The following is a 57,671-nucleotide window of genomic DNA, read 5'->3' as shown; positions in this document are numbered from 1 at the left end:
AGCTCCGGTTCCTGACACCGTGTTTCTTGGCCCGGATCCACTGCAAGCTAAAGAATCATTTGAGAAGAAGGATAATTCCATAGTTCTGGATGATAGTTTTGCGTGGATAACAGACTTTGATAAGGCTGTTGAAAAGGGGCTGGCAATGAAAATAAAAGTGCAGGAGCATTTTCTTAATCATGGCATGATCGAGAGAATTATAGTGATGGGTGTGTGCTCATCTGCTTCAGTACAAGAAGGGAAAGTCCTAATGGAAGAACTGATCGAAAATCATCAATACTCTGCAAAGGGTTTTAGTTTCTTACCTCAACGCAGTCCAACCAATAATACCGAAAGCTCTGGATCAGTTTACAGAAAGAATGAAAACTACCTACCAAAGGGCTATTATGAAGGTATAGATATGAATGCCTTTAATGATGCGGAAGAAGATGGGTTCAGATTTGCGACATTGCTGGGCCTTGACAAGGCTGTTCTCAAAAATGCTGATCATGCATCACAGAAGCAAGTAAAGGAAGCTTTGGCAATGAACAAGGCACTATATCCGGCAACTATAGGCTCTTTTATAGAAAATCTTGCAAAGCCTATGTTTAGTGAACAGCAAAAGAGCCAGCTCCGTGATTTTTTTACTGATTTTGTGACAGCGTCAGGACCCTTTCCTGCAATTCGCATTGGTGATCAACCTTATTCTTTTCTTGTTACGAGCGACATGGCTAAATGGGTGGATAGAGAGCCTTTTTTTGAGGGTATGACAACTGTCTTTAAGAGGCTCCAGTCTATCTGGTATGATCTTTCTGAAAAGAATGTTGCGCATATAGGGCGCGGTTCGGATCCTTCATCAACCTTGATTGATATTCTGGGCTTGGAAGCCGGATCTGTCTCTTTTATTCAAAGACTTGCGCATCTGCCTGATTTTTCATTATCCGCTACGAATGTTATAGGAAAGGCCGGAGAATTAGCCCGGAAACAAGAAACCTTACGTGGCTTTGTTAAGTCGCTTCATCCATATGGTGACAGAATGGATGTGGGTGCACTCATTACTAATCTTCATTATTATAAATTTGAGAACAAAATAAGCTTGATCAAATTAGTTGATGGTAAGACAGCTGCTGATGACAGGTTCCTGGATAAGCTTGGACCTAAGAATCTTAACTATATAGAATGGCTGTCTCAGGTGCAAAAGGAAGAAGAAATTAGTTCTCATAATCTGGGAGCAGGTCCTCCACGCTCAATCCTCTATTTACTTCTTCGCCACAGCCTTCTTCTGGAATTAGAAAAAGCTTCTAAAAAATACTATTCAAACTTAGGAGTTTCTACAGTTTCCGGATTAGAAAAAAGTTTTCTTAATGTTAGTAAAGAATTCAAGGATTTGACGAGTTGGGAACTGATAAAAGGTACACCATCGGCTATTAACGATAAAGTTTTCGAAATAAATATACCATTAGGTGACTACTTGCTCTCCAGAGGCTGGAAAGATTCAAGAAGCTTAAATGAGTTTAAAGCAGCCCTTCAATTATTGGGTAATCTCTCGACTTTAAGACTTCAATATCATCTTACGGATCACATAGACCTGTGCAGTTACCGGTTGGATAGCTGGCAGATGGGTTTATTTACCAGACGTTTGCAGCAGAACCGCCGTAAGCAACCTGAAGGTATCTATCATGGATCGTACGGATGGGTGGAGAATCTGAGGCCATCGGGAGGGAAAGTTATAGAGGTTCCCGAAGCTCTTAAACCATCAAATCAACAGCCGGTTTACAAAAATCCCCAAAATGCAGGATTTGTTCATACGCCTTCTTTAAACCATGCAACTGCTGCAGGTCTGCTTCTGGCGGGATACCAAAATCATGCAACCAGGAGTGATCCAGGGGCATTTGCCGTGAACCTTTCATCAGAAAGAGTAAGAAAAGCCCTATTTGTTATTCAGGGTATTCAGAATAACCAACGGCTTGAAGCACTCCTTGGCTACCAGTTTGAGAGAGCGCTGCACGATATTACAACAAACAACCCAGCAAATAATTTGAATCAATACATTTTATCGTTACGTGAAGAATATCCTCTTGAGTCGGCGTCAATTCCCCAGGCAGGCACAGAAGCTCAGGAAAGTGTACCTGCGTATGCAGTGGTTGACGGGCTAAAGATTGCAAATGCTACGGACGATGAATTGCTGACGGTGGTAAGTAATCAGACGCACTTGCAGCTTATTCTTATGGAAAAAAAGCGATTGGAAGACACGTTGGATGCTATAAATGATTTATTAATTACGGAAACCGCTTTTCAGGCTACTCAAGGAAAGGCAGATAGGACTGCTGCAGTGTTGAACTCCTTGAAGAACGCAGACATACCACCGGATTTGGAGTTTCATAAGACACCCCGATCTACACACTTATCTTTTACGAACAGAGTTACCATTCATTTTGATCCTAAAGCTTCGCAGCAGGTAACGGAGAGTTGGACAGCTAAACCAAGTCCTCGTTCATTAATGGAGCCGGGAATGAACCGGTGGCTGGGTGAGATAATTGGAGATCCATCCCAAATTATATCTGGCGTATCTGTTGTGGACTCAGAAGGAAATGAAACTCAAAGCACCATTGTCAGCCTTTCAGAACTGAATATTCAACCCATTGACATTATATATCTTTTGGGTACAGACCAGCAGTCAGGTATAAAACAACTCGAAAGTTATATTGAGCAGGCATTCTTAAGCAAAACAGGAACCCGCGTAGAAAGAAAATTGAAAATTGAATTCGAAACAACATTGTCTGAAGGTGAAAGGAGTCTGGCCAAAGCCATTCCGCTTATTCGTTCATTAAGGCTATTGATCACTAATGGAAGGCCTGCTTCGGCAAAACACTTTTTATCGAGGCCTAAGTCAGAAAATGAACAGCAGCGCTTTATCCCCAATTGGGATGTGGAGGAACTGATTAGTCGGCTGAATACTGTGTTCAATAGTCTGGATGCTGAATTGAAAATTATTGAAAGGCTTACGATTTCTGAACCAGGAGGTCTTATTGAAGGGCCGTCTGATCTGCTCACTCTATTCGAAGGATATTACAAAGAAGGAACTTCAATTGAAAAACTGGAGAAGGTGGTCATTCCAGAAGAAGGTATTTTGAAACTGGATGTTTTCCTTCGATCAGGCCAGAATTATGGAATAAGCACGCTTTTAAAGCCAGTAAGTAGTATGGTAACACCGGGAGAGATCGTTGATCTGCTTCACTCCGGTGCCTCGCTTTGGCATCACTACCATCAAAAGTTAGCAGTCGCGGCAAAAAAGATTGCAGCAGCCAATGAGGAACCGACGTCTGACTTGAAGATCACGCGCCTATCAGAAGCAGGCAAAGCTCTACTGGGAGATGATTTTATTATTCTTCCACAATTTAAATTCGTTGACTCTGAGAATGTGTCAAAAGTATTAAGTGATGAGGGCGCTCAGCTTTTGAAATATACCAATCGGATAAATCATACAACAACAGAACTCTCAGTGGAAACCTGGTTAGAGTCTGTAGCAAGGGTGCGTTCCTCTATGGGCAAGCTGGAGCAGGTGAGAACGATAGCAGAAGCTCAGAGTGATGCAGATATTCCATTTATTGCTGCTCAGTTTCCTTTTAATGATAAAAGCAGCTGGCTTGCAGTGGAGTTTCCTGCAACAGATGAGCAAACAGGTGAAAAATTTGATATACTCGATGATACAGTGGTAATGGCTATTCACGGATCTCAGGCCCGAAATGTCAACGAACTACAATCTGCATTGCTCATAGATGAGTGGACAGAAGCCGTTCCTAATGACAAAGAAATAAGCGGGGTTTCTTTCAACTATGATCAACCTAATGCCTCCGCACCAAATGCCATCCTTGTAGCAGTAGAGCCAACAGGCGCAGCGCAGTGGAGCTGGGATACCATGCTGGGTATAATCAGTAATACATTCGACAGAGCAAAGACCCGTGCGGTAGAACCCGCTCATATACTAGAGCATCCGGCACTTGATACGTTAATTCCAATGACTGTCGCCAATTTTGATCTTAGAGATGCTAATATCTCGCTTGATTACTTAACAGTGAATGATCACTTTATTAAGGTTATGGCAAATGCAAATCTGGAGCTCTATAAAGCCTGGAAATAGTGTTGCTGACATTTTAAAATTTAAAGAAGATGGACAAGTACCTGGCACCGCTTTCAAAAATAAAAATTGATCTTCCGAGATATGCATTGCCGGTAATCAGCAATTATAATCGGTTAGAAGGATATCCACGATCTACCCAACTGGATGATAATGTTAAAATGGAGATACGCGACCCTCTATGGACTTTATGCAGGCAATGGCAGTTTGGTGAGTTTCAAGGAGAGGATGCAGGAACGCCATGGCAAGCCAATATCCTCGGTGTCCACACTCAGCCGCAAAGTTTTGTTTATGGAAATGGTGATACTATTCCTTTTGATATTAACATTCCTCTGGAAACAGTTGTAGAACAAGAGAAAATTTCTCCAGACTTGTTTTTGCGAACACAGATGGGCCGGCATTTCTTTAAAATATTGAAGCAGAAAAACATAGGCAAGTATTTAAACATACTCGTGGAGCATTATCCTATAGTGAATGAAATGAAGGATGACGATGATGAAGGCAGGTATTTTTACAAAGGAATAGAGGGCACATATCCGGATGGATATAGAATACATCAGGAAGTAAATGACGGAAGCTTTCAACTTTTTATTCAAAACAATTCATTGATTGATCCGTCCGATCATTCTTTTTTTATTGAAGCAGGGCAATCATTCTTAGATTGGTTCAAACATTTATATCAGCAACCGGAAGGTGGACAATCGGCATGGGTGCATGAGCATCTCGAATATAACTTCAGTCTTGAAAGCCGTTATAAGGGAAACAACAGAAGATTAATTGCTGATCAATACGCCTCCGGACATTTGGACTGGAAAGATTTTGATCAGGAGGTTATTAGTGATGGAGCTAATACAGAAGATCAGCCTGCAGGTACAGAACAAGTACAAACATTTATACCCACACCTCTAACATTCGGAGGGATGCCTCATCATCGTCTTTGGCAGCTGGAAGATGCGACTACTAATTTCGGCAAGATAGATGCATCACCCACAGCCTTGCTCAATCTCTTACTTGCAGAATATGGCCTTACTTATTCAAATGACTGGTTCATACTTCCTTATGAGTTAGATATAAACACCATCTGCCAGATAAAAGGTATAGTAGTAACCGACGTTTTCGGACAGAATTCATATGTGTCTCCTGCAACTCAGGATACGGAAACAAACTGGCAGCAATTTGCTGTTTTTCATCAAACAGAGCGAGATAATGCAACAAAAAACGAAAGCCTTTTCTATATGACACCGTCCATCGGTCGATTACTAGAAGGGGATGATTTGGAGAAGGTGAATTTTATAAGAGATGAAATGTCAAATATGGTATGGGCTATTGAGCAAATAGTACCATCGGCAGCAGGAACAGGAAGAATTCTCAAAAGGACGGTTCCTTCCTTGAAAGAGTTTCAGCCAGTGGATGATGAATCTAAAATAAGATATGTTTTAGGAAACAATGTGCCCGATAACTGGATCCCTTTTATCCCTGTTCATAAAGAGGTAGGAGCATCCGGAGTTCTTCAGGAAATCAGTTTACAAAGAGCAAGAATGCCACAAGGAACAAGACCTTTAAGTTCAGTAATATCAGAAAAACAGCCTGTTTTTTTTATCGAAGAAGAAGAAGTACCCCGGGCAGGAGTGATTATTACCCGAAACTTTCAGCGTACCAGATGGCTGAATGGGAAAACTTTTTTGTGGGTTGGAAGAAGGAAGAAAGCAGGTAGGGGTGAAGGGCTAGCTAATTTGATGTTTGATCAGATACTGCCTATCGAGAGGAAATAGCTTCTTGAAGGTATCCTTATTACGCTTAAAATATTTTTCAACATTCTTTAAATGCTAATATTTTTAGCATTAGTTTTGTTTGCTGTTATTGACCATGCAGTACAAGACTATGGAAGGAAAAAAAGAATTGATTGAGAAGTTACAGAAAGACATTCTTCTTTGGCAGGGATATAAGCCTCAAGAATCTTGTACTGCGGAGCGAATAGGACTCGGAATAATGGAAACAGCTTTTCCAAACGGTGTCTTCCCAACACGGGGTATCCATGAATTTATAACTGCAATTCCTGAGCATTCTGCTGCAAGCGATGGATTTATAAGTGCCCTTCTTGCTATACTTATGAAAAACGGTGCCGGCTGCGTTTGGATTAGTACGTCACGAAAACTTTTTCCGGCATCACTTCGCACCTTTAATGTAGATCCGGAGCGAATTATTTTTATGGACGTCTCTAAAGAACAAGATGTTCTCTGGATTATGGAAGAAGCGTTAAAGTGTGATGGATTCTGTGCTGTCGTAGCTGAAATTACCTCTCTCAACTTAACCGAATCGCGCAGGCTTCAGCTCGCTGTTGAGAAGAATGGCGTGACAGGTTTTATCCTGCGGAAAGATTTACGAAAAGCAGTAAGCAATATAGCGACTGCGAGGTGGAGAATCAGTCCGCTTCCAAGTTATAACGAAGATGAAATGCCTGGCATTGGTTTCCCCAGATGGAATATTGAGCTCCTGAAGGTGCGAAATGGCAACCCGGGAAGCTGGGAACTAGAATGGGCAGGTGACCGGTTTGTAGTTATAGACCAGGAGATTAAAAAGGATAGTTCTTATTACGCAGAGCAACGGCAAATTGGATAGTGATGGGCAAGCGTTATGTATCGGTATGGTTCTGTCATTTATTAGCTGACTGGCAGGCAATCAGGCATCCTGAACTACAGGATATTCCCTTTGTATTGGTGATGGCGGACCACGGTCGGATAATCGTCACAGCAGTTAGTCAACAAGCGCAGAAGCAGGGTGTTGAGGCGGGGATGCGTGCTGCTGATGCAAAAGCCATTTGCCCGGGACTGCAAGTCATTAATGAAAAGCCAGGAAGAGCTTTAAAATTACTTCAGGCTTTAGGAGAATGGTTTATCAGATATACTCCAACAGTTGCGGTTGATGAATTTTCATCAGAAGGATTGATTATGGAGGTTAGCGGATGTCCGCATTTGTGGGGCGGAGAGCGGGAATACCTGCAGGATATTAAGACACATTTAAAGGCAAAGGGCTATACTGTTCGCTTAGCCATTGCCGATACCATAGGAGCTGCATGGGCGGTATCTCGTTTTGGGAAAGTCACACCTTTGATTTCTCCGGGAACTCATACAGAAGCCTTGCTTTCTCTTCCTCCTGAAGCGTTACGAATAGAAAAATCAACTGTAGCCAAGCTTCAAAAACTGGGTTTTTATCAGATCAAAAGTTTTATAGGAATGCCTCGGTCTGTATTACGAAGGCGCTTTGGGGAAAGCTTTCTTACAAGGCTTGCTCAGGCATTAGGTACACAGAATGAAGCCATGTGTCCAATTACCGTACCCCTGGATTTTCAGGAAAGATTACCTTGCCTGGAGCCTATCAAAACTCGTAAAGGTATTGAGATGGGTATAAATAAATTGCTTGAATGTTTATGTCTCAGCCTGGAAAAGGATGGGAAAGGCTTACGCACCGGAGTATTAACATGTTATAGGGTTGACGGCAAGATAATTAAGGTTGACATCGGAACGAATGCTCCTACACATAGTGTCAGTCATTTGTTCAAGCTTTTTGAGCTGAAGATTGATCAGATTCGTCCGGCACTGGGTATTGAGCTCTTTATTCTGGCTGCCACGAAGGTTGAGGATCTTGTGGCGCCACAAGAGGTTCTATGGGACGGGAATCCTGGTTTAAATGATAGAAGTGTGATCCGACTTTTGGATAAAGTAGCAGGCAAGGTTGGGGCGCATGTTATACACCGCTATCTGCCGGATACACGATATTGGCCTGAGCGTTCAGTGAAAGACGCCGGTTCTATTTCTGAAAAAGCCTCTACTCCATGGCGTACTGATAAACCCAGACCTACAGAGTTGCTCAGACATCCGGAGCCGATAGAGGTGATGGCTCTGATCCCTGACCATCCACCAAAGTTTTTTGTTTATAAAGCTGTGCGTCATCAGGTTGTTAAAGCGGATGGGCCGGAAAGGATAGAGCGGGAGTGGTGGCTGGATGTCGGAGAACACCGCGACTACTACCAGGTTGAAGATCAATATGGGCAACGCTACTGGTTATTTCGGTCTGGACACTATTTTAATGAACAGCCTCAATGGTACATTCACGGCTTTTTTGCATAAGGTATGTTATGGAATATAGTGAATTACAGATAACTTCAAACTTTAGCTTTCTTCGAGGAGCTTCTCATCCGGAAGAGCTTGTAGAGCAGGCAGTAGCTTTTGGATATAAAAAACTAGCCATTACAGACCGTAATACACTGGCCGGAATTGTAAGGGCGCATGTTGTTGCCAGAGATAAGGGTATTGAAATTATACCTGCATGCCGTTTGGACCTGCTTGACGGCCCATCTTTACTTGCCTACCCTACAGATAAAGAGGCTTATAGTCGTTTGTCTGCACTTCTTAGCAAAGGTAATTTGCGTGCTGAAAAGGGAAAATGTTCTTTATACAGGCAAGATGTTTACGGTCATGCGGAAGGTATCATTTTTACAGCAGTGACGCCAAAAGCACTTAATCGTCAGTTTAAGTTTGAGGAGCCTTTTATTGATTCTATAAGAGAATATCGGGAAGCATTTGGAAAGTGGCTGTACTTGTCGGCAACCCGATCTTACCTGGGGGATGATGATAAACGAATATTTCGTATCAGACAACTATCCGACCAATATCATATACCCGTTGTTGCGACGAACGATGTGCACTACCATCATTCTTCCCGTAGGGAATTGCAGGATGTATTAATGTGTATACGTGAGAAATGTACTATTCAGGAGGCAGGCTTTCGTTTGTTCCAGAACTCAGAACGGTATCTGAAACCTGTTGAGGAGATGCACCGGCTGTTCAGACATTTTCCTGAAGCTATACAAAATACGTTAGTTATTTCTGAAGCTTGTAGATTTTCTCTTCAGGAGCTTAAATATATTTATCCGGCAGATATTAAACAGAGTGGAAGATCTCCACAGGAGGAGCTTGAATACCTGACCTGGGAAGGGGCACGGGAAATTTACGGAGAGAGAATTCCGGAAAAAGTAGTCAACATGGTTAACTACGAGATGGAGCTTGTTAAGAAGATGGACTACGCAAATTATTTTCTCTTTGTGGAAGACATTGTTAGGGAAGCACGAAAGAGGGGAATTCTTTGTCAGGGGCGTGGTTCTGCTGCCAATTCGGCAATCTGTTTCTGTCTGGGTATTACTTCTGTCGATCCAACAAAATTTGATCTGTTATTTGAACGTTTTATTTCTCCGGAGCGTAATGAGCCGCCAGACATTGATGTAGACTTTGAACATGAGAGGAGAGAAGAGATTATTCAATATGTCTACAATAAATATGGCAGGGAACGGGCCGCTATTGTGGCAACGGTTACACAGCAGCACCAAAAAGGAGCTATCCGGGATGTAGGAAAGGCTATGGGCCTCTCAGTGGACACTGTGAATCGTCTTTCTGGTTCCATATGGGAGTTTACCAACGAATGGTTTGAGGGTAAGCGTGTAACCGAACAGGGTTTAAATCCGGATGATCCGCACTTGAAAAAGACGCTTGAGCTTACCGCTCAAATGATGGGATTTCCACGACAGTTAGGACAGCATACAGGGGGATTTGTGGTTACACAAGGTAAGCTGACGGACTTATGTCCTATCCTGAATGCTCGTATGGAAGACAGGACAAATATTGAATGGAATAAAGATGATATTGATGCTCTTGGGTTTTTGAAAGTGGATCTGTTATCACTAGGAATGCTCACCTGTATCCGGAAGGCATTTGATTTTTGCAGGAAGCACTATGGTAAGAGCTTTACGTTGGCAAATATTCCTCAAGATGATGAGAAGGTATATGAAATGATCTGTGATGCCGATACAATAGGGGTTTTTCAGATAGAAAGTCGCGCGCAGATGTCCATGCTGCCCAGGCTTAAGCCCAAGTGTTTTTATGATCTTGTTATTGAGGTAGCGATTGTGCGTCCGGGACCTATTCAGGGGGATATGGTTCATCCTTATTTAAGAAGGCGGGAGCTTAAAGAACCAGTAGAATACCCTTCTCCGGAATTAGAGGAAATTTTATGGAGAACATTAGGCATTCCACTGTTTCAGGAGCAGGCCATGAAGATTGCTATGGTAGCTGCAGGTTTTTCGGGAGCGGAAGCAGACGGTTTACGTCGCAGTATGGCTACTTTTAAATTTAAAGGGCTGGTCAATCAGTATGAGGAGAAGCTCATCAACGGTATGTTAGCTAACGGTTATTCAGAAGAATTTGCAAAGCGAATATTTAAACAGCTGGAAGGCTTTGGGAGTTATGGTTTTCCGGAAAGTCACGCTGCCAGTTTCGCTCTGTTGGTTTATGTTTCTTCCTATTTGAAATGCCACTATCCCGATGCTTTTGCAGCAGCGCTATTGAACAGTATGCCTATGGGTTTTTATCAGCCGGCACAGGTTGTTATTGACGCGAAAAATCATGAAGTCGAGGTCAGGTCTCCCGACATTAACCATTCGTCCTGGGATAATCTGCTTGAAGAGAAAGCCGGTAAGTATTATGCAATAAGGTTAGGTTTCAGACAAGTTAAGGGTCTGCGGGAGGATGAGATGAATGTGCTGGTAGCAAAACGGGGGGTAGGTTATACGAGCATTACAGCATTAAGGGATGTCGGTATCTCTATTGGAATGTTGGAACGCTTAGCGGATGCTGATGCTTTCAGGTCGATTGGTTTAGATCGCAGAAAAGCATTATGGGAAGTGTCGGCCTTACAGGATATGCCTGTTGAGATTTTTAAAGGCCAACCCTCAGAAAGTATTTTGGAAACTCAGGTTGAGCTTCCATTAATGACACCGGGTGAACATGTGGTTCAGGACTATGCAACAGTTGGTTTGTCTTTAAAGGCTCATCCCGTTAGTTTTGTCCGGCAACAACTGGACATGCTCCGCATTTTATCTACCCGGGTAATTAATAACGACATTCAAGATGGTCAATTGGTAAAGGTAGCTGGTCTTGTACTGGTACGTCAGCGGCCGGGTACAGCCGGGGGAGTTTGCTTTATTACCATAGAAGATGAAACCGGCTTTACCAATCTTGTTGTTTTTGAAAAGCTTTTTGAGACTTATCGGAAAGAGATATTGCAGGCGCGTTTGCTCATGGTAGAAGGTAAACTTCAACGAGAGGGAAAGGTCGTGCATGTGACTGTCAGGAAGTGTTATGATCTGACGAAATTACTGAGTAAGCTGGTGCAACAAAGGCAGGATGATTTACCGGTACTAACAACGTCCAGAGCTGACGAAAAGAATGCTCCTTACCCCACACATAATAAACGAACACAAATACGTGAACAGATACCCGAGGATGCGTTTCACGGAGGTAGAAATTTCCGATAGTTAAGGCTTAGTTAAATGAAGATTTTATAAATAAAAGTTGATTAGATTTGTGTATACAGCTTCAACTTCTATTATAATAAATAAAAATAAGTTACCTATGGAACCATATAAAATACCTGCTCAGACACGAATAGGACATGTTCATCTAAAAGTGGCGGACTTAGACCGTTCGTTAGGTTTTTATCGCGACTTGTTGGGCTTCGAGGTTACGATGATGTATGGCAGTCAGGCAGTCTTTATTTCCGCAGGAGGATACCATCATCATATAGGCTTGAATACATGGCAGAGCAAGGGCGCTGGCCCTGCTGATCCCCGAAGCGTAGGATTGTATCATACAGCGATTGTTTACCCTTCAAGAAAAGACCTTGCTTTAATTTTCAATCGACTTTATACTTCAAACTATCCCTTAACCGGAGCAAGCGATCACGGTGTTTCGGAAGCGATATATCTGAATGATCCTGATGGTAATGGAGTTGAGTTGTATTGGGATAGACCAATAGAGTTATGGCCTAAGCAGAGCGACGGCTCTCTGGATATGTACACCAAAGCGCTGGATATTGAAGATCTTCTAAGAGAAATTAACGAGTGATATGGGTTAGCATATTTAATTTCTTATCTTTTTAGCTATATCTTTTGTTATGGTGTCGAGCTCTTTTGCACAAGCTCCGATTAGTTTGTGAATCTCTTGGATTTCTTGAGGTTGATTCATATCGTTGCTTATATCTACAAGGCTGATAATGGATGCCACTGGTTTTCTAAACGCGTGAGAATTAGTCCAGGCAATTTTTCTCAGCATCTTATTTTGCTCTCTTATTTTCTCGTCAATCGCTTTCCTTTCCGTTATGATATTCTGGATGGATATGTAGCGAATGATCTGGTTATTTCTGTCATAAATAGGAGAGAACGACATATCAACCCAATACTCTTCACCTTCTTTGGTGTAATTCAGGATTTCAAAATTTTTAAACTTATCTTGCTTTAACGATTCCATCATTTCTGCATGAGTGGAGGGATCTGTCTTCGGTCCGTGCAAGAAATGTGGATTTTTACCCTCAATTTCTTTAAGCTCATAACCTGTATGTTTCACAAACGCTTTATTGACCCAAATTATCCGGCCTATTGAATCGGTGATTATAGCCAGATTATTTATTCTATCAATTACTTCAGCAAGCCGTCTTTTTTCTTCCAACGTTTCATTTAGCTGAAGGATGTGTAATTCAAGAAGTTTTTTGTTTTCTTGTTCGACTGCATAGAGTTCCTTAAGCTTTCGTTCCTGTATCACTTGTATGGTAATATCCTGGGCGATCACCATTACACATTCTTTGTCTCTGAATCTGATCTTTGTTGATGTTATATGTACAGTAATGGTTTCGCCGTTTCTTTTTATATGTTCCCAGAATCCTGATGATTTGTAAGCTTCTGCAGGCATTTGTCCAGCGGAAATCCTGGTTTTTAAATGCATCTTCTCGTCGCGAATGTCAAGGATCGTCATACCCAAAAACTCTTTGCGCGTATATCCGTAGTGATCTTCTGCAGCTTTATTGACCTCCATGAATATCAAAGTGTTACGGTCATATATCCATATGGGCAAAGGGCTATCCTTGAATATGTTTCGGTACTCATTCGCATAATGTAGCTGAGATCGACGATGCTTTTTAAATGCATGATATAGAGAAAGGGATGTGACAGTCACTAGCACTATTTCTAGAAAGGTTTCCACAATGGTTGACTGTATATGCATTTTGGCAGAGATAAATCTAATACCGTTTTCGTGTACCACTAACCATGAGATCAATATCAACACATTGACTACTATTATTTTTTCCGGATTAAGCTTCATGTTATGTATGGCGAGTGTTGTGTAAACAGATCTCCATCGGCTTTAAAGATAAGAAGTGATTTCTGTAATTTGTACAGTGAATCCTCTCTCTTAAATAAACGACAATTCTGATATATAATTTAAATATGTTATCTCAGTTATATACATATGAATCAGAAAGAAAGAATGTTAAAAGGTCTGCCCTATAAAGCATGGTTAGACGGGCTTCCCGAGGAGCAGCTGGAAAATAAAAAGCGAATTTATGAATATAATCTCCTGAAGCCTGACGAAACAGAGGCTATAGAAAAAGCACTCAGAAATATTTTGGGTGATGCGGGGAAAAACGTTCATATGTTAGCACCTTTTCATTGTGATTATGGGAAAAATATAGAAGTGGGCGACAACTTTTGGGCTAATTTTAATTGCGTTATTCTGGATGTGGCAAAAGTGCGGATTGGCAATAACGTCATGTTCGGACCTAATGTATCTTTATTTACTGCAGGGCATCCAGTACACCCAGAGTCAAGAAATTCCGGTTATGAGTACGGGATGGAAATCCATATCGGCAATAATGTATGGATAGGAGGCAATACAGTAGTGAATCCGGGAGTGCGAATTGGAGACAACGCTGTAATCGGATCCGGGAGCGTAGTGACACGCGATATTCCCGATAATGTAATTGCGGCCGGAAACCCGTGTCGGGTATTGAGGCCGATAACTGCAGAGGACAGGCATTACTATTTTCGAAACAAACAATTTGACGTTAAAGATTATTAACACGAAAAGAAAATACGTTTATTTGCTGTTGCATTGAAGCGCTCGTACCATTTATCTATTACATATCGTGTCAACATATAAATTCCTTGAGGGTGGTGCCAAAACCGGCGCACTCCTGCGTTCCACTGATTGGTCACAGACTTCCCTTGGTACGCCGGATCTTTGGCCAGAGAGTTTGAAAATGTCTGTCAGCATCAGCCTCAACTCTGGTTTTCCTATCGCAATTTATTGGGGAACTGATCATACCATCTTGTATAACGATGCTTACAGCTCCATACCCGGCGATAAACATCCCTGGGCACTGGGGAAGCCAGGAGCAGTTGCCTGGTCAGAAATTTGGGATGTGCTGGACGAAGAGTTTAAGCGAGTTCTCTACTCCGGCGATTCTATACGAAGACCTGACGCTTTATTGCTGATGAATCGTTTTGGCTATATCGAAGAGTGTTATTTTGACTATACTTTGTCGCCGATCATCGGAATTGAAGGAGAAATAGGAGGAGTGTTTAATGCGGTTGTTGAGACTACATACAGAGTAATTAATGACCGGAGAAATATGGTGCTGCAACGCTTCCTGGCAGAGTTAGATACCCCTGAAAGTGTCGCCTCTGGGTTGAGGACTGCATTTGATATTTTGGTTGACTCCCGGGAGGATATTCCATTTAGTTTGATCTATACCTATCTGGAAGGTCAGCAGGGAGATCTCCATCTGGCCGGTTATACCGGAATTTCGAGGGAGAATGCCCAAGCTTCCCGCTGGCCGTCAGTTGCTGATATTATTGAAGCGGATGGCATACATCTTCAGTCCTTGCAGGATCACCTTAACGAGCCTGTAGCCAGCGTTTGGAGTGAAGAATACTGTTGCGAGGTTTTTGTTGTACCAATAAGTAAAGGAAACAAGGTCGGAGGGGTTTTGATTGCAGGAGTGTCTCCCAGAAAGAAATTGGATCAGGACTACACCCTTTTTATCAAGACCGTAGGGATGAATATCGGCACTCTGTTAAACAACGGCTACGCTTTCGAACAAAGTGGGCTGTTGCAGAGGGAACAGGCCCTTAATGAGGAACTTGCAGCCGCTAATGAAGAATTAAGTGCTATTAATGAAGCTCTGCAACAAACTCAACAAAACCTGAGTGATCTTAATGAGGAACTTGAAGAACGGGTCGCAAACAGAACACTGGCCTTGTCGATAAGCGAGGCTGAGCAGCAAGCATTAAACGAAGAGTTAACATCAACGAATGAGGAGCTTGTTACTATTAATGAGCAACTTGAACATTCACAGCAAGATCTTCAGGAGATGGTTCGGCGGGTAGCTGAAAGCGAGTCAAGAATTCGCTTTATGGTAGCCGATGCTCCAGTGGCTATAAGTGTGGTAAGCGGTCGCGCATTGCTGATTGAGTCGGCAAACCGTAAGATACTTGAAGTGTGGGGTAAAACAGAGGACATTATCGGCCGGTATTTGAAGGATGCTTTGCCTGAAATTCAGGATCAGTCGTTCTTGCAGATACTGGACGATGTATATATGAGTGGCCAATCTTACTACGGCAACGAAATCATGGCCCGATTGGTTAGAAATGGCGTTTGGGAAGAGGTGTACTTCAACTTTGTCTATCATCCTATGAAAGACCAAACGGGCAATACGTTAAGTATCATGATCGTGGCTACAGAAGTTACCGAGCAGGTACTATCGAGGCGCCTTGTTGAAGCTAGCGAAACGCGTTTTCGATTTCTTTTAAATACCATACCTCAGCAGGTGTGGACCGGAAGAGCAGACGGAACGCTCGATTATGTAAACGAAATTGTGGCGAATGACTTCGGCTATGAAGCTAATGAAGTTGTAAGTTTCGGCTGGGAGAAATTTATTCATCCAGAAGACTTGAGCGAGGCAATGGATGCATGGCGATCAGCTTTAGCATCAGCTGAAGTGTATCAGGCCGAGTTTAGATTGCTATTTCGTGACGGTAATTATAGGTGGCATTTAGCCAGAGCTCTTCCACTTATTGAAGATGGAGAAGTCAAGCTATGGATGGGCACTAATACCAATATTGAAATGCAGAAAGACAACGAACGCCGGAAAGATGAATTCTTGTCTATCGCTAGCCATGAGCTCAAAACACCCCTTACCAGTATTAAAGCGTTTAACCAATTGATGAAGCGCACAACAGACGAGGGTAAACTGAATGGCTTCGTGCAAAAATCATCAGATCATATTCAACGACTTGAGAAGCTTATAAGTGATCTTCTTGACGTCAGTAAGATTAATGCAGGAAAGCTGAATTACTCAATGAGTCCGTTTTCTTTTGCCAAAATGTTGCGTGATAGCATTGAAACCGTTCAGCATACGAGTTCATCGCATGAAATTATTCTTGAGACAGTAGAGGATATAGAGTATACCGGTGATCAGTTCCGATTGGAGCAGGTGATGAACAATATATTAACCAATGCTGTGAAGTACTCACCCGATGGAGAGAAAATCGTCGTGAATAGTCGCATAGAGCAAGGGAATATTGTGGTTTCCGTTCAAGACTTTGGCATTGGTATAAAGCGAACAGATTTGAATCGGCTATTTGATCGGTATTATAGGGTTGACAACACGGCCATGCGTTTCGAAGGTTTGGGTCTGGGTTTGTTCATATCTTCTGAAATACTAAAAAGGCATAAAGGGAGTTTCTGGATAGAGAGCGAAATTAACAAGGGTTCGGTATTTTACTTCATGCTTCCCATTGATAGGGATTCGGCACTTCAATGTCATAACCAAACAGACCGCTATTATAAAAATGAGAAAGTAACTATTGTCTACAATGCCAGTAAGCATCGGCTTGAGGTGGACTGGACGGGCTATCAAAATATGGAATCCGTGAAGCATGGATGCCTGCAAATGTTGGAAATGCTGAAGGTAAACAAGTGCTGCAAGGTTATTAACGATAACACCAACGTATCCGGAACCTGGTCTGAAGCATCTGAATGGGCAGGTAAAGAATGGCTTCATCTTATGGAGCAAGCGGGCTTGCGATATTTTGCCTGGATTTTTTCCCCGAGCGCATTTGCGCAATTATCTGCACGTAAGGTGGTTGATATGATGGAAGCAAACGTCGTTACGCACTTTTTCAACAGTACTCAGGAAGCGGAAGATTGGATTGACAGGTTTTAACCTGTTATTCCTGTTTCGATCTGTCCTGAGGTGGTAGCACGTCTACTTCCTTTTCCGTTTCTTTCTGCTCAACATGGACGGCGTAATCAGCAGGTTCTATCCGCGCGCCGGTAAATTGGGCATAGGACTGAGTGAATTCTGCGCCGAAATAAAGGATCGCGGCAGTATAATATACCCACAAAAGAATCACGATGAGGGAGCCTGCAGCACCATATGCTGAACCTGTACTCGTTTTTTCTATATAAATCCCGATAACTATTCGGCCGAGCATAAATAACAAAGCGGTAAATATTGCTCCGGCTCTCACTTCTTTCCAGCTTATTTTGACGTCGGGCAGTACTTTGAAGATAACTCCAAATAGAATAGTAATTACAATAAAGCTAATCGCGGCGTTTATTATATTGAAGATCACAACTGTTACATCGGGAAGAAGACTTTTCAAATTGTCGCTAAGGGCCAGCAGCATGCCGTTTACCATCAATGATACAATCAAAAGAAACCCTATACTTACGATCAGGGAGGATGATAGCAGTCGATCTTTGATGAGTTTTACCCATCCTCTTTTGGGTTTGGCTTTCACCTTCCAAATGGTGTTTATTGAATCCTGCATCTCGCCAAAAACGGTCGTTGCGCCCACTAGCAACGTGATGAATCCTATTATAACAGAAAAGGTCGTTTGTCCGGATTTTTCCAAATTTTTAATCATATCCTCTACTTGCTTAGCGGCCTGGTTCCCTACTAAACCGTTGATCTCTGAGAAAACTTGTCCCTGAATAGCTTCCTTTCCCAAAAATACACCTGCCAGTGAAATAATCAGTAGGAGAAGAGGGGCAAGCGAGAATATCGTATAATATGCAAGAGACGCACTCAGTTTCATAGCCTTATCATCAGAGAACCCTGCGACGGCACCTTTCATGATGGTAAGTCCATCTTTGAATCTTTGTTTGCTGAATATGTTGCTCATAGTAAATCGTTGAAGTCATCAAGTAGGCTATTAACATCGGCCGCAAATTAATTGTTTACTGAGGAGAAATTTAAGTTGTATGCCTCCCATTGAGTGATATCGTTGTGAGGTAATTTTAAGTATTTTCGGTTTTTTTAGATTTTATGCCTGTTTTTTCTTGTCTTTTTACATTTCAAAGCTAAAATATCTTGGTTTTTTGACTTTTATGCTTTTAGTATTGACTATTTATTTATCTTTTATATTGTATTGTTGGTTTTTATGTTATAAAGTGAGTATTATTTATGTTTATACTGATAGTTTATGATAAAAATCATATTTTATTCTGTTATTTCTATTGTAAAAAGCTATATTAGTATTGTAATTGTAATAATAACTTGACTTTATCGCAATTTTCTCAACATTATGGTTGAAATGCTGAAAATTAACTGAATGGTTCGGATAAAATATTAGATATGAAAGCACCAATAATAGTCGTTATCGGAAACGGGATGGTCGGATTCAAATTTTGTGAAAAGATCAGAAGCCGAAATAGTTCTTTTAAGATCGTAGTTTTCGGAGAGGAGCCTCGGAGAGCCTATGACCGTGTCCATTTGAGTGAATATTTTAGCGGAAAGTCTGCTGATGATCTTTCGCTATCATCCGCACAGTGGTACGAGGATAACGACATTACTCTCTATCTTAACGAATCGGTAACAGAGATAGACAGGTCTAATAAAATTGTTCATTCTGGCAGTGTCTTAAGTGTTCGATATGATTATTTAATACTAGCGACCGGATCATCGGCGTTTGTTCCTGACATTCCCGGAATTGAGAAAGAGGGCGTATTCGTTTATAGAACGATAGATGACCTGGACTTAATTAAAAGCTACACCCGCAATGCCAAGGTAGGTGCCGTAATGGGTGGTGGCCTTTTAGGCCTCGAAGCCGCCAAGGCATTAATGGATCTAAATCTTGAAAAAACCCATGTGGTTGAGTTCGCTCCCCGTCTGATGCCCAGGCAGATTGATAGCGCCGGAAGCGAAATGCTACAATCGAAGTTAAAACGCCTTGGACTCGAGATCCATCTAAGCAAATCAACCCGCGCTATAGAAGGAGACCAGGCTATTTCATCGCTTAAGTTTAACGATGATACGGATCTTGCTATTGATATATTAGTGATATCTGCCGGAATCCGCCCAAGGGACGAGTTGGCGAGGTTATCGGGACTGGAAGTCGGTTTACGCGGAGGCGTTCTGGTAAATGGAAAGATGCAAACCAGCGACCCCAATATTTTCGCCATTGGCGAATGTGCTCTATATGATCAAATGATCTATGGCTTGATTGCTCCCGGATATGAAATGGCCGAGGTGGTTGCCTCTCATCTATGTGGCGGTGATAAGTCGTTCAGAGGCTTCGATATGAGTACCAAGCTGAAGTTGATAGGGGTGGATGTGGCAAGCTTTGGAGACCCATTTATCGCGGAACCGGATTGTCGCACGATAGTTTTTGAAGACACCCATAAGGGTACTTATAAACGTATCAACATAAGCAATGACGGCAAGTTGCTTCTTGGAGGGATCCTAATTGGCGATGCATCAAGCTATAACATGCTGCTGCAAACTGTGAATAATCGCATGGCCTTGCCGCCAAATCCGGAAGACCTGATCCTTGGTGCCGGACGTACGGGCGAACCTGTTGGTATGGGCGTCGCGTCTCTCCCTGCTGATGCACTAATTTGCAGCTGTGAAGGTGTCAGCAAAGGTGCAATCTGCGAGTCAGTATCAGAAGACGGCTGTGAAACGGTTGATGCTATAAAAAAATGTACGAAGGCGGGTACAGGATGCGGCGGATGCGTACCGATGATCAAAGATCTGATGGTACATACCATGAAGTCGAACGGGAAATTTGTTCGCAATGTGATATGTGAACATTTTAACTACAGCCGGCAGGAACTTTTCGATCTCATTAAGATTCATGAATTAAAGAGCTATGATGATATACTCGATGCAGTAGGCAAAGGTGACGGATGTGAGGTATGCAAACCTCTGGTCTCTTCCCTTTTGGCTAGCATTTGGAACGAGATGATATTAAAAAGGGGTAATGATGTCGCTCAGGACAGTAACGATCGCTTTCTGGCTAATATCCAGAAAGGGGGTACCTATTCTGTGGTTCCCCGTATCCCCGGTGGGGAGATCACTCCGGATAAGCTAATGGTTATCGCTACTGTTGCCAAAAAATATGATTTATATACCAAAATAACCGGTGGACAGCGAATTGATATGTTTGGCGCTCATCTCAGTGATCTTCCGTTCATTTGGGAGGAGCTTATAGCGGCCGGCTTTGAAAGCGGGCATGCGTATGGTAAAGGATTGAGGACTGTGAAAAGCTGCGTGGGTAGTACATGGTGCCGGTTCGGACTGCACGACAGCGTCAGTTTCGCCATACGCATAGAAGAGCGTTACCGGGGGCTGAGGGCTCCTCATAAATTCAAGTCGGCTGTTAGCGGGTGTATTCGCGAATGTGCAGAGGCGCAAAGTAAAGACTTTGGAATTATCGCAACTGAAAAAGGTTGGAATCTTTACGTTTGCGGAAATGGTGGCAGCAAGCCTCAGCACGCCCTTCTTCTGGCATCTGACATTGATAGTGACACTTGTATCCGATATATCGACCGATTCCTGATGTTTTATATCCAAACGGCTGATCCCTTGACAAGGACGGCTACCTGGCTGAATAAAATGGAAGGTGGGATTGAGTATCTGCGGAATGTGATTCTGAACGATAGCTTAAGCATGGCTGAAGCCTGGGAAATGCAAATGGAAGAACTTCTTAAAGCATACGAGTGCGAATGGAAACACGCGGTCGAGACTCCTGAAATCAGAAAGAGATTTAATCATTTTGTTAACGCTCCCGGGGAGAAGGATACGTCGGTCACCTTCGAAGAAATGCGTAATCAAAAGAAGGCAGCAGAGTGGACGGTTGTCTGAATTTTTTATCAAAAACTTATAACTATGGAACTATTAAGAAGCTGGTTTGCAGCGTGCAGAGTTGAAGATGCACTTGAAAATGGCGGTGTATGTGTAAAAGCAGGGGATGAACAGATTGCACTTTTTTATTTCAAACGTCGCAATGAGTGGTATGCGACACAAAATGAGTGTCCACATAAAAAGCAAATGGCACTTAGCCGCGGAATGATCGGATCGTGCCATGATGAGCCAAAGATCGCCTGTCCGTTTCATAAAAAGACCTTTTCGCTTAGCACCGGAGAGTGTTTGAGCGGAGACGAGTGCGCTATCAGAACCTACCCGGTTAAGGTAGAGAACGGTTTTGTTTATATCGGAATTAATAGCGAACAGATGTCTGCTAATTCAGTGTATTCTGGTACGGGCGTAGGAGGGTAGCATTCCAAAATTGTCATCTCGTCCGGTATTAGGTTCGCCGATTCTGCCAGCTTGAGCGACTGGTGGTTATCTGATCAACCAATAGTAATTTTCTTTAAATTTAATTGGCTGCTGTTTCTCACAGGTGCAGCAATTTTCTATACATTTGGCAAAAAGAAGGACAGTATCTGCTCGACTTCTCTTAGTTAACCTTAACCTATTCTTAAATGACAACAAAAAATTTCAAGGCTTTACTTTGCCTCGCCTTCGCGCTCGCCGCTTCGCAAATTTATGCCCAGACCAATGTAACTGGAGCAACACTAAAACCTGCATTATGGGACGGTTTCATTGTTGCCGGATATGTTGACAACGGTGCATATGTTAATTTCGGTGGTCCAAGTATAAAATACACTCGGAAGCCTGTCGTTCTTAGCCTTGGAATGCTGCCCAGTTTAAAAATCAAGGAAGACAAAGTTGCGGAAGGCAGTCCGGCGAATTCTACCATCGTCCCATCTCTGGGTGTAGGTTTTACGGCGTCGTACAAACATCTTGCTGTTCAGATTCCGTTATATTATACAAACAAAACCGCTGCAAAAGATGGTAAATGGCATCCAGGATTTGGCCTCGGGTACAAGTTCTAAGGGCAAAATTCCTTAACTATTTTCTTTAGTGAGTGCCTCGAGCCCGCAGGGGTTTGTAATTTGTATCTTTTTTTCATCAAGGGTGATTAATCCGTCTTGAACCAGCTCGTTTATGGTTCGAAAGACTGTTTCATACGTGGCACCGGTAAAGCATGCCAGATCGTTTCTGCTAAGATCTAAGTTTATGCAGCGATTTTCATTTATACCGAAAAGCTGAGACAGTTGAAGTAAAGCGCTAGCGAGCCTGGTTTTTACCGATTTAAGGGCTAGGTCTCTCATTCTTCTTTCTGATTCCTGAAGTTCGTCCGCAAAGAAAAGTAACAGGCGGTATGCAAACTCATGATTTACTCGTAGGGTGGCCAGGAAAAAGTCAAGCTCCAAAAAGCAAACTATGCTAGGCTCGAGAGCCGTTGCAGACACGGGGAAGGTTTCAATATTGCTGCTAAGGCCCCTGTGTCCTATAATGGCTCCGTTAGTAGCAAACCGTATGATAAGTTCTTTATTACCCCACTTTTTATGGATTTTTAGTTTTCCGCTATAGACAAAGTAAATGCCGTTTACAATGTCTCCCTCTCTTATAATGCTTTCTCCCTTTTTTACACTATAATTTTTACGGTGCTTGTCTAAGGCAGGCTTCCATTCGGGTAAGATGCCCCGGCACATTAAACATTCTTGTAAATCGCAGGTCTTGTTGCAAAGTTTCATGTAAGAAAGAAAAGGAGTTCAAAGATGTTCATATTTCTGAATTTATGTATGCTTTGTATCGGTTTTTTCCCTAATCCTCTTTAACTTTAATAAATATCCAGGTAAAAGCATGTCTACCGCAATACATCAGATGTGGGTTTATAATGATTGGGCGAACCGGCGCCTGCTGGATGTCCTTGGGACCACAGGTCCGAATCTTCCCCATACCTGTCTGCATCTCATGAGTCATATCGTCAATGCTCAGGTAATTTGGGTAAATCGGATGCAGGGATTGCCTGCCGAGGTCGGAATCTGGGATGACCACACTATTATCGAATGCAACGAGCTGCACGAGCGATCCTCCGCCGTTTTGAGGAGATGGGTAGATACAAACGTTGAGGGCTTTACTTATCATGTAAGTTACACGAACAGCATGGGGGTCAGTTACCAAAACGATCTGCAGGACATTCTGCTGCATACATTCAATCATGCAACCTATCATCGTGCTCAGATTGCCATGGAGCTCCGAAGAAATGGCTTCAATCCTCCGGTTACCGATTATATTCACTTTTTGAGAGACTAAATTATCAAAACGACGGTTTGTTTATTAATGCCTCGTAAAGAACTTCTGCCGGATGATAAGCATTGCGACCTGATCCATCTTTTATCTGATGTCTGCAGCTGGTTCCGCTCGCCGCAATGATTGTTTCTGCAGAGGTGTTTCTGACAGATGGCAATAGAACAAGTTCGGCTATTTCCATAGAAACTTTGAAGTGCTCTTTCTCCAGTCCGAAAGAACCCGCCATTCCACAGCAGCCGGAGGGGATTACCTCAACCTGGTAGTTCATCGGTAAGCTCAGGCAGGTTACCGAAACGTTCAACGTGGAAATGGCTTTTTGCTGACAGTGACCGTGCAGCATGATCCGGCGCTTGTCTTTACAAAATAGTTCCCTGTTTATATTTTGATTCTCAGCTTCCTTCGCCAGGAACTCGTCAATCAGATAGGTGTTCTTCGAGAGCCCGAGTGATTTCTGAATAAGCATCTCGTCTACCAAATCCGGGTACTCATCTCTAAAAGTCAGAATAGCGGACGGTTCTAGGCCAACAAGCGGAGCCTCCGCAGTGATGACTTCACTGAGCAAACGCACGTTTTTATTTGCTATCTCTTTGGCCTTGCGAACAAATCCTTTCGATAGCCAGGTGCGACCACTTTCAACATGGTTAGCCATCATCACCTCGAATCCCAATTGCTCTAAAAGCAATATTGCCTTTATACCTATCTCCGTGTCATTGTAATTGCTAAATTCATCGAAAAAGAAGTATACTTTCCTATCCGACGTTCTACTCGTCTTTTTATGCTTAATGAACCAGCTTTTTAAGGTGTAATGATGCAGTTTGGGAATAGTTCTTTCTTTAGCAAATCCTGCCATAGATTTCAGTCGCGTTGAGGATAGGAAATTGTAAACAGAAGGAAACATACTGGCGATTCGCGATATAGTATTGAAGTTTGCAATCAACCTGGACCTCAGTGGTGATCCATTTGCATCGTAATATTGCTGGAGAAATTCAGCCTTTAATTTTGCCATATCGACGCTTGAAGGACATTCGGACTTACAACCTTTGCAGCTCAGACACAGATCCATTACCTCCAGTATCTCCTTATGATCAAAGCGATTTATTTTTTCTGAGTTGGTTAAGAACTCACGAAGCACATTGGCTCTGCCTCTTGTGCTATCTTTCTCGTTTCTCGTTGCCATGTAAGAAGGGCACATGGTCCCGCCCGAAAATTGAAGTTTCCTGCAATCTCCGGAGCCATTGCACTGTTCTGCATGCTGGAGAATATTTTGCCCCTGAAAACGGAACACTGTTTTGACCTCTGGTTGTACCTTCCCTGGTTCATAACGCAGCATGGTATTCATGGGAGGGGTGTCGGTGATCTTTCCCGGATTGAATATATGAGCAGGATCCCAGGTGTCTTTCAGCATTTTGAATAGACTGTAGTTTTTACTGCCGACCATATAGGGAATAAATTCGCCCCTTAGCCTACCATCGCCATGTTCTCCGGAGAGTGACCCCTGATATTTCTTAACCAGTTCTGCAATGTCTGCGGCGATGGTTTTGAATAGCTGGTTGCCGCTTGTTGTTTTTAGATTGATGATCGGCCTCAGGTGTAGCTCTCCTGCACCTGCATGCGCATAGTGAACGGAGTACAGATCGTGCCTTTTTAAAATCTCATTGAAATCGCGGATATAATTCGCCAGATCGTCCGGAGCAACCGCCGTATCTTCTATAACAGGTACCGCTTTGTCATCACCCGGAAGGTTGCTGAGCAGCCCCAGCCCAGCTTTGCGTAACTCCCAGACTTTGTTGCAGTCTTCGTCCAGAATCAAAGGGAAATAATATCCAAGATTTTGCTGTTGAAGCTGACCTTTTAAGAGATCAGCAACCCCGACGAGCTCTTCGTGATTATCGCGGATAAACTCAACAATAAGCACCGCTCCGGGATTTCCTTGTATAAAAAAGCGATTTTTACGCTGGTTGATGTTGTCTTTGGTGCAATCAAGAATATAATGATCCATCAGCTCGCAAGCGCTGGGGTTGAACCGCATGGCGATGGTGTTCGCTCTGAGTGCTTCCTCCACCGAGCTGAAATGAATGCAAAGTAATCCTTTTGATCCCGAAGGAATCGGAACGAGGTTCAGCTTTATCTGGCTGACGAAAGCGAGCGTGCCCTCAGAGCCTGCGATAATATTGCAAAGATTCAGTGTGTCGTTTTCCCCGCCAAAAAGTTTAGCGCGCAGCAGCATATCAATTGCGTAACCTGTATTACGCCGCTGAATGCTCGCTTTCGGAAATTCGTTGAAGATTTCCTGCCGGCTTGCCGGATCAGAAAGCAGGTTGTAGGTCATTTGGTAGATCCTGGATTCCAAATTATCGCCTTTGCATTTTCCCAGGAAGGCTTCTGTATCGAGTTCCGCAAAAACAGCCTCCGAGCCATCGCTCAGCAAAGCTCTTATCTCCAGTAGGTGTTCTCTTGTGCTCCCGTAGATGATGGAATTTGCTCCGCAACTATTATTGCCTACCATACCCCCGATCATTGCCCTGTTGGCGGTAGAAGTCTCCGGGGCGAAAAATAGTCCGAACGGCTTAAGGAAAATGTTCAAAGCATCCCGAATGACCCCTGGCTGTACCCGCACCCATCGTTCTTCGACGTTTAGTTCGATAATATTGGTAAAATGCCTGGAGAGATCGACGATTATTCCGTCACCTACCACCTGTCCCGCCAGAGAAGTTCCTCCACATCTGAATATAATTCCAATCTTTCCAGCTGTTGCGAAGTGGATGATTCTCGTGATATCACTTTCATTTTGTGGAATAGCTACTGCCAGAGGCATTTCCCTGTATGCAGATGCGTCTGTAGCGTATAGGATTTTTTGCAGAGAGTCCAGATGTAGTTCTCCCTCAAGCTCGTTACGTAAGTGTTCGAGTTTTTCTATCAGGTCGGCATCTTCTCTATTCATTATTCTAATTTCCACTATTAATTTAAATAAAATTTCTCAGGCGTATTGATCTTTTGGTTTATGTATCGGGATCAACCTGTAAGCAATTCGTTACGTGGCGCTGCTTTTGTCCCTCCAGACGTCTTTTTGCACCGCTTTTAGCGTTTCCGAGGACAATGCATTCATACGTTGAGAATAGCCGGGAACGATTGCATACTTTCAGTATGCTGTAACGTTGTTTGGCTTGACAGTTTTACTTAATATTGCCTTAATCAGTTAAATAATCCTAATTATACGCCAATGTCAACGTTTTCGCTGCCCAAGCTTTCACTTGCAGAACAGGTGAAGTTGCGACCTTTTATGATCAATCTATCATTTCTGACTGCTTTTTTTCTGTTTATGAAAACAGGTTCAGTTATCGCACAAGATCCAAGATATCCAAAAGAAATAACGGTCGATCAATCGGGCGCCGGCAACTACAAAACCATACAGGAGGCGGTCAACTCGGTGCGTGACTTAGGGCATGAGCGTGTTAAAATACACATTAAAAAAGGTGTGTACAAGGAAAAGATCTGGATACCTTCCTGGAAAACAAATATCACACTAATCGGGGAGAGTGCCGAGAGTACGATTATTACGAATAACGATCATACCGGAAAACCCGTTAAAGGTGGTACCGATGCCTTAGGTCTGGCCAAGCACTCAACATATTCATCGTATACCTTGCTTGTTCAGGGCAATGGGGTGATTATCGAAAACCTAACCATCGAAAATACAGCAGGCCGGGTAGGGCAGGCAGTAGCTCTTCATGTCGAAGGGGATAGGGTGGTTGTCAGAAACTGCCGCTTACTCAGTAATCAGGATACCTTATATACCGCTACCGAAAATAGCAGACAGTATTACGAAAACTGCTATATCGAAGGGACAACAGACTTTATTTTCGGAGAAGCTACCGCAGTGTTTCAGAACTGCCACATCAATTCTCTAACCAATTCCTTTATAACCGCGGCAGGAACGCGCCCTGACCAAAAGTTCGGATATGTTTTCTTCGACTGCAGGTTAACAGCTGCCCCCGGTGTTGAAAAGGTATATCTCGGCCGTCCCTGGAGGCCCTATGCAAAAACAGTTTTCATCCGTACCGAAATGGGAAGTCATATCGTACCCGAAGGCTGGAATCCCTGGAAAGGTGATCTGATGTTTCCAGACAAAGAAAAGACCGCCTTCTATGCCGAATATAAAAGTACCGGTCCCGGTGCGCTGAAGCAAAGCAGAGTAAGCTGGTCAAAGCAGTTGAAAAAAAGCGAAATGAAGCGTTACACGCTCAAAGAAATCTTTGGAAGCACCGGCTGGATATCCGGTGTTTAATCAGTCTTTTCCTTGTCTCAGCAGATTACACGAGCTGAATACTTATAACAACGTTAGTACTTAGACACATGAACGATTTAAAGAAGTCACTTTTATTTAGTTTTTTGATCTTAAACGGATGGAGCCTGAGCGCTCAAACACCAGGAACCGGAAAGGGTATTTCCAAGGTCTGGGTGGCAGATCAGGGAAATGGAACCTACAAGAATCCAATTCTAAACGCCGACTACTCCGACCCTGATGCGGTAAGGGTAGGCGACGATTTTTATATGGTTGCTTCGAGTTTCGATGCTGTGCCTGGACTTCCCGTTTTACATTCAAAAGACCTGGTAAACTGGACCATCTTAACGCATGCTTTGAAGCGTCAGCCGCCGTTTGAACACTTCGAAAAAACCCAGCATGGAAATGGCGTATGGGCTCCGGCTATCCGTTATCATAAAAACGAGTTTTACATTTACTATCCCGATCCCGATTTTGGCATTTACCTCACCAAGGCAAAAGATGCTGCCGGGCCCTGGTCAGATCCCATACTCGTAGCGCCTGGAAAGGGATTGATAGACCCTTGCCCGCTTTGGGATGAAGACGGAAAGGTTTATCTGGCCTATGCGTATGCAGGGAGTCGTGCCGGAATAAAGAGTGTGCTGGCTATAAAGGAGCTGAATGCTGATGGTACCAAGGCGATAGATGAAGGTGTGATTGTATATGACGGGCATGAATTAGATCCAACTGTTGAAGGACCTAAAATGTACAGACGTAACGGATACTACTATATGTTCGCTCCGGCGGGCGGTGTATCAACTGGCTGGCAGTTGGTGCTACGGTCAAAGCATATTTACGGACCTTATGAGCGTAAGGTTGTGATGGCTCAGGGGAAAACCACGGTAAACGGTCCTCACCAGGGTGCATGGGTTGATACTCAAAAAGGCGAGGACTGGTTCCTGCACTTCCAGGATAAAGACGCTTATGGCCGGGTGGTGCACCTGCAACCGATGAAGTGGATTAATGACTGGCCGGTTATCGGCGTAGATAATGACGGTGATGGATCGGGAGATCCGGTGATGAGCTACAAAAAGCCTAACGTCGGCAAATCTTATCCCATCGCCACTCCGGCGGAAAGTGACGAATTCAATGATCGCAAGTTAGGCTTACAGTGGCAATGGCAGGCAAATCCGCAGGCAACCTGGTCATTTATGGATGTTTCGAAGGGGACCCTTAAATTATATACTCATCAGATTCCCGAAGGCGCTAAAAGTCTTTGGGATGTGCCGAATGTCCTGATGCAGAAAACTCCGGCAGATGAATTCATGGCCACCACAAAGGTTAGCTTCAAGCCGAATGAAAAAATCGAAAATGAACGTACGGGCCTCGTTGTGATGGGTCAAAGCTATGCGGCCCTCAGTTTGATGAATAAAAAGGATGGACTATATCTGGTTTATAGTGTCTGCGACAAAGCGAATAAAGGAGGCACTGAAAAAGAAACGGTGATCACCAAACTTAAGAATGGCGAGCTTTATTTGCGGGTGAGCATGTCTGCGGGGGCGAAGTGCCGATTCAGTTACAGCACAGATGGGAAATCTTTTACGCCGGCAGGAGCCGAATTTCAGGCAACGCCAGGTCAATGGATTGGAGCAAAGCTGGGACTTTTTGCTACACGCCAGACTCAAATTAATGATTCGGGCTGGGGCGATTATGACTGGTTCAGGGTAGAGCCACTTAAGTAAGAGCAAGTAGTCTGATTAATCCTTAGATCCTCGTAACGAATATATGTGCTGGAACAAGCTATCTTCAGGTCTGTTGATGTTAGGACTGATCCTTTTTCAGGGAGCGACGACGCTTCTGGCCCAGGATGAAACCAGGGAATTCAAGGTGTTTCAGTTTCCTGCGGATAAGATCCCGGTCATCGACGGTAAGTCGGGCGACTGGGATCTCGTGCCCCATAGCTACACCGTGGGAATGGACCAGTTGTGGGACGATAGCAAGAAGCATAACAATGCTGATCAGCGGAATCTTGATGTGAAAGTGAAGGTTGCATGGGTGAATGGCTTGAACAGACTTTATTTTCTCTACGAGGCATACGATGATTACTGGGATTTTAGTCATCCGGGTCTTCATAATGATACTTTTGAGCTTATCGTAGATGCTGATCAGTCCGGTGGCCCTTTCATCGATCGCTTTCATCCTAATAAATCGCTGGATTCGCTAGACGCATACTTCAGTTTCCACGGAGTTCATGCTCAAAACTACCACATCTTTACTCCCGCAGTTGGCAAAGACTGGACCCTTGTATGGGGTAGTCAGCCATGGATTAAAGAGCTACCCTACGCCAATGCGGCGTATGACTTTAATTTCAAGCCCGGTCAGAAAGGAAAGCTTACGATGGAATTCTGGATCACACCATTCGATTACGCTGGTGCCGAAGGTCCGTCGAGAGCTGTAGAGTCAGTCTTAACTGAAAACAAAAATATCGGTCTGTGCTGGGCCGTGATCGACTACGACGATGTCGATGCCAAGAGTCATAATGGGTTCTGGAACCTATCCAAAGAGCATACTATGTACGGCAATGCATCTTATAGCCTACCATTCAAATTGATGCCTCTTGAAAGCAGATTCAGGAGGCCTTTAGAAGCAAACTGGTCATTTAAGATCTTAAATTCGGAGGAGCGAAGCGTTGCTTTTAAAGATGAGTCGTACGGCGAAATTCAGTCCTGGAGATGGGACTTCGGCGACCAGACAAGCTCCACAGAGCAAAATCCGGTTCATCGATACAAAAACCGTGGGAAATATGTAGTGACCCTTTATATTAAGGGACCGAGAGGTGAGGACAGGCGAGCAAAAGTCTGGGACGTGGTGGTTCGCTGATCTCAAATTGGTTCCGGAGCCGTAATGAACGGCGACGGTACTCCATAGCATGTAAGTTGAATGTCAAACCTTATCCAATTCTTGTAAAACAAACCATAAAGTCTTACCATTGACGTAATAGAGGATACAAATCTTCAACTTAATCTATACACAATGCTAGACTTTGAATATAAAAACCCGACGAAGATTATCTTTGGAAAAGGTAAAATAAAGAACATTGCTAAAGAAATTCCTGCCGATTCTAAGGTTCTGCTGCTTTACGGTGGCGGAAGCATCAAGAATAACGGTATCTATGAGCAAGTGAAGGAAGCACTCAAAGATTTTCAATTTCTCGAATTTGGCGGGATTCCTGCGAATCCGGAATATGAGGTTTTGCTTCAGGCTCTGAAGGTGATCAAAGAGGAGAATATTACCTATTTACTTGCCGTTGGTGGCGGCTCTGTGATAGATGGCACTAAGTTTCTTTCATCAGCGGCTCTTTATGAAGGAAGGAATCCCTGGGATATACTGACTAAAAGTATCCGCACGGAAAAAGGTATGCCCTTTGGAACGGTCTTGACGATTCCTGCCACCGGGTCTGAAATGAATTCTGGCGCAGTGATCACTCGTGCGGAAACGCAGGAAAAGCTGGGAATGGGTGGTCCGGGTCTCTTCCCTGAGTTTTCGGTTCTCGATCCTCAGGTGGTCAGTTCTTTGCCAGAGCGTCAGCTTGTCAATGGAATTACCGATGCGTACACTCACGTGCTGGAACAGTATATGACCTATCCCGCGGGAGCTTTTCTGCAAGACAGGTTTTCAGAAAGTATCATGCAGACGCTGATAGAGGTGGGTCCGCGGGTCATTAAAGATCCGTCAGACTATGAAGCAGCTTCCAACTTTATGTGGTGTTGTACCATGGCTCTGAATGGCCTTATTCAGAAGGGGGTGCCTACAGACTGGGCCGTCCATTCTATGGGACATGAGCTGACGGCCTTGTTTGGAATCGATCATGCCCGTACCCTTGCGATCGTCGCGCCTAGTCACTATCGCTATAATTTCGAAGCGAAAAAAGCGAAGCTTGCTCAATATGCAGAGCGTGTTTGGGATGTGAAAGAAGGGACGCTTGAAGAAAAAGCGGTCATAGCAATTCAAAAAACCGAGGAGTTTTTCCAGTCTATGGATATTAAAACTAAACTATCTGATTACACAGAAAGCTACGAGGGAACCGCACAGACGATAGCCAAACGGTTTACTGCGCGTGGCTGGACCCGATTAGGTGAACATAAAGCGCTGGCTCCTTCGGATGTGGAGAAGATTATTGAGATGAGCTATTAGGATAAGATGCTGTATTAACGAGGGTGGATCATTAGTCATGATCACCCTTTTTTGGTTTCTAGGCACTAATAAGCATGGGTAGAAGAGCCGCTGGCTTGCTGTTAATTTATTGTTAATTCCTTGTTGATCGGCTGTTGATCTGCTGGTAGTTTGCTTGTGCCCAATTGGTGGATGAGGCCACGGTGAGGCCACATTGAGGCCACAGTGAGGCCACCTTTTTCCGGCAAAACGTGGCCTCACCGTGGCCTTAATGTGGCTGCAGTGTGGTGACAACCTCCGGCTATCCACTAGCAGACCACGAGCTGATGAGCGGGCCATATCCGCCGATAAAAAAACATATCCAAAGATTGATAACTTAATTCAGCATATAGTATCTTTTCTATGCAAGGAACTAAAACATTTAGTATTTTTGCAGCAAAATAATTATGTCGGTATCAATCGCGTCTCTTAATTCTGGTAGTAACGGCAATTGTTATTACGTCGGCGATCAAACCGATGGGATCTTCATAGATGCCGGCCTTTCATGTAAGGAAACCGAAGCCCGAATATCACGCCTGGGTATTTCCATTCGTTCAATAAGAGCCATTTTCGTTTCGCATGAACACACGGATCATATAAAAGGCATCGCGGTAATCTCCAGAAAATATCAGATTCCTGTGTATCTGAACCAGACGATGATCTATAACGGATGTGTGGATGTTCAGAAAGAGCTCGTAAGACGATATGATGCCAACCAGCCTGTGAGAATAGGGGGAATGGAGATAACGTCTTTTCCAAAATATCATGATGCTTGCGATCCACATAGCTTCATTGTCAGATCGGGTACTGTGACCGTTGGAGTGATGACCGACATCGGGCGGGCCTGCGAGCAGGTCGTTAAATATTTTAATATGTGCGACGCCGTCTTTTTAGAAGCGAATTATGATGAAGAGATGCTTAGCAAAGGAAAGTATCCATATTATCTGAAGAATCGTATCAGAAGTGGAAGGGGGCATTTATCCAATCGGGAGGCACTCGATCTCTTCCTGAATCATCGGGCGCCGTCTTTAAGTCACGTTCTGTTATCACATCTGTCGAAAGATAATAATTGTCCGGATCTCGTCCATAATTTGTTCAGCGAGCATGCCGGAGAAACGCAGGTTATCATCGCATCCAGATATAATGAATCTCAGATATTTCGGATAGGAGAGGTTAAGAAAGCTTCTTTAGAGACAGGTCAGCGGACAAGACATGAACTGGCTCAATACAGTTTGTTTTAAAAGCCAGGGAGCTTTGAAAGATAATGTGGCGGTTTGGTGAGGCGCTAACTGTTATAAACAATCTTCAGGTGTCGATGTTTTATATTTTTTTAATTTTAAATTAACTGTCTATCAGTCAGTTGTCTTGAAAGTGAATTTTATATGTAAATCCTGTTAAATATTTTGGGAATGTTGAGCTTATAACTATATTTGTATGCCCTCTCAAAGGGCATGTTTTTCATAGGTAGATGTAGGGTCGAATACTTGTATTCGACCCTTTTTTATTTACAACCACTAGTATACTTATTTGTTGAGTAATCATGATGAAGAGAAAAGTTGTAATAGCTATAACTGGCGCCAGCGGTGCAATTTATGCGAAAGTGTTGCTTGACAAGCTGGTTGGACTGCAGCGCCCGGATCTGGAGGTGGGGCTGATCATGTCGGACAATGCCCTGCAGGTATGGGAGTTTGAACTGCAGAATCAGAGTTATAAAGATTATCCTTTTAAAATATATTCTAAAACAGATTTTAGTGCGCCATTTGCTTCCGGATCTGCCAAGTATGATACCATGATCATTTGTCCTTGCTCCATGGGTACGCTTGCCCGTGTTGCTTCCGGAATATCAAATGACCTTACTACCCGGGCAGCAGACGTGATGTTGAAGGAACGTCGTAAATTGATCCTTGTTACACGCGATACGCCTCTGAGCCTGATACATATTCAGAATATGAAAGTGGTTACAGAGGCAGGTGCAATTGTATGTCCGGCTACCCCTTCTTTTTATAGTTTGCCAAAGTCGTTTGAGGAGCTCGCAGCCACGGTGGTCGATAGGGTACTTGATCTGGCTGACCTGGAAGTTTCTTCTTTTCGATGGGGCGAGTAAATATTAAAAATAACTATCTTTGCCCCTTGATTATGAGCAGAAAAGTTGCATTTTACACGCTGGGTTGTAAACTTAATTATTCTGAAACTTCGACAATAGGAAGATTATTCAGTGAGGCAGGATTTCAGACGGTTGGTTTTACAGAAACGCCGGATGTTTTTCTTATAAATACTTGTTCCGTTACTGATAATGCGGATAAGAAATGCCGCAAAGTTGTAAAGGAGGCTCTTAAACAGTCGCCTAACGCATACATCGTCATCGTAGGCTGCTATGCTCAGCTTAAACCCGCAGAAATATCTGAAATTCCGGGTGTTGATCTGGTTCTTGGGGCAGCTGAAAAGTTTCGCATTATTGAGTATCTCACCGACTTAACTAAACAGCCTAAGACGATAGTTTATAATCAGCCGATTGTTGAAGCAAATCAATTTGTGCCTTCATTTTCATATGGCGACCGTACGCGTACCTTTTTAAAGGTTCAGGATGGATGCGATTATTCCTGTACGTTTTGTACTATCCCTCTGGCAAGAGGTTCCAGCAGAAGTGATACGATCGAAAGCGTTATCTCTCAGGCCCAGGCCATCGCTGCTTCTGGTGTAAAAGAGATCGTTTTGACGGGCGTCAATATTGGCGACTTCGGTATCCGTGATGGTTCACGCGAAGATAAATTCTTTGATCTCGTTAAGGCACTTGACGAAGTGGAGGGTATTGACAGAATCCGGATATCGTCTATTGAACCGAATTTGCTGACGGAAGAGATTATTCGATTTGTGGCGAACTCTAAGCGTTTCGTGCCTCATTTTCATATTCCGTTGCAGTCTGGCAGCAATAAGATCCTGGGTCTGATGCGCAGGCGTTATAAGCGGGAATTATACCAGGAAAAAGTTGCAGCTATAAAGGCGATCATGCCTCACTGCTGTATTGGTGTGGACGTGATAGTCGGTTTCCCGGGTGAGACGAGAGAAGATTTTCTCGACACTTATAATTTCATCAACGGCCTGGATATATCCTATCTCCATGTGTTCACCTATTCGGAGCGGGAGAATACCCCTGCGGCCGAAATGCCTGGTACAGTACCTGGTTCACAAAGAGCGGATAGAAGCAAAATGCTTCACATCTTGTCGGATAAAAAAAGAAGGGCATTTTATACAAATCAACTGGGCAGTAACCAAGCAGTATTGTTTGAAGCGGATCAGAAAGACGGTTACATGCACGGTTTTACGTCTAACTATGTCAGGGTTAAGGTTAAATTTGATCCGCTGCTGGTAAATGAAACAAGGCAGGTTCTGCTAACTTCAGTGGCAGATGATGGTGACGTGGAAATAGCAGAGCCAGCAGCTGAAGTATTGATTCATTAAATTTCATTATTCATTTCATAATCAACCATGTTTCCTAACCTCTCGCATCTGATAGAGTATCTTACCGGACTGAATATTCCGCTTCCCATCCAAACGTTTGGCTTCTTCGTGGCACTTGCCTTTATGGCCGGCTACTGGGCCTTTAGCGAAGAGCTGAAGAGAAAAGAGAAACTGGGACTCGTTTATCCTTTTAAAAGAAAAGTTACTATTGGCGAGCCTGCTTCAACCTCAGAAATGGTCGTTAACGGTCTGTTTGGCTTTTTGCTAGGTTATAAGATCATCGATGCTGTATTTAATTACAGCGAATTTGTAAACGATCCTCAAAGCTTTATTTTGTCTGGCAGAGGCAGCTTTTTTGGCGGCGTTATCGTCGCGGTAGCGTTTGCTTTCATGGCTTTCAACGATAAAAAGAAGGTTCAGCTTGCGAAACCTCGTGTAGTAGAAGAGGTTGTGCACCCTTACCAATATATGAGCACGCTGATCGTTTGGGCAGCTGTATGGGGTTTTCTAGGTGCGAAGATCTTCCACAACCTGGAATACTTCGATGAGTTTATGCGCGACCCGATAGGCGGCCTGATTGCTTTTAGTGGATTGACATTCTATGGTGGTTTGATATGTGGTGGCGCGGCAGTTTTATATCTTGCAAATAAGAAGGGAATAAAGCCGGTTCATATGCTTGATGTAGGTGGACCCGGGATGATGCTTGCTTATGCAGTGGGCCGTATGGGATGTCACATGTCAGGTGACGGTGATTGGGGTATCGAAAACTACAGTGCTAAGCCGGGCTGGCTGAGCTGGGCTCCTGACTGGGTATGGTCATTTAAATTTCCGCATAACGTTATTAATGAAGGTGTTCCTATTCCAGGATGTGTGGGAAGGTATTGCAGTGAGCTTCCTGCAGCGGTGTATCCCACTTCTTTATATGAGTTTCTGGGCGGACTTGTCCTATTTGCATTGTTATGGTCACTCAGAACGAAGATAAAGCCTGCGGGAATGATGTTTTCGTTATATCTGATTTTGGCAGGCGTGGAGCGCTTCTTGATTGAGCTGATCCGTGTTAATTCCAAATATCATGTTGGCGGACTTAGTTTTACTCAGGCCGAGCTTATCTCAACTATTATGATCTTAATGGGGGTAGCCGGCATCATTTGGTCTTTAAATAATCACAAAAAACAGAGAGGCCAAGCAGTATGAATTTAGAGCATTTAACCAGTCAGGTAGTAGAGCTGGCAAAATCAGCGGGTTCATTCATCCGCGAAGAAGCCTCCCGATTCGATGCTGCAAGTATCGAGTATAAGGGTCTTAATGATATGGTCTCTTATGTCGACAAGGGTGCTGAGGAAATGATCGTTGCAGGTTTGTCCAAATACTTGTCTTCGGCAGGTTTCATTACGGAAGAACAGACGATTAACAAGGTGGGTGAGGTGTATAACTGGATCGTTGACCCTCTTGATGGAACTACCAATTTCATTCATGGCATTCCGGCTTTCTCTGTTAGCATTGCTTTGCAAGAAAACGACGAGCTGGTTCTCGGTGTTATTTATGAGATCAATCGGGATGAATGTTTCTATGCCTGGAAGGATGGGGGAGCTTTTATGAATGGTAAGAAGATTGCTGTAACCGGTAATCAATCTTTCTCGGCTTCCTTACTAGCAACGGGTTTTCCTTATTATAATTTTGAGAAACTTGAGCGATACATCAACGTTTTTAGGGAGCTTACTCAGGTAAGCCATGGCTTAAGACGCATTGGGTCGGCGGCGGTAGATCTTGCCTACGTAGCCTGCGGAAGGTTTGACGGGTTTTTTGAATATAATCTTAATTCTTACGATGTTGCAGCCGGGGTTATCCTGGTTCGTGAAGCCGGAGGTAGGGTAACAAACTTTTCGGGTACTGCCGAAGTTTTTGAGGCGCGGGAACTAATTGCAGGTAATCCATTCATCGCTGCTGAGCTTCAGACGGTCATCAGTAAGCATTTTAAAGAATAGGCGATATTTCGAGCGCTTCTTGTCTTGACCTCTGGAACAACAGTCCTGGGCTTAGATAAAATAACAAAGCCCTTTAGTTTTTCACTAAAGGGCTTTGTCTTAAAAGGAGATTATCTTTGTATCGTTTTATCCAGGTTAAACCTGAATACTTAAAGAGCTTCGGAAACAACTTCTGTTACTTCAGGAACCATTCTTTTTAAGAGGCTTTCGATACCTGCTTTCAAAGTGTAGGTGGAAGACGGGCATCCGCTGCAGGATCCTCTCAATTCAACTGTCACAATACCATTTTCAAACGAGCGGTAACTAATAGCGCCACCATCTTGCTCTACTGCAGGCCTGACATAGTCGTGAAGAATTTGCTGTATCTTGATTTCGGTTTCTGTTCCTTCGAAGGCAGTGTTTTCATCGGTCACTACGTCTTTAACACGCAGCTCTGCCTCTGTCGCCCCTTTTACGAATTCTTTCAGGATCGGTTCAATATCAGCCCAATCAGCATCTTCCGTTTTTGTTACTGTAACGAAATTACTTGCAAAGAAAACACCATTCACAAAATTAAACTTGTAAAGTTCTTTTGCGAAAGGAGAGGTCTCGGCACTCTCTTTCGTTGGGTAATCCACACTTCCGTTTAAAAGAAGCTTGTTTACCAGAAACTTCATAGTCGCCGGGTTCGGTGTGGATTCTGTATATACGTTTATATTAACTGCCATGAGATGTATGTTTTGTACAAAATTATCAAAAATATCAGCCTGTATCGTGGTTCACTAAGCTTTTTACGCGTAGATGACCCATGCAGGCCGATTGACAACCGAATTAAATACCTACGTAGGTAAGTGGGCTGATCTTTCTGATCTCATCCTTTACCTCCTCTGAAACGTTAAGCGTAGATACGAATGCAGATATGGTTGCAGCACTGACTTTGTCATTTGTACGTGTAAGCTCTTTTAATGCCTCATACGGATTTGGATAACCCTCTCTTCTTAAAATCGTTTGTATTGCTTCCGCTGCGACCGCCCAGTTTTCATTCAGGTGACTTTCGATAGCTGTTTGGTTAAGCAATAGTTTACCAAGCCCTTTTAATGTCGATTTTAGCGCGATGAGAGTATGTGCTATAGGAACACCAATGTTTCTTAAGACTGTAGAATCAGTCAGATCCCTCTGCAGGCGTGATACCGGAAGCTTCGCCGCCAGGTGTTCGAACAGTGCGTTTGCTATTCCCAAGTTTCCTTCAGAATTTTCAAAGTCAATCGGGTTTACTTTATGTGGCATGGCGGATGAACCTACTTCTCCAGCTTTGATTTTCTGTCCGAAATAGTTCATCATGATATACATCCACATATCACGGTTAAGATCCAGAATGATATTATTGATTCGCTTAAATACGTCGCAATGTGCGGCGAAGTTGTCGTAATGCTCAATCTGAGTAGTGTACTGGGAACGGTTTAGCTGCAGTTGATTGTTGACAAAGCTGTTTGCGAATTTCTTCCAGTCTATGGAAGGATAGGCGATGTGATGTGCGTTAAAGTTACCGGTAGCACCACCGAACTTAGCTGAAAATGGAATTACTTTCAACTGCTCAAGCTGGGCTTCAAGGCGTTCCACAAATACGTAGATTTCTTTACCAAGACGTGTCGGTGAAGCGGGTTGACCGTGCGTATGCGCAAGCATCGGGATTTCTGCCCAATCGGACGCCAGTGCCTTCAGCTTATCGATTAACTCCTTAACCGAAGGCAGGTAAGCCTCCTCGACAGCAAGTTTCAGAGAATGAGGTATTGCCGTATTGTTGATGTCTTGGGACGTAAGTCCGAAATGTATAAATTCTTTATATTCCTGTAAGCTCAGGGTGTCAAAGACTTCCTTGATAAAATATTCTACAGCTTTAACGTCATGGTTGGTAACACTTTCTATTTCCTTAATGCGCAAAGCGTCCTCTTCCTTGAAGTTTAGGTAAATAGATCTCAGGGCGTCAAAATTTTCTGTTGGAAAGTTTTCAAGCTGGGGAAGAGGAATGGATGCTAATGCAATAAAGTACTCTATTTCCACGTAGACCCTAAACTTAATAAGCGCGGCTTCTGAAAAATAGGCTGATAACTCGCGGGTTGATTTTGCATATCGCCCATCAACAGGAGATATGGCGTTTAGTGAAGATAGTATCATTAGTTAAATTTTGCCAAAGTTAATGTTTTATGGAAGACAGGGAAAAAGTATTGAAGATTGTAAGATGGGGCAAAAAAAAACCTGTAACTTATTCAAGTTACAGGTTTTAAACATACGTCCTGTATAAACAGAAAGTGCGTTTTAATATTAGTTTTGAACTGAATCAACAGCAGCAGAAGCAGCTGAATCGATAGTGTCAGTTTTAGCGTCAGCAGAAGCGTCGATTGAATCGATGCTAGCATCTGCAGTTGAGTCGATTGAATCAGCAGTGTTGTTCTCAGTTTGAGAAGAGTTACAAGCTGATGCAGAAAGAGTGATAGCTAAAGCTAAAAAGCCAAATTTGAATAGATTTTTCATTTTATTTTTTTAATAGTTTATTGTTAATACGGGTATTTCTAATAGGTAACCTTTATTCGAGAAAATAAATTGAAATTTATTTCTCGCTTTTTCTCAATAATTATTGAGCTACTGTTGAATCAACAACTACAGTTGAATCAAGAACAGCAGTAGTATCAGATAACATAGTAGTGTCAGTTGTAGCAGAATCTACTAAAGTAGAGTCAGCACCACTTTCAGTTTTGGTAGAGTTACAAGCAGATGCTGTTAAAGTGATAGCCAATGCTAAGAAACCGAATTTTACTAGATTTTTCATTTTAATGTCTTTATGATTTTTTACAAACAATTTACTGTTAATACGAGGTCTCCCGAAAAGTAACCCATATAACTCAGTATTTTTTTCTTTTTAATTTTACTTATCATTGGGTTACAAATTTCTTAAAAAGGTATAAATAGTGAGCAGAATGATAAAAAGGTCTGAACCAGCGGATAATGAGGTGATCCTCGGAATTCTGAATGGTTCTAAGGGCATACTGGAAGAAATATATAAGGCATATTTTCCGATGATCCTTCAGCTTGTGGTAATGAATAATGGGAATGATGATGATGCAAAGGACGTTTTCCAGGAATCAGTTATCGTTCTATATGATAAAGTCAAGAAGGGTGATTTTGTACTAAACAGTAAGTTAAAAACATTTCTCTACTCCGTATGCAGGAGGCTGTGGTTGAAAAGGCTTGCGCAGAAAAGCCGTAATACAGGGAATATTACAGATTTTGAGGATGTTCTTACAGTGGAAGACGATATTGAAAGGCATGAAGAGAAAGACAGGCAGTTTACCATGATGGAATCAGCCCTAGGACGACTCGGAGAGCCGTGTAAGACGATCATTGAAGATTATTATATAAACAACAGATCCATGCAGGAGATCTGTGAAAAGTTTGGCTATACGAATGCTGATAATGCGAAAAATCAGAAATACAAATGCCTGCAACGTTTAAAGAAACTATTCTTTCAAGGATAAAGGAGTTTAGATTATGGATATTACAGAACAGATTGAAGCATATTTATTAGACGAAATGTCTGCGGAGGAGGCTGCGGCGTTTGAACGATTAAGAGCTTCTGATCCGGATCTGGACCAGAAGGTGGTATTGCATGAGCAATTTATTAAGCAGATGAAAGATTATGGTGAGCACCGTAAGCTGATATCTGAAATGAATGCTATTCATTCAAGCCTCGATGTGGAGTCGATTAGGGAAGAGGTGATTCCGTTCGGACTGAAGGTAAGGACGATGTGGAGAAAGTATCGTGTTAACGGAGCTGTTGCTGCATCTGTTGCTCTTATGGCGGTTTTCACTACTTTATTTTCGACAGGTTACTTCAACAAGGCTACTTCCATACGTTCGGATTATAATGCCCTTCGCAGAGAGTGGAGCCGGGATATCAATACAAAGGTTAAACGCTCCCAGAACGAGATTCTGCAAAATATCAACGCTACCACAAAGGAGCCTTCTGCACCATCTTTGTTCGGAGGTACCGGTTTTGCGTTAAATACTGAAGGATATATCGTAACCAATTATCATGTGGTTAAAGGAGCGGACTCTATTTATATCGAGGATAACGATGGAAAGTCTTTCAAAACAACGACAGTTTATGTCCACCCATCATACGATATTGCTGTATTGAAAGTGACTGACCCTTCTTTCAAGCTTCCAAAGTCACTTCCATATTCATTTAAAAAGTCAGGTGCCGACTTGGGGCTTGATGTATACACTTTAGGCTATCCTAAAGACGATATAACCTACACGCGCGGATATCTAAGTTCTAAAAGTGGATACGCTGGTGACACGCTTGCCTATCAGGTAGATATTTCTGTGAATGGTGGAAATAGCGGAGGTCCTTTACTTGACAGCAAAGGAAATGTTGTAGGTGTGGTAAACGCAAAGCAGGATCGTACAGACGGAGCGTCCTTCGCGATCAAGTCTGCTTACCTTCTGGAAGCTATTGATGCTATTCCAAAGGATTCTTTGGGAAGAAAAGTTTCGGTAAATACTAAAAATACGCTGGCCTCGTTAAATAGAGGTGAGCAGATCAAAAAGATAGGCAATTACATTTACATGGTTAAGGTTTATTGATAAGAGTTAGTTTGAGTGAACAAAGAAGCCGCCTGGATCTCCGGGCGGCTTCTTTGCGTTATTGAACTTTTATTATCTGTCCAACTCTCCTAGTACAATATCTACAGATCCTATGATTGCTATCAGGTCGGCAATGAGAACTCCTCTGGATATTTCGGAAATAACAGACAGATTGCAAAAGCTGGGTCCTCTTGCTTTTACACGCTTTGGTATCTCCGACTTTCCATCGGTAATGAAATAGAAGCCAAGTTCTCCCTTAGGGTTTTCTGCCCTCATATAAAAATCCTGAGCTTTAGGAATGATCTTTTTAGGAAGTTTGGCCCTTGGGTCAAATTCTTTTGTTCGCTTAAGGTCTGACTGTAGGCGCTCCAGGCACTGACTGATGATACCCACCGATTGCTCAACTTCATCTATACGAACCTTAAAGCGGTCCCAACAGTCTCCCACAGTACCCATTTCACCCTTACCAACAGGTATTTCAAATTCCAGCTCTGGATATGCGGAGTATTCATCAACTCGTCGTAGGTCCCATTTTAGTCCCGATCCGCGCAGCATAGGTCCCGAACATCCGTAATTGATCGCTGTAGAGAGCGGCAATACTCCTACATTGGCAGTCCTGGATATGAATATTTCATTTCCTGTTAGCAGCTCGTTTAACTCTCTCATCTTTGGTTTGAAATAGTCAATAAACTCCTTACACCTTTCTTCGAATCCCACCGGAAGGTCGTAGTACAATCCGCCAACCCAGATATAATTGTATAGCATTCTCGACCCGGATGCCCATTCTAGCATATTCATGATGTGTTCCCGGTCCCTGAAGCACCACAAAAAGGGTGTGAATGCTCCAATGTCTATCCCGTATGTCCCCAAAGCGATAAGATGTGAACCGATCCTGTTCAACTCAGATACAAGTACGCGTATATATTCTATCCTTTTGGGAATGTCACCGTCTATACCCAGCATTCTCTCAACGCCCATCACCCACGCATGGCTGCTGTTCATGGAAGCAAGATAGTCGAGCCGGTCAACAAAGGGAATAGTCTGTTGATAGGTCAGGTTTTCCGCATGTTTTTCAAAACATCTGTGAAGATAGCCAACATGCGGTATTACTTCTTTAACGATCTCTCCGTCAGTGATCAGTTCCAGCCTCAGGACTCCGTGTGTGGAGGGGTGTTGCGGACCCATGTTCAGAACCATTTCAGTAGGTTCTACTTCTGATATAAGCTTATGATATCGTGTTGATTCCATTAGTCCACTTTAATTCCGTTATAATACTCCTGGACTTTGTAATCCTTTCTTAGTGGATAACCCTCCCAATCGTCCGGCAAGAGAATTCTTCGAAGATCAGGATGGTTCTCAAATCTTATTCCGACAAGATCGAAGGCCTCGCGTTCGTGCCAGTCGGCAGTTTTCCAAACCTCAGATACCGTCGGGAAGGAGGGAAGCTCCTCGCGATTCCGGTCATGGTACTTGCGTACTTTTAATGTCAGGGAGCTTTTGTAGGGTATGGATGCGAGGTGATAAACAACGCCAAATATATTTTCTTCGATACCATAATCAACACCAGTAAGTGAAGCCAGAAAATCGAACCAGGTCTTGTCGTTGTCTCTTAACTCCAGACAAACTTGCGCTATTGCTTCAGGCTGAATGATCAGCGCAGGCTGGCGACCTGTCGGTTCTTCACCCAGGATCACATCAGGGCCAAATTTGTCAGTCAGCAGGTTCTTTATTTCTTCGAAAGTCATTTTAAGGAGCTAGTCGTACGATTTTCCAGTTATTGTCTACCAATTTGTAAGCCATCCGGTCATGCAGTCTACCTGATCCGCCCTGCCAGAACTCGATAAAGGTAGGTTTTACGATATATCCCCCCCAGTGTGGCGGTTTCGGAATCTCTGCGCCGTCTTTGTATTTCTCTTCAAGAAGTGCAAGGTTGTTTAAAAGAAATTCTTTACTATCTATCTCACGGCTTTGCGGCGACGCAATTGCCCCGATTTGACTTTTCTTTGGACGTGAATGAAAATAGGCCTCTGAATCTTTCTCGTTTAATTTTTCAAGCGTCCCTTCGATACGTACCTGCCGTTCCAGCTCCTGCCAGAAAAAAACAAGTGCAGCTTGTGCATTCTTAGTAATCTCCTGGCCTTTCCGACTTAAGTAATTGGTGTAGAAAACAAAGCCCCGTTCGTCGAATCCTTTTAACAACATCACCCGCGCAGATGGTTTACCATCTGCCGTGGCTGTCGCCAGAGTCATCACATTCGGCTCATATATTTGCGAAGCCATGGCTTCGGTGAACCATTTTGAAAATTGGCTAACGGGATCTGCTTCGACATCTTTTTCAGAGAGGGTAGCACTTTTGTAGTCCTGTCGCAGGTTTTGGATGGTCTCTTTGTCTAAGGTCATAACTATACAAAGTTAGTAATTGAATGAATCTAACTATTATAAACACCGATATTAGTTGGGAATCTTATAAAAACATATAATCGCATGACATTGTTATCAACGTATGCTGAATAAAATTCAACCCACGAAAGGAAGTTTGCTGATCTCCGAACCGTTTATGCTCGATCCCAACTTTAAAAGGTCGGTCGTCTTACTGGCAGAGCATAATGAAGAAGGAACGATAGGATATGTATTGAACCAGAGAAGTAACCTGTTGCTGAAAGACGTTTTGCCGGATTGTCCGGACGCCAACTTTCCTATTTATGTGGGTGGTCCCGTAGGAGCCGACACGCTGCATTTTATCCATTGTTGTGATGAGAGGATCAGTGGCGGACAGGAAATCAGCAAAGGAATATTCTGGGGAGGTAACTTTGAAACACTGTTACTGCTGATAAATTCGCAGCAAATAGACCAGGAGGAGATAAAATTCTTTGTTGGTTATTCAGGCTGGGAACCGGAGCAGCTGGAGCGAGAGCTTGAACAAAACTCCTGGCTGGTTACCGATAATTATAAATCAGCTTTCGTGATGAACGCACGCAATGAAGAGGGTTTATGGAAAGAGATTGTAGCAAACCTGGGTCCCAGGTTTGCTCATATTGCTAATTTTCCGGAGAATCCACTTTGGAACTAAACGCAGATTCCATCTCCTGCGCTGTTTCCTCTACCTTAGTTTTAAGGTCTTCTTTGTAGGCCTTAAGATTTTCAGTGATTCGCGGATCGGCCGTTGCTAAAATCTGCGCTGCCAGGATGCCAGCGTTTTTGGCGGCATTTAAGGCAACAGTGGCCACCGGAATTCCGTTCGGCATTTGCAGAATAGACAGAATAGAATCCCAGCCATCTATCGAGTTCGAAGACTTAACAGGAACACCAATAACCGGAAGATGCGTAATCGATGCAACCATACCCGGAAGATGAGCTGCACCACCCGCACCGGCAATAATCACACCTATTCCCCGGTCAGCGGCTGTTTTCGCGTATTGGAACATTCTCTCCGGAGTCCGGTGCGCAGAAACTACGGTTATTTCAAACTCCGCGCCCAGAACCTTTAAAATATCTGCGGCATCCTGCATAACCGGTAAGTCCGATTTGCTGCCCATTATAATTCCAACTTTCATGTATATATTAAGCTATTACTTTGACTATGCTTTGAACCAGCCGGGCTTTTTCTACAGCTTTCTCGCGGATATCATCAATTATGGTTACGTGACCCATCTTCCTGAAGGGTTTGGTAAACTTCTTTCCATAAAGGTGAACGTACACTCCGTCCATTTTTAAGATATCATTCAAGCCTTCATATACAGCCGGACCTTCAAATCCAGGCTCTCCAAGAAGATTGATCATTACTGCGTTGCTTACCGGCCTGATGTCGCCTAAAGGAAGGTTGAAGATGGCCCTCAGATGTTGTTCGAATTGGGAAACATAGTTTCCTTCGATCGTGTGATGACCACTGTTGTGTGGTCGTGGCGCAAGTTCATTCACCAGAATAGTGCCCGTTTTCGTGAGAAACATCTCAACAGCCAGAAGTCCGGTTATCTTCAATGAATTCGCAATCTCGAGAGCCAGAAACTCCGCCCTTTGCTGTACCTCCAGAGGTAAAGTACTAGGTGAAATCAGGAACTCAACGAGGTTGGCGTCCGGGTTGAACTCCATTTCCACGCAAGGGAAAGCTTTGGTCTCCCCATCATTGTTGCGTGCAACGATTACAGCAATTTCCTTATCAAAATCAACCCACTCCTCAATGATGCTTGGTTCATTAAATGCATTCTCGAAATCACTTTCGCTTTTTATTTTATAAACACCTTTACCGTCATAACCGTCTCTTCTCAACTTTTGGATGAAAGGGAAAGGAATAGAGGCGTTTTTTAGCGAAGCCTGGGATGTAATCAGCTGAAATGGTGCAGAAGGGATCCCGTGTTGCTTGAAGAACTCCTTCTGAAGTCCTTTATCCTGAATCAAGCGGATGATCCGTGGCTCGGGATAGACAAGCACGCCCTCTTCTTCCAGCTTCTGAAGAGCATCGACGTTTACCTTTTCTATTTCGATAGTAAGGAGGTCAAGATTTTTACCGAACTCATAGACCGTTTCATAATCCGTTAGCGAGCCAACGACGAACTTATTACACAGATATCTGCAAGACGCCTCCGGGTCAGGGTCGAGAACTCGGATATTAACGTTGTAGTTTATCGCTTCCTGGATAAGCATACGGCCTAACTGGCCTCCTCCAAGAATTCCTACGCGCAAATCACCATAAAATGCTTTCATTCGTGCAAGTTTACTCTAAATCTGCGAAAAAAGCTAATATATGCAGCATTGAGGGCGACATAATCTCACGGGGAAATACTATCCAATCAGCTGGATGTCAGAAGGCTCTCTTCCGTTATTTTTTTCTGCAATTCGAGGAAACCACCGATCAGCGCTTCGGGGCGGGGCGGACAGCCCTGCACATATATATCCACTGGAATGATTCGGTCAACCCCTTTGACAACGTGATAGCCATGCTGCCAGTACGGACCACCGCAGTTGGAGCAGGACCCCATGGAGATAACATAACGCGGTTCCGGCATCTGCTCATAGAGCCTGCGGATCCGTTCAGCCATTTTGAACGTTACCGTTCCAGCTATTATAATAACATCGGATTGTCTCGGCGTAGGTCGTGGAAATACACCAATCCGGTCCAGGTCGAAGTTTGCAGAATAGGCCCCCATCATTTCGATTGCGCAGCACGCAATCCCGAAACTAACAGGCCATAGCGAAGAAAGTCTCGCCCAATTAAGCAGGTCGTCGAGTTTGGCCACCATTACTCCACCATCCTGCGACATTTTATCTAAACTCATTTTTGTACTCTTTTAAAAGCGGGCTTAAAAGCCGGCTTGGGTGTTGATACCGGGACTGTCTGTTCCTGAACCGTTTTTATCGGTTCGGCAGAAAAGGCTCGGGTGACATATGTCTCCGCATTGATCCTATCGTAAGCACTCAGAGGTACGGCCGTTTCGACAACTGTCAAAGTCGGTCGGGGTTTTATCCAGTTAAGATCTTTCCGTCTCCAAACGTAGACCAAGCCCAGTAGCAAGATGCCAACGAAGATGAACATTTCGATTAATGCCAACCATCCCCAGGTAGAATCTGCCGCGATAAGTTCCTTTTGTGCAAAAATAGTTGACCATGGAAAAATAAATATCATCTCAACTTCAAAAAGCAGGAATACCAACGCGATAACGTAGAATCTCGAGTTGATCTGAACCCAAGCATTTCCACTTGGCTCCTCGCCGCACTCATAAGAGCTTAGTTTTAACGCATTTGGCTTAGAGGGGGATAGCAATTTCGACAAAAGCATGGTGCCTGATACAACAATCGCTCCTACAAGAAGAATTATGAATACTTTTCCAAATTCTGTTAACTGAGACACTTCCTCCATAAAATCAAATGTAAGGAATCCTTTAAATACACTTATTATGAATACAAAATTTGACAATAAAAAAAAACTATCTATATTTGCGCTCTTTGTAAGAAAGAGTCATATTTTATATAAGTCATGAAAAGAACATTCCAGCCTTCCCAGAGGAAAAGAAGAAATAAGCACGGATTCAGAGAGCGTATGAGCACTGCCAATGGTAGAAGGGTTTTAGCTTCAAGAAGAGCCAAAGGTAGAAAAAGACTATCAGTATCTGACGAGCGTCGTCATAAAGCATAATTATTGATTGCAGCCGTTTTCCTTACGGAGCTGCAGATTATCTGCATTCAGGCGTAAAGCAATCAGTACATGCATACATTTAAGAAAGAAGAACGGTTATGTAACAAAAGGCTTTTAAAGAAGCTTTTTACTAGCGGTTCTTCTTTTTTAGTTTACCCTTTCCGGGTCGTTCATATGCCTGAAACTCTCCCTGGCCAATACCCGGTTCAGGTAGTAGTGGCCGTTCCCAAACGGAAATTCAAAAAAGCTGTGGACAGGAATCTGCTGAAGAGAAGAATAAGGGAAGCTTACAGGCTTCATAAAGACACTCATCTGTATCCTGTATTACTCAAAAACGACACTCGCATCATTCTCTCACTGAGCTATATCGGTAATGAAATAGCCGATTATAAAGTCATAGAAAAAAAGCTGATCACTGTTCTTAAACACTTGCATAAAGCATATGATAAAGAAGATAATTAGCGGCTTTTCCTGGCTCGTTGGACGTCTATTTCTCCTGCTAATCCGGTTTTATCAATACTTTATATCCCCCTTAACCGGTGCGTCATGCCGATTTACACCAACCTGCTCTCAGTACGGTGCGGAAGCGATTAAAAAGCATGGTCCATTTAAAGGCGGCTGGCTCACTATCAAGCGAATTGGCAGGTGTAACCCTTGGGGCGGTCACGGACACGATCCTGTCCCTTAATCAAATCTGGAACCAAACATCATCTCATCAATGGCATTAATACTTCAAATCGAAACATCTACAATATCCTGCTCTGTATCGCTTGCTGAAAACGGAGCTACAATAGCCTGCAAAGAAGCCTCAGAAAGAAATATTCACGCTTCCAGCATCACATTGTTCATTGAGGAGGTGATGAAGTCAGCAGGGAAGGATATGAGCGATCTAAATGCCGTAGCAGTTAGCAAAGGTCCGGGCTCTTACACAGGTTTGAGGATTGGCGTTTCTACTGCCAAGGGACTTTGTTATGCGCTGGACATTCCTTTGATCGCTGTAGATACCCTAAAAGTAATGGCTTCAAACAGGCAGGTAAACTCCGGTAATACCGAATCTTTGTTATGCCCGATGATCGATGCGAGAAGAATGGAAGTGTACACAGCTGTTTACGACAGCGCCTTAAATGAAATTAACCCTGTTTCAGCAAAGATCATTGATGAAGATTCCTTTGCAGACTTACTCGCTACAAAGAAGATCGTCTTCTTTGGGGATGGTGCAGAAAAATGTGTGGAGACCCTTGGAGCAAACGCTAATGCTACCTTCATAACCACCTTCGAAAACTCTGCTTCGGATATGAGTGCAGAAGCTTTTGACAGGTTTAATGAGCAGGTTTTTGAAGACATCGCCTACTTTGAGCCCTATTACCTGAAAGATTTCGTGGCCACGACTCCAAAGGCTGTCTAGTCGCGTTTTCCAAATATCTTATTCAAGAATCCTGTTCCGGGAACCCTATGGTTGATACCCGGAATGTAATTCTCATTCTGAGGATCACTCACGATTCTGCCAAACTTCAGAGAAAAACCCAGGTAAGCAGCCGCGCCCTTGATACCTTCATTCACTCTTTCCAGACGCTGATCAGGATCATCGGTAAGCAGTACCTTGGTCTTGTAAGACTGGAAGAGATTATCCGTTCCTATAAAGAATTCTACGTTAGGCGATTTAAGCATTAGTTGTCCGCCAAACTGAAAGTAATCGTTTAGATTGTACGCTCCCGAGGCGCCAATTTGTAGCACTTTATATCGGAAAGAATTCATAAGAACAATATCTCCGCTATTGTTAAAAAGACTTTTAGACAGCAATGCAGAGGGCTTGAACGCCCCGAACTCTTTCGATATAAGCGCCTCAGCCTTTCCGTTTATTACTGATGTATATCGCTCTCTCACGAGTGAGGCCTGTATTTTGTCCAGCTGATCCTCCGCGTCATCGAGGGTATTAATATTCAAATCAGCACCGTTCCTGTAAGAATCTGCACTCCAGCGGATAAAGCCTACATCCTTCAGATTTGTCATCACATTCCAACCATCCCTGAGCTTCAGATTACTGCTCAGTGTCAATGACATACCCGGATTTCGGAAGTTCGGACGCAGGTCATCCCAGGCAATATCGTCATAGTAGCTGCTCCGCAGAACTCCGCCAACGGTAAAAGTGCGGTAACCCGGAGAAGCCGGATCATTATCAAGCTCCCCCGATCGCACCTTTATAGAGTTATGGGCGATACCGCTTAGGTAGCTTAGCTTAATGCCATAGCTGAAGTTTTGATTGTACTGTTCCCTGAAAGTAAATCCTATCTGGTGGTAAGCCTGAGCCTGGAGGTCAGTACCGCGCAGTTGATTGGGACCTGTTCTATTCAAATACCTGTCAATCCCATTAATCCCTTGCTCGTTTGCCGTCTTAAACACAATTAAAGCCTGGTTATGAAGCTTGCCATGACTTTCTGCCCGGGTCTGCCATGAAAAGCCAAGTTCACGCCGGTAATCTACCGTCTTGAACAATCGCAGCATCAGGAGATATGAATTCTCACTCGCATTGACCTTGTTAAATCGCGGGGCATCCACATCCAGATTGCTGACCGACAGACCATTCGTATAGAGGAGAATATTCTTAAGCGCCACCTGTGCGGGACCGTTAAACTGCAGGTTCACCCCACTATTCGGAACAAAAAAATTAGAAGCAAACTGCCTGCTCTCATTCAGTTCGAAAGGAGATTGCGCGGGATTCTCAAAAGAATCCCATAACGTTCTCGTTCCGTAAAGCGAAAATTGTTGTGCTGATACTTTCGATGAAAGAAATAAAAGAAGAATCCCGCAAAATACAGGCGTATGCTTAAAGTTTGTACGCATGCAGGTTGCCATCCGCAGTGCCGCAGATAAGATAGCGTAAACCGTCGTTACGGATAACTCCCATATAAAACTCCCCAACAGCTTTAATCGGAAAACCTCTGGATACATTCCCTTCATTGTCAAATAAATATATCTCATTATTCTGGTAAGAAGAAACGGCAATGCTCCAGGAACTCTTATCTGTGCTGAAAAATTGCAGATTCCGCTTTACCGAATCCTCAAATTCATAACTAAAAACAGATGTATTATCGCGGTTAAACACAGATAATCCCTTGCTGTCAAGGTAAATATACTCAGGATAACTGTCACCGGTAATGTTTTTGTAACCAAATACATGGTTTTCGTCCCACACACCGATACTGCTCCGCGCCACCGAGTCCGTAAACGAGATCTCGTGAAGCACCCCCGCAGTATCCGTCGTTACCACCCATGAATCTTCCGCACGTTCCTTTATAACAGGAAAAAGACCGCTCCGGAAATCTGTAACCACTGTTTTTTCGGCAGTCTGGTGCAGAAGCGATCCGTCCCGCTCGTCAAAGAAAAAGAAATCTCCTGTCCGGGTTCCAGCTATCAGGTAAGGTGTTTCTCCTGCCTCCGTATAAAGCAGCTCGGTAAAGATGCGGGAGGGGAGATTCTTGTCCCATGCCTCTAATGGTTTTCCCTCAGCGGTATATCCCAAAACCTTGTTTTGCGCAGCGATATAGATCTTTGCTTTTGCCGGATCATTTCCTGTAAGCGTCAAGCCATGTACAGTCTTTTGCGGGATGGAGACCGGAAATCCGCTGACCGCAGATCCATCCGGATGAATCCTGTAAATTCTGTCTTCTGTATTAAACAGGATTGTCTCATCTTTCAACTGATAAAGCTTGCCTCGTATGGTGCCGGGAAGCTGAGTGGCCCAGATCCGTTTTCCTTCATCGGAGATCGCATAGAGATTATAAACGTTATCCTGCACCATGATGATGTGCTGATCACCGCTCCTGAACACCTGAGGAGCAGAAGCGATCCGTGCATTCATCTTGTAAGACCATTCTTTCTTGAAGTCGCGTTTTGCCAGCGTATTGTAATTGGCAAATACATTCGTCTGAAAATGCTTGGCGGCAGAACTCCATTGAACAGACATTCCATAAAAATTAGACAGTCCCGATTCTTCACCCTTGAACAAAGCTGCATAGCGGTTCTTCAGAGTAGAGCGTATCTGCCTGGAGGAATTTTTGTTTTCTGCGAAAAAGGTGATATTACTGCTCGTTGCCACCAGCTGATCGTGCTCCTTGAAGTCCTTGATTTTGTTCAGGAACCGATTAGCCTTATAGCTTTCCATATAACGCGTGATGGCCCCCTGGGAATTCGCCAGAACAAGCATATTGTCGAAGATCTGATAATAAGGCTTTACGAAGGGCTTCATCGGATCCCCGTAGCAATAGTAAAACACGTTTGAATAATTAAACCGCCTGATGAATTCTGAAGCTTTAGCCGACAATTGCTGAAGGGAAGCGTCGATCGCCGGACCGTTACTTAATTTAAGCAGAGCCAGCTTTTCGCCCTCGGCCGTTTCAAATACCAGGAATTCATTCCCCAGCTTAGGGATAAGGTCATCGTCAATATTGAGCGATTTCTCCGTCATAATGGATTTAACCTGTGCCTGGAGTTTCGGCAATTCTTTTCTCTTGCCAAAATAATTCCTCAGATCCGCATGGAACGTCTTAAAGTTTGAAACCCCGAAGGTCAGGAAGTTAGCGGTGTTTTGCGGAAGTAGAGCTTTCAGCTGATTCTGAACCGGTCGTTGCTTAAGAAACGTATGGAGGTAATTATTGCTGCTGGTATCTGGAGTGCTGTTCCCGTTAAACATGAGTGCGTCGCTCTTGAAGTTCATGCCAAGTGCAGCATATCCTTTCAGGCCATTTAGAAGCTGCATATTACCGTTAGCACGACCACTCATAAAAGACATTACAAATCGCGATAAATTCTCCGAATTTACATAGAGATTAACGGGCGAATTCAGGTTTTTATCGGCTTCTTTATTAATCAGCTCGATGAAATCCTCCGGAAGCTTCTCGTTTCTCTCATCCATTGCCGTCGAAAGCAAATCCGATGAAAAGCTACCCACAACAACCCCTTTGCCAATATGAATAAAAAACGGCCGGTTTAAGGTACTCAGCTCAAGTTTGATGATCGAACCCTCAGCAATTGTGGTGTATTTCAGTCCTTCAATATTTTTGAGCGTCAGCTCTGCATCTTCCTTTTTAACGGACGAGCCAATTCCCATAGCGAAAAGGTAATCCAGCGAATCCGCCTTCAACTGGTGAAAGGATATAAAAACCTTCTCACCGCTACTTATCTCTGCCACAAGCGGGTCATTCAACAAAACCGCCTTGAGCTGAGATATTTCAGCGCTCCTTCGCTCACCTATGACCTCCGCGAAAAGCTCATAGTCATCCACGATATCGTAAAATGAGGCATCATTACTGAAATTGACAACCAGGGTAGCGTCTGAGGGTATATATTTTAATACTTTTGTATTGCTGTTGGAGTTACCGCTAAGTTCTGCAAAGTACTTGACCGCGATGAATATGATCGCGACTAACAGAACAGAACTGAAAATGATTAATTTCTTCATCGTCTGTTTACAAACTTAGATAAATTTTACCTTTAACCTTAATTTAGCACCTTAAGATTTGAGTATGAACAAAAAGATTATCGTCACCGCTTCCTTGTTCGGGATTTTAGCCGTTATCCTGGGAGCCTTTGGAGCTCATGGACTTAAGAGTCTCATTTCCGCCTCCGACCTGGAAAACTGGAAGACTGCTGTCAGCTATCATTTTTATCATACTCTGGCCCTGTTATTCCTTTCTACGATGGTTCGCTACCGCGATAGGTTTATCGAATTTGCATATTATGCCTTCACGGCGGGCATCTTCCTCTTCTCAGGCTCGCTCTATTTATTGTCTACACGGGCAGTAACGGGACTGGAAGCCGGCATTCTCGGACCCATCACACCGATAGGCGGACTCATGTTCATTCTTGGGTGGGTGTTCCTTTTACTGGCAGCAATCAAGAATAAATAATGCTCGAATTCAATGAAGCGGAAGGGGAGTTCAAAACCTACTTTGTAGAGGTAATACTGCCTCTCTCAATATCCAAGACCTATACGTACCGCGTTCCCCGGGCACTCAATAATCAGGTTGGTGTCGGAAAGCGTGCCGTCGTCCAGTTCGGCAAGAGCCGTATCTATACTTCCGTCATTTATGCCGTATCCGAAAAGGCCCCTTCTTTATATGAAGCTAAGTATGTGATTGATATACTGGATGATAAGCCAATTGTCAATGCGCAGCAAATCAAGCTCTGGGAATGGATCTCCAGCTATTATATGTGTACGATGGGCGAGGTCATGCAGGCAGCTTTGCCTTCGGCGCTCAAGCTCGCCAGTGAGACACGTGTCATCCTGATTAACGACGCAGAATACGATAAAGCCGATCTCAACGATAAGGAGTTTCTGATTATCGACGCTCTGGAAATCCAGCCGGAGCTGAAGGTAAATGACATCGTCAAGCTTCTCGGTCAAAAGTCCGTTTTCAAACTCCTGAAGTCATTGTTCGATAAGGGGATTATCCACATTTCCGAAGAAATCATTGAAAAATATAAGCCCAAGACCAAATCCTTCATTCACCTTAATCCCATCTACCAGGAAGAAGCGAGTAAGAAGGCCCTCTTCGAGGTGCTCGAGCGGAGCCCCAAACAGCTCGAAGCTTTCCTTGCCTGGCTGAAGCTGAGCAGGAACAACAGCGAGGTGCTCCGTAAGGATATTATGGAAGAGTGCGGCTGCAGCGCCTCGATAATCAAGACCCTCATTGACAAGGAAATCTTCGTTCTTGAAAGTAAAGTAGTCAGCCGACTTGCTCATGGAGAACTGGAGTTGGCAGATAATTTCCTGTTGAGTTCCAGTCAACTAAAAGCCGAGGAAGAAATCAAGGACCACTTCCTGCAGAAAGACGTCGTCCTCTTGTACGGTGTTACCTCTTCCGGTAAAACGCAGTTATACGTCAGGTTGATCGAGGAGAATCTGCAGAAGAATAAACAGGTATTGTACCTGCTTCCTGAGATCGCTCTTACCACGCAGATCATCGAGAGACTAAAGAAGTACTTCGGAAATGCCATAGGTATCTACCACTCCAGGATGGGCGATAACGAACGCGCCGAGGTATGGTCGAGAGTGCTCAAGAATGAATACAGTATTATTCTGGGCGCACGGTCTGCCGTGTTTCTTCCCTTCAGTGACCTCGGACTGATTGTCGTTGATGAGGAGCACGAAACCTCTTACAAACAGCAGGACCCTGCGCCGCGGTATCATGCCCGTGATACGGCGATCTATCTCGCACATATCCATCAGGCGAAAGTTCTCCTCGGATCGGCTACACCCTCACTCGAAAGCTTCTTTAACGCCAAATCTTCCAAGTACGGTTTCGTGCAGCTCACCGAGCGCTTCGGAGAAGCCGGCCTGCCCGAAATAAAGGTCGTCAGCATCAGCGAAGAAACCAGCAAGAAAACTATCCAGGCAAACTTCACAAGTGTCCTCATCGAGGCCATAAGGGAGAACCTGGAGAAGAAAGAGCAGGTGATCCTGTTCCAGAACCGCAGGGGCTATACCCCCTTGTCCATCTGCCGCACCTGCGGATACATATCCAAGTGTATCCACTGCGATGTCAGCATGAACTACCACAAGAGCACTGGGCAGCTGCATTGCCATTACTGCGGATACAAGCAAGACGTACTCTCTTCATGTCCTGCCTGCGGCTCGGTTCATATCGAGCCGAAAGGCTTCGGCACAGAAAAGATCGAGGACGACTTGAAGTACATCTTTCCCGACGCCAGGATAGCCCGCATGGACCTGGACACAACAAGAGCCAAGCACAGCTTCCAGAACATTCTCAGTGACTTTGAAGAGCGGAATATCGACATCCTTGTAGGTACGCAGATCGTAGCCAAGGGCCTTGACTTCAGTCACGTAACCCTCATCGGTATCATCAACGCAGACAGCCTGCTGAGCTTCCCTGATTTCCGTGCTTTTGAAAAGGGTTTCCAGTTGCTTTCCCAAGTAGGAGGCAGAGCCGGCCGACGCGATAAGCCGGGCAGGGTGATCATCCAGACCTATGATACCAGGCATCGCGTCATCGATCAGGTCATCCGCCACGATTACGAAAGCCTGTTCAATACCGAGATCCAGGAAAGGCTCAATTTCAAATATCCGCCCCTGTACCGAATGATCCGTCTGGATATCAAGCACAAGGATCAGCAAGTGCTTACGCAAGCCGCACAGCGCTTCGCTGCAGCAATCCGTACAACGCTCGGAGAGCGCGTTCTCGGTCCCGAGGATCCCATGATTTCCCGGATCCGCAACCTGTATATCAAAACCATCTATATCAAGATCGAACGTAAAGGAATTCCGGTTTCCAAGGTGAAGGAATACCTCGCACAGGCACTTCTGGGCTTTGAAGCCGATAAGCAAAACAAAGGCACATTCATACAGGTAGACGTAGATCCTTTTTAAGGCCACGGCGGGTAACTTATGCACTTGATTCCTAATGAAGTATCGGTGTCCCCGTTAATTATGCCGTTTAATTCTCTAATTAAGCTTATTTTTGCGGCAGAATGGCTTACAAGTTCGTAGATAATTACCGGGAAAAAGGGGCGAGAAAAAAATTAGTTAGACTCCTTAAAGATGAGCGACAGATTGAAGATACCAACGTTCTGGACGCGATAGGAAGAGTACCGAGACATTATTTCTTTGATGAGACCTTCTGGAACCAGGCCTATCGGGATATTGCTTTCCCCATAGGTGAGGGGCAAACCATCTCCCAACCGTATACGGTGGCTTACCAAACCCAGTTGCTGCATATCCGCAAGAATGACAAGGTGCTTGAAATAGGTACGGGCTCCGGTTATCAAACCTGTATCCTCCTGGAACTGGGGGCAGAAGTTTATACCATTGAGCGTCAGGAAAAGCTGTTTCATCGCTCCAAACTGTTCCTGAACAAAATGGGTTATTTTCCTAACTTCTTTCTTGGCGATGGATCAAAAGGCCTTTCCGAACATGCTCCTTACGACAAAATCCTGGTAACGGCAGGCGCACCATTCGTGCCTGAGATCATGCTGAAACAACTAAAAGTAGGAGGGACCATGGTGATTCCCGTTGGTGATGAAAAGAGCCAGAAGATGATCACCGTAATCCGCCTCAACGAGAACGACTATGAGCGTATTGAGCTTGACACCTTCCGCTTTGTCCCTCTGGTAGGTGATCAGGCCTGGTAAGAGCAGAAACCTTAACGTTTCATCGCTCTGTCGAGCTCAATCTTGCTCTCCCTGTCTTTTATCGTGTCTCGCTTGTCGAAAGTCTTCTTACCCTGCGCCAGACCAATCTCCAGCTTGGCGAAGCCACGCTCGCTGATAAACAACCCCAACGGAACGATGGTATATCCTTTCTCCTCACTCTTGTCGCGTAGTTTCTTAAGCTCCTTTTTGGTCAGTAATAACGCGCGGTCACGTTTCGACTCATGGTTGTAAAATGAACCATGCGAGTACTCGGAGATATGCATATTCCTCACAAATAGCTGATTGCCCAGAAAAGCACAGAACGCATCATTCAGATTGGCTTTCCCCTCCCTTACCGACTTGATCTCCGTTCCCAGGAACTGAATACCCGCTACATATTTA

The 57,671-nt window shown here is 43.8% G+C and carries 49 protein-coding genes (2 of these 49 only partly in view); 31 read left to right on the top strand and 18 right to left on the bottom strand.

Going from position 1 to position 57,671, the window contains the following annotated elements; all coding sequences use genetic code 11:
- The 6 genes from B0I27_RS08755 to B0I27_RS08730 all read left to right on the top strand — a co-directional run.
- On the top strand, positions 1–4,120 hold the 3' portion of the coding sequence (locus B0I27_RS08755; RefSeq protein ID WP_106292854.1) for a hypothetical protein. The gene continues 695 nt to the left of window position 1, outside the view; 4,120 of the gene's 4,815 nt are visible here — the last part of the coding sequence; its start codon lies beyond the left edge, outside the window; the stop codon is at positions 4,118–4,120.
- 29 nt (positions 4,121–4,149) lie between these two features.
- Complete coding sequence (locus tag B0I27_RS08750; RefSeq protein ID WP_106292853.1) at positions 4,150–5,889, top strand: hypothetical protein; 1,740 nt, start codon at positions 4,150–4,152, stop codon at positions 5,887–5,889.
- 109 nt (positions 5,890–5,998) lie between these two features.
- The gene (locus tag B0I27_RS08745) at positions 5,999–6,736 is read left to right on the top strand and encodes an ImuA family protein (protein ID WP_106292961.1); all 738 of its coding nucleotides are present in this window, start codon (positions 5,999–6,001) and stop codon (positions 6,734–6,736) included.
- Between the two features lie 2 nt (positions 6,737–6,738).
- On the top strand, positions 6,739–8,244 hold the full coding sequence (locus B0I27_RS08740; RefSeq protein WP_106292852.1) for a Y-family DNA polymerase: 1,506 nt from the start codon (positions 6,739–6,741) through the stop codon (positions 8,242–8,244).
- A gap of 8 nt (positions 8,245–8,252) precedes the next feature.
- Entirely contained in the window at positions 8,253–11,483 is a 3,231-nt protein-coding gene (locus B0I27_RS08735; RefSeq protein WP_106292851.1) for an error-prone DNA polymerase, read from the top strand.
- Between the two features lie 97 nt (positions 11,484–11,580).
- Positions 11,581–12,072 carry a VOC family protein gene (locus B0I27_RS08730; RefSeq protein ID WP_106292850.1) on the top strand — a complete coding sequence of 164 codons (492 nt, stop codon included), beginning with the start codon at positions 11,581–11,583 and terminating at the stop codon, positions 12,070–12,072.
- 15 nt (positions 12,073–12,087) lie between these two features.
- Here the strand turns inward: B0I27_RS08730 and B0I27_RS08725 are convergent, their stop codons facing one another.
- Positions 12,088–13,224, bottom strand: a complete 1,137-nt coding sequence (locus tag B0I27_RS08725) for a PAS domain S-box protein (RefSeq protein ID WP_181276722.1) — start codon at positions 13,222–13,224, stop codon at positions 12,088–12,090.
- A gap of 246 nt (positions 13,225–13,470) precedes the next feature.
- On the opposite strand from B0I27_RS08725, the gene B0I27_RS08720 reads away from it, so the two are divergent.
- Positions 13,471–14,079, top strand: a complete 609-nt coding sequence (locus B0I27_RS08720; protein WP_106292848.1) for a sugar O-acetyltransferase — start codon at positions 13,471–13,473, stop codon at positions 14,077–14,079.
- A 67-nt stretch (positions 14,080–14,146) separates the two neighbouring features.
- The gene (locus B0I27_RS08715) at positions 14,147–17,227 is read left to right on the top strand and encodes a PAS domain-containing sensor histidine kinase (protein WP_106292847.1); all 3,081 of its coding nucleotides are present in this window, start codon (positions 14,147–14,149) and stop codon (positions 17,225–17,227) included.
- Between the two features lie 4 nt (positions 17,228–17,231).
- On the opposite strand, the gene B0I27_RS08710 is transcribed toward B0I27_RS08715, so the two are convergent.
- Complete coding sequence (locus tag B0I27_RS08710; protein ID WP_106292846.1) at positions 17,232–18,191, bottom strand: YihY/virulence factor BrkB family protein; 960 nt, start codon at positions 18,189–18,191, stop codon at positions 17,232–17,234.
- A 452-nt stretch (positions 18,192–18,643) separates the two neighbouring features.
- Between B0I27_RS08710 and nirB the strand changes: the two genes are divergently transcribed.
- The 3 genes from nirB to B0I27_RS08695 all read left to right on the top strand — a co-directional run bounded on the left by nirB (position 18,644) and on the right by B0I27_RS08695 (position 22,188).
- Positions 18,644–21,154, top strand: coding sequence for a nitrite reductase large subunit NirB (gene nirB / locus B0I27_RS08705; protein ID WP_106292845.1), 2,511 nt, complete (start codon positions 18,644–18,646; stop codon positions 21,152–21,154).
- A 24-nt stretch (positions 21,155–21,178) separates the two neighbouring features.
- Positions 21,179–21,568, top strand: a complete 390-nt coding sequence (gene nirD / locus B0I27_RS08700; protein ID WP_106292844.1) for a nitrite reductase small subunit NirD — start codon at positions 21,179–21,181, stop codon at positions 21,566–21,568.
- Positions 21,569–21,774: 206 nt separating this feature from the next.
- Entirely contained in the window at positions 21,775–22,188 is a 414-nt protein-coding gene (locus B0I27_RS08695; protein WP_245925464.1) for a hypothetical protein, read from the top strand.
- A 12-nt stretch (positions 22,189–22,200) separates the two neighbouring features.
- On the opposite strand, the gene B0I27_RS08690 is transcribed toward B0I27_RS08695, so the two are convergent.
- A complete protein-coding gene (locus B0I27_RS08690) occupies positions 22,201–22,851 on the bottom strand; it encodes a Crp/Fnr family transcriptional regulator (protein WP_245925463.1) in 651 nt (216 codons plus the stop codon).
- 151 nt (positions 22,852–23,002) lie between these two features.
- Between B0I27_RS08690 and B0I27_RS08685 the strand changes: the two genes are divergently transcribed.
- Positions 23,003–23,455, top strand: coding sequence for a DinB family protein (locus tag B0I27_RS08685; RefSeq protein WP_106292842.1), 453 nt, complete (start codon positions 23,003–23,005; stop codon positions 23,453–23,455).
- A 4-nt stretch (positions 23,456–23,459) separates the two neighbouring features.
- Here the strand turns inward: B0I27_RS08685 and B0I27_RS08680 are convergent, their stop codons facing one another.
- Positions 23,460–26,393: an FAD-binding and (Fe-S)-binding domain-containing protein gene (locus tag B0I27_RS08680; RefSeq protein ID WP_106292841.1), complete on the bottom strand. Its 2,934-nt coding sequence runs from the start codon at positions 26,391–26,393 to the stop codon at positions 23,460–23,462.
- A gap of 279 nt (positions 26,394–26,672) precedes the next feature.
- Here B0I27_RS08680 and B0I27_RS08675 point away from each other — a divergent pair, with 279 nt between their 5' ends.
- The 9 genes from B0I27_RS08675 to B0I27_RS08635 all read left to right on the top strand — a co-directional run bounded on the left by B0I27_RS08675 (position 26,673) and on the right by B0I27_RS08635 (position 37,369).
- Positions 26,673–27,737, top strand: coding sequence for a pectinesterase family protein (locus B0I27_RS08675; protein WP_245925462.1), 1,065 nt, complete (start codon positions 26,673–26,675; stop codon positions 27,735–27,737).
- Between the two features lie 68 nt (positions 27,738–27,805).
- Positions 27,806–29,455: a glycoside hydrolase family 43 protein gene (locus B0I27_RS08670; protein ID WP_106292840.1), complete on the top strand. Its 1,650-nt coding sequence runs from the start codon at positions 27,806–27,808 to the stop codon at positions 29,453–29,455.
- Between the two features lie 43 nt (positions 29,456–29,498).
- The gene (locus B0I27_RS17730) at positions 29,499–30,593 is read left to right on the top strand and encodes a PKD domain-containing protein (protein ID WP_245925461.1); all 1,095 of its coding nucleotides are present in this window, start codon (positions 29,499–29,501) and stop codon (positions 30,591–30,593) included.
- Between the two features lie 153 nt (positions 30,594–30,746).
- Positions 30,747–31,907: an iron-containing alcohol dehydrogenase gene (locus tag B0I27_RS08660; RefSeq protein WP_106292839.1), complete on the top strand. Its 1,161-nt coding sequence runs from the start codon at positions 30,747–30,749 to the stop codon at positions 31,905–31,907.
- Between the two features lie 425 nt (positions 31,908–32,332).
- Positions 32,333–33,166 carry an MBL fold metallo-hydrolase gene (locus B0I27_RS08655; protein WP_106292838.1) on the top strand — a complete coding sequence of 278 codons (834 nt, stop codon included), beginning with the start codon at positions 32,333–32,335 and terminating at the stop codon, positions 33,164–33,166.
- Between the two features lie 299 nt (positions 33,167–33,465).
- Positions 33,466–34,029, top strand: a complete 564-nt coding sequence (locus B0I27_RS08650; RefSeq protein WP_106292837.1) for a UbiX family flavin prenyltransferase — start codon at positions 33,466–33,468, stop codon at positions 34,027–34,029.
- A 32-nt stretch (positions 34,030–34,061) separates the two neighbouring features.
- The gene (gene mtaB / locus B0I27_RS08645; RefSeq protein ID WP_106292836.1) at positions 34,062–35,384 is read left to right on the top strand and encodes a tRNA (N(6)-L-threonylcarbamoyladenosine(37)-C(2))-methylthiotransferase MtaB; all 1,323 of its coding nucleotides are present in this window, start codon (positions 34,062–34,064) and stop codon (positions 35,382–35,384) included.
- A 27-nt stretch (positions 35,385–35,411) separates the two neighbouring features.
- Positions 35,412–36,578 carry a prolipoprotein diacylglyceryl transferase gene (locus tag B0I27_RS08640; RefSeq protein ID WP_106292835.1) on the top strand — a complete coding sequence of 389 codons (1,167 nt, stop codon included), beginning with the start codon at positions 35,412–35,414 and terminating at the stop codon, positions 36,576–36,578.
- A complete protein-coding gene (locus B0I27_RS08635; RefSeq protein ID WP_106292834.1) occupies positions 36,575–37,369 on the top strand; it encodes an inositol monophosphatase family protein in 795 nt (264 codons plus the stop codon). Before B0I27_RS08640 ends, B0I27_RS08635 begins: the two co-directional genes overlap by 4 nt.
- Before the next feature lie 149 nt (positions 37,370–37,518).
- On the opposite strand, the gene B0I27_RS08630 is transcribed toward B0I27_RS08635, so the two are convergent.
- The 4 genes from B0I27_RS08630 to B0I27_RS08615 all read right to left on the bottom strand — a co-directional run bounded on the left by B0I27_RS08630 (position 37,519) and on the right by B0I27_RS08615 (position 40,175).
- On the bottom strand, positions 37,519–38,076 hold the full coding sequence (locus tag B0I27_RS08630; protein ID WP_106292833.1) for a NifU family protein: 558 nt from the start codon (positions 38,074–38,076) through the stop codon (positions 37,519–37,521).
- A 103-nt stretch (positions 38,077–38,179) separates the two neighbouring features.
- Complete coding sequence (gene purB, locus B0I27_RS08625) at positions 38,180–39,523, bottom strand: adenylosuccinate lyase (protein WP_106292832.1); 1,344 nt, start codon at positions 39,521–39,523, stop codon at positions 38,180–38,182.
- A 147-nt stretch (positions 39,524–39,670) separates the two neighbouring features.
- Positions 39,671–39,880, bottom strand: coding sequence for a hypothetical protein (locus B0I27_RS08620; protein WP_106292831.1), 210 nt, complete (start codon positions 39,878–39,880; stop codon positions 39,671–39,673).
- 100 nt (positions 39,881–39,980) lie between these two features.
- Positions 39,981–40,175: a hypothetical protein gene (locus B0I27_RS08615; RefSeq protein WP_106292830.1), complete on the bottom strand. Its 195-nt coding sequence runs from the start codon at positions 40,173–40,175 to the stop codon at positions 39,981–39,983.
- A gap of 148 nt (positions 40,176–40,323) precedes the next feature.
- On the opposite strand from B0I27_RS08615, the gene B0I27_RS08610 reads away from it, so the two are divergent.
- Both B0I27_RS08610 and B0I27_RS08605 read left to right on the top strand, forming a co-directional pair.
- On the top strand, positions 40,324–40,881 hold the full coding sequence (locus tag B0I27_RS08610; protein ID WP_106292829.1) for an RNA polymerase sigma factor: 558 nt from the start codon (positions 40,324–40,326) through the stop codon (positions 40,879–40,881).
- Positions 40,882–40,894: 13 nt separating this feature from the next.
- Complete coding sequence (locus tag B0I27_RS08605) at positions 40,895–41,992, top strand: S1C family serine protease (RefSeq protein ID WP_106292828.1); 1,098 nt, start codon at positions 40,895–40,897, stop codon at positions 41,990–41,992.
- 72 nt (positions 41,993–42,064) lie between these two features.
- Here B0I27_RS08605 and B0I27_RS08600 read toward each other — a convergent pair whose 3' ends face one another.
- Genes B0I27_RS08600 through pdxH form a run of 3 tightly spaced genes read right to left on the bottom strand, consistent with a single transcriptional unit; the run spans position 42,065 to position 44,392 of the window.
- Positions 42,065–43,240 carry an NADH-quinone oxidoreductase subunit D gene (locus B0I27_RS08600; RefSeq protein ID WP_106292827.1) on the bottom strand — a complete coding sequence of 392 codons (1,176 nt, stop codon included), beginning with the start codon at positions 43,238–43,240 and terminating at the stop codon, positions 42,065–42,067.
- On the bottom strand, positions 43,240–43,737 hold the full coding sequence (locus B0I27_RS08595) for an NADH-quinone oxidoreductase subunit C (protein WP_106292826.1): 498 nt from the start codon (positions 43,735–43,737) through the stop codon (positions 43,240–43,242). The genes B0I27_RS08600 and B0I27_RS08595 overlap by 1 nt, the downstream gene beginning before the upstream one ends.
- A gap of 1 nt (position 43,738) precedes the next feature.
- Positions 43,739–44,392, bottom strand: a complete 654-nt coding sequence (gene pdxH / locus B0I27_RS08590; protein WP_106292825.1) for a pyridoxamine 5'-phosphate oxidase — start codon at positions 44,390–44,392, stop codon at positions 43,739–43,741.
- 103 nt (positions 44,393–44,495) lie between these two features.
- On the opposite strand from pdxH, the gene B0I27_RS08585 reads away from it, so the two are divergent.
- Positions 44,496–45,062, top strand: a complete 567-nt coding sequence (locus tag B0I27_RS08585; RefSeq protein ID WP_106292824.1) for a YqgE/AlgH family protein — start codon at positions 44,496–44,498, stop codon at positions 45,060–45,062.
- Here B0I27_RS08585 and purE read toward each other — a convergent pair.
- The 4 genes from purE to B0I27_RS08565 form a co-directional block, all read right to left on the bottom strand.
- Entirely contained in the window at positions 45,031–45,546 is a 516-nt protein-coding gene (gene purE, locus B0I27_RS08580) for a 5-(carboxyamino)imidazole ribonucleotide mutase (RefSeq protein ID WP_106292823.1), read from the bottom strand. The two genes, B0I27_RS08585 and purE, sit on opposite strands and share 32 nt — an antisense overlap.
- A gap of 7 nt (positions 45,547–45,553) precedes the next feature.
- Positions 45,554–46,693, bottom strand: coding sequence for a 5-(carboxyamino)imidazole ribonucleotide synthase (locus B0I27_RS08575; protein WP_106292822.1), 1,140 nt, complete (start codon positions 46,691–46,693; stop codon positions 45,554–45,556).
- An 86-nt stretch (positions 46,694–46,779) separates the two neighbouring features.
- Positions 46,780–47,265, bottom strand: coding sequence for an NADH-quinone oxidoreductase subunit B (locus B0I27_RS08570; RefSeq protein WP_106292821.1), 486 nt, complete (start codon positions 47,263–47,265; stop codon positions 46,780–46,782).
- Positions 47,262–47,846 carry an NADH-quinone oxidoreductase subunit A gene (locus B0I27_RS08565; protein ID WP_106292820.1) on the bottom strand — a complete coding sequence of 195 codons (585 nt, stop codon included), beginning with the start codon at positions 47,844–47,846 and terminating at the stop codon, positions 47,262–47,264. Before B0I27_RS08565 ends, B0I27_RS08570 begins: the two co-directional genes overlap by 4 nt.
- 117 nt (positions 47,847–47,963) lie before the next feature.
- Between B0I27_RS08565 and rpmH the strand changes: the two genes are divergently transcribed.
- The 4 genes from rpmH to tsaB all read left to right on the top strand — a co-directional run bounded on the left by rpmH (position 47,964) and on the right by tsaB (position 49,527).
- Complete coding sequence (gene rpmH / locus B0I27_RS08560; RefSeq protein WP_092390256.1) at positions 47,964–48,122, top strand: 50S ribosomal protein L34; 159 nt, start codon at positions 47,964–47,966, stop codon at positions 48,120–48,122.
- A gap of 69 nt (positions 48,123–48,191) precedes the next feature.
- Positions 48,192–48,584 (top strand): ribonuclease P protein component, encoded by a 393-nt coding sequence (locus B0I27_RS08555; RefSeq protein ID WP_106292819.1) that lies wholly within the window; start codon positions 48,192–48,194, stop codon positions 48,582–48,584.
- Entirely contained in the window at positions 48,565–48,810 is a 246-nt protein-coding gene (gene yidD / locus B0I27_RS08550; RefSeq protein WP_106292818.1) for a membrane protein insertion efficiency factor YidD, read from the top strand. Before B0I27_RS08555 ends, yidD begins: the two co-directional genes overlap by 20 nt.
- A gap of 30 nt (positions 48,811–48,840) precedes the next feature.
- The gene (gene tsaB, locus B0I27_RS08545) at positions 48,841–49,527 is read left to right on the top strand and encodes a tRNA (adenosine(37)-N6)-threonylcarbamoyltransferase complex dimerization subunit type 1 TsaB (RefSeq protein ID WP_106292817.1); all 687 of its coding nucleotides are present in this window, start codon (positions 48,841–48,843) and stop codon (positions 49,525–49,527) included.
- Here tsaB and B0I27_RS08540 read toward each other — a convergent pair.
- A complete protein-coding gene (locus B0I27_RS08540) occupies positions 49,524–50,963 on the bottom strand; it encodes a DUF5723 family protein (RefSeq protein ID WP_146133105.1) in 1,440 nt (479 codons plus the stop codon). The genes tsaB and B0I27_RS08540 overlap by 4 nt on opposite strands.
- Positions 50,947–53,580, bottom strand: coding sequence for a hypothetical protein (locus B0I27_RS08535; RefSeq protein WP_106292815.1), 2,634 nt, complete (start codon positions 53,578–53,580; stop codon positions 50,947–50,949). The genes B0I27_RS08540 and B0I27_RS08535 overlap by 17 nt, the downstream gene beginning before the upstream one ends.
- Before the next feature lie 64 nt (positions 53,581–53,644).
- On the opposite strand from B0I27_RS08535, the gene B0I27_RS08530 reads away from it, so the two are divergent.
- From B0I27_RS08530 to B0I27_RS08520, 3 genes are all read left to right on the top strand, one after another.
- Positions 53,645–54,028 carry a DUF423 domain-containing protein gene (locus B0I27_RS08530; RefSeq protein ID WP_106292814.1) on the top strand — a complete coding sequence of 128 codons (384 nt, stop codon included), beginning with the start codon at positions 53,645–53,647 and terminating at the stop codon, positions 54,026–54,028.
- Positions 54,028–56,508: a replication restart helicase PriA gene (gene priA / locus B0I27_RS08525; protein ID WP_106292813.1), complete on the top strand. Its 2,481-nt coding sequence runs from the start codon at positions 54,028–54,030 to the stop codon at positions 56,506–56,508. The genes B0I27_RS08530 and priA overlap by 1 nt, the downstream gene beginning before the upstream one ends.
- A 101-nt stretch (positions 56,509–56,609) precedes the next feature.
- On the top strand, positions 56,610–57,269 hold the full coding sequence (locus tag B0I27_RS08520) for a protein-L-isoaspartate(D-aspartate) O-methyltransferase (protein WP_106292812.1): 660 nt from the start codon (positions 56,610–56,612) through the stop codon (positions 57,267–57,269).
- Positions 57,270–57,280: 11 nt separating this feature from the next.
- Here the strand turns inward: B0I27_RS08520 and smpB are convergent, their stop codons facing one another.
- Positions 57,281–57,671, bottom strand: the 3' portion of a protein-coding gene (smpB, locus tag B0I27_RS08515; protein ID WP_106292811.1) for an SsrA-binding protein SmpB. Its footprint extends 53 nt past the window's final position; 391 of the gene's 444 nt are visible here — the last part of the coding sequence; its start codon lies beyond the right edge, outside the window; it ends in the stop codon at positions 57,281–57,283.

Origin of the sequence: Arcticibacter pallidicorallinus (genome assembly GCF_003002875.1) — a bacterium.
Taxonomy (GTDB): Bacteria; Bacteroidota; Bacteroidia; order Sphingobacteriales; family Sphingobacteriaceae; genus Arcticibacter; species Arcticibacter pallidicorallinus.
This window is presented reverse-complemented; position numbering and strand designations above follow the sequence as displayed.

Bases quoted from the DNA above. Each gene is read 5' to 3' on its own strand.
- B0I27_RS08750 (WP_106292853.1), top strand. From the start codon at position 4,150: ATGGACAAGTACCTGGCACCGCTTTCAAAAATAAAAATTGATCTTCCG.
- B0I27_RS08745 (WP_106292961.1), top strand. From the start codon at position 5,999: ATGGAAGGAAAAAAAGAATTGATTGAGAAGTTACAGAAAGACATTCTT.
- B0I27_RS08740 (WP_106292852.1), top strand. From the start codon at position 6,739: ATGGGCAAGCGTTATGTATCGGTATGGTTCTGTCATTTATTAGCTGAC.
- B0I27_RS08735 (WP_106292851.1), top strand. From the start codon at position 8,253: ATGGAATATAGTGAATTACAGATAACTTCAAACTTTAGCTTTCTTCGA.
- B0I27_RS08730 (WP_106292850.1), top strand. From the start codon at position 11,581: ATGGAACCATATAAAATACCTGCTCAGACACGAATAGGACATGTTCAT.
- B0I27_RS08725 (WP_181276722.1), bottom strand. From the start codon at position 13,224: ATGCATATACAGTCAACCATTGTGGAAACCTTTCTAGAAATAGTGCTA.
- B0I27_RS08720 (WP_106292848.1), top strand. From the start codon at position 13,471: ATGAATCAGAAAGAAAGAATGTTAAAAGGTCTGCCCTATAAAGCATGG.
- B0I27_RS08710 (WP_106292846.1), bottom strand. From the start codon at position 18,191: ATGAGCAACATATTCAGCAAACAAAGATTCAAAGATGGACTTACCATC.
- nirB (WP_106292845.1), top strand. From the start codon at position 18,644: ATGAAAGCACCAATAATAGTCGTTATCGGAAACGGGATGGTCGGATTC.
- nirD (WP_106292844.1), top strand. From the start codon at position 21,179: ATGGAACTATTAAGAAGCTGGTTTGCAGCGTGCAGAGTTGAAGATGCA.
- B0I27_RS08695 (WP_245925464.1), top strand. From the start codon at position 21,775: ATGACAACAAAAAATTTCAAGGCTTTACTTTGCCTCGCCTTCGCGCTC.
- B0I27_RS08690 (WP_245925463.1), bottom strand. From the start codon at position 22,851: ATGTGCCGGGGCATCTTACCCGAATGGAAGCCTGCCTTAGACAAGCAC.
- B0I27_RS08685 (WP_106292842.1), top strand. From the start codon at position 23,003: ATGTCTACCGCAATACATCAGATGTGGGTTTATAATGATTGGGCGAAC.
- B0I27_RS08680 (WP_106292841.1), bottom strand. From the start codon at position 26,393: ATGAATAGAGAAGATGCCGACCTGATAGAAAAACTCGAACACTTACGT.
- B0I27_RS08675 (WP_245925462.1), top strand. From the start codon at position 26,673: ATGTCAACGTTTTCGCTGCCCAAGCTTTCACTTGCAGAACAGGTGAAG.
- B0I27_RS08670 (WP_106292840.1), top strand. From the start codon at position 27,806: ATGAACGATTTAAAGAAGTCACTTTTATTTAGTTTTTTGATCTTAAAC.
- B0I27_RS17730 (WP_245925461.1), top strand. From the start codon at position 29,499: ATGTGCTGGAACAAGCTATCTTCAGGTCTGTTGATGTTAGGACTGATC.
- B0I27_RS08660 (WP_106292839.1), top strand. From the start codon at position 30,747: ATGCTAGACTTTGAATATAAAAACCCGACGAAGATTATCTTTGGAAAA.
- B0I27_RS08655 (WP_106292838.1), top strand. From the start codon at position 32,333: ATGTCGGTATCAATCGCGTCTCTTAATTCTGGTAGTAACGGCAATTGT.
- B0I27_RS08650 (WP_106292837.1), top strand. From the start codon at position 33,466: ATGATGAAGAGAAAAGTTGTAATAGCTATAACTGGCGCCAGCGGTGCA.
- mtaB (WP_106292836.1), top strand. From the start codon at position 34,062: ATGAGCAGAAAAGTTGCATTTTACACGCTGGGTTGTAAACTTAATTAT.
- B0I27_RS08640 (WP_106292835.1), top strand. From the start codon at position 35,412: ATGTTTCCTAACCTCTCGCATCTGATAGAGTATCTTACCGGACTGAAT.
- B0I27_RS08635 (WP_106292834.1), top strand. From the start codon at position 36,575: ATGAATTTAGAGCATTTAACCAGTCAGGTAGTAGAGCTGGCAAAATCA.
- B0I27_RS08630 (WP_106292833.1), bottom strand. From the start codon at position 38,076: ATGGCAGTTAATATAAACGTATATACAGAATCCACACCGAACCCGGCG.
- purB (WP_106292832.1), bottom strand. From the start codon at position 39,523: ATGATACTATCTTCACTAAACGCCATATCTCCTGTTGATGGGCGATAT.
- B0I27_RS08620 (WP_106292831.1), bottom strand. From the start codon at position 39,880: ATGAAAAATCTATTCAAATTTGGCTTTTTAGCTTTAGCTATCACTCTT.
- B0I27_RS08615 (WP_106292830.1), bottom strand. From the start codon at position 40,175: ATGAAAAATCTAGTAAAATTCGGTTTCTTAGCATTGGCTATCACTTTA.
- B0I27_RS08610 (WP_106292829.1), top strand. From the start codon at position 40,324: ATGATAAAAAGGTCTGAACCAGCGGATAATGAGGTGATCCTCGGAATT.
- B0I27_RS08605 (WP_106292828.1), top strand. From the start codon at position 40,895: ATGGATATTACAGAACAGATTGAAGCATATTTATTAGACGAAATGTCT.
- B0I27_RS08600 (WP_106292827.1), bottom strand. From the start codon at position 43,240: ATGGAATCAACACGATATCATAAGCTTATATCAGAAGTAGAACCTACT.
- B0I27_RS08595 (WP_106292826.1), bottom strand. From the start codon at position 43,737: ATGACTTTCGAAGAAATAAAGAACCTGCTGACTGACAAATTTGGCCCT.
- pdxH (WP_106292825.1), bottom strand. From the start codon at position 44,392: ATGACCTTAGACAAAGAGACCATCCAAAACCTGCGACAGGACTACAAA.
- B0I27_RS08585 (WP_106292824.1), top strand. From the start codon at position 44,496: ATGCTGAATAAAATTCAACCCACGAAAGGAAGTTTGCTGATCTCCGAA.
- purE (WP_106292823.1), bottom strand. From the start codon at position 45,546: ATGAAAGTTGGAATTATAATGGGCAGCAAATCGGACTTACCGGTTATG.
- B0I27_RS08575 (WP_106292822.1), bottom strand. From the start codon at position 46,693: ATGAAAGCATTTTATGGTGATTTGCGCGTAGGAATTCTTGGAGGAGGC.
- B0I27_RS08570 (WP_106292821.1), bottom strand. From the start codon at position 47,265: ATGAGTTTAGATAAAATGTCGCAGGATGGTGGAGTAATGGTGGCCAAA.
- B0I27_RS08565 (WP_106292820.1), bottom strand. From the start codon at position 47,846: ATGGAGGAAGTGTCTCAGTTAACAGAATTTGGAAAAGTATTCATAATT.
- rpmH (WP_092390256.1), top strand. From the start codon at position 47,964: ATGAAAAGAACATTCCAGCCTTCCCAGAGGAAAAGAAGAAATAAGCAC.
- B0I27_RS08555 (WP_106292819.1), top strand. From the start codon at position 48,192: ATGCATACATTTAAGAAAGAAGAACGGTTATGTAACAAAAGGCTTTTA.
- yidD (WP_106292818.1), top strand. From the start codon at position 48,565: ATGATAAAGAAGATAATTAGCGGCTTTTCCTGGCTCGTTGGACGTCTA.
- tsaB (WP_106292817.1), top strand. From the start codon at position 48,841: ATGGCATTAATACTTCAAATCGAAACATCTACAATATCCTGCTCTGTA.
- B0I27_RS08540 (WP_146133105.1), bottom strand. From the start codon at position 50,963: ATGCGTACAAACTTTAAGCATACGCCTGTATTTTGCGGGATTCTTCTT.
- B0I27_RS08535 (WP_106292815.1), bottom strand. From the start codon at position 53,580: ATGAAGAAATTAATCATTTTCAGTTCTGTTCTGTTAGTCGCGATCATA.
- B0I27_RS08530 (WP_106292814.1), top strand. From the start codon at position 53,645: ATGAACAAAAAGATTATCGTCACCGCTTCCTTGTTCGGGATTTTAGCC.
- priA (WP_106292813.1), top strand. From the start codon at position 54,028: ATGCTCGAATTCAATGAAGCGGAAGGGGAGTTCAAAACCTACTTTGTA.
- B0I27_RS08520 (WP_106292812.1), top strand. From the start codon at position 56,610: ATGGCTTACAAGTTCGTAGATAATTACCGGGAAAAAGGGGCGAGAAAA.